This window comes from Methylorubrum suomiense (genome assembly GCF_022179765.1).
Taxonomy (GTDB): Bacteria; Pseudomonadota; Alphaproteobacteria; order Rhizobiales; family Beijerinckiaceae; genus Methylobacterium; species Methylobacterium suomiense.
In genome coordinates this window covers 1-56622 of record NZ_BPRE01000021.1, presented here as the reverse complement: position 1 = coordinate 56622, position 56622 = coordinate 1, and the positions used below count along the sequence as shown (strand labels likewise).

The 56622-nt window shown below is 67.4% G+C and carries 50 protein-coding genes, 1 tRNA gene and 1 pseudogene (1 of these 52 only partly in view); 19 read left to right on the top strand and 33 right to left on the bottom strand.

Annotation, left to right across the window (positions count from 1 at the left end):
- The 3 genes from MFF26_RS23990 to MFF26_RS23980 all read left to right on the top strand — a co-directional run.
- Window positions 1–33 carry the 3' end of an LpxL/LpxP family acyltransferase gene (locus tag MFF26_RS23990; protein ID WP_137829813.1) on the top strand. The gene continues 906 nt to the left of window position 1, outside the view, so 33 of the gene's 939 nt are visible here — the last part of the coding sequence; its start codon lies beyond the left edge, outside the window; its stop codon occupies window positions 31–33.
- A complete protein-coding gene (locus MFF26_RS23985) occupies window positions 30–1358 on the top strand; it encodes an HlyD family secretion protein (protein ID WP_137829814.1) in 1329 nt (442 codons plus the stop codon). Before MFF26_RS23990 ends, MFF26_RS23985 begins: the two co-directional genes overlap by 4 nt.
- A gap of 74 nt (window positions 1359–1432) precedes the next feature.
- The gene (locus MFF26_RS23980; protein ID WP_238308751.1) at window positions 1433–3574 is read left to right on the top strand and encodes a peptidase domain-containing ABC transporter; all 2142 of its coding nucleotides are present in this window, start codon (window positions 1433–1435) and stop codon (window positions 3572–3574) included.
- Window positions 3575–3788: 214 nt separating this feature from the next.
- Here the strand turns inward: MFF26_RS23980 and MFF26_RS23975 are convergent, their stop codons facing one another.
- From MFF26_RS23975 to MFF26_RS23960, 4 genes are all read right to left on the bottom strand, one after another.
- Entirely contained in the window at window positions 3789–4043 is a 255-nt protein-coding gene (locus tag MFF26_RS23975; protein ID WP_238308750.1) for a DEAD/DEAH box helicase family protein, read from the bottom strand.
- Between the two features lie 90 nt (window positions 4044–4133).
- A complete protein-coding gene (locus tag MFF26_RS23970; RefSeq protein WP_373324530.1) occupies window positions 4134–4871 on the bottom strand; it encodes an SDR family NAD(P)-dependent oxidoreductase in 738 nt (245 codons plus the stop codon).
- On the bottom strand, window positions 4817–5884 hold the full coding sequence (locus tag MFF26_RS23965) for a single-stranded-DNA-specific exonuclease RecJ family protein (protein WP_137829817.1): 1068 nt from the start codon (window positions 5882–5884) through the stop codon (window positions 4817–4819). The genes MFF26_RS23970 and MFF26_RS23965 overlap by 55 nt, the downstream gene beginning before the upstream one ends.
- 25 nt (window positions 5885–5909) lie before the next feature.
- Entirely contained in the window at window positions 5910–6083 is a 174-nt protein-coding gene (locus tag MFF26_RS23960; protein ID WP_171015474.1) for a hypothetical protein, read from the bottom strand.
- A 272-nt stretch (window positions 6084–6355) separates the two neighbouring features.
- Between MFF26_RS23960 and MFF26_RS23955 the strand changes: the two genes are divergently transcribed.
- Window positions 6356–6868, top strand: a complete 513-nt coding sequence (locus MFF26_RS23955; RefSeq protein WP_137829818.1) for a DUF892 family protein — start codon at window positions 6356–6358, stop codon at window positions 6866–6868.
- 68 nt (window positions 6869–6936) lie between these two features.
- Window positions 6937–7128 carry a hypothetical protein gene (locus MFF26_RS23950; protein WP_137829819.1) on the top strand — a complete coding sequence of 64 codons (192 nt, stop codon included), beginning with the start codon at window positions 6937–6939 and terminating at the stop codon, window positions 7126–7128.
- 201 nt (window positions 7129–7329) lie between these two features.
- On the opposite strand, the gene MFF26_RS23945 is transcribed toward MFF26_RS23950, so the two are convergent.
- The 3 genes from MFF26_RS23945 to MFF26_RS23935 all read right to left on the bottom strand — a co-directional run bounded on the left by MFF26_RS23945 (window position 7330) and on the right by MFF26_RS23935 (window position 10885).
- Window positions 7330–8163, bottom strand: coding sequence for a class I SAM-dependent methyltransferase (locus tag MFF26_RS23945; protein WP_238308749.1), 834 nt, complete (start codon window positions 8161–8163; stop codon window positions 7330–7332).
- Window positions 8164–8248: 85 nt separating this feature from the next.
- The gene (locus tag MFF26_RS23940; RefSeq protein ID WP_137829820.1) at window positions 8249–9295 is read right to left on the bottom strand and encodes a Hint domain-containing protein; all 1047 of its coding nucleotides are present in this window, start codon (window positions 9293–9295) and stop codon (window positions 8249–8251) included.
- A gap of 546 nt (window positions 9296–9841) precedes the next feature.
- Complete coding sequence (locus MFF26_RS23935; RefSeq protein ID WP_137829821.1) at window positions 9842–10885, bottom strand: Hint domain-containing protein; 1044 nt, start codon at window positions 10883–10885, stop codon at window positions 9842–9844.
- A 644-nt stretch (window positions 10886–11529) separates the two neighbouring features.
- Here MFF26_RS23935 and MFF26_RS23930 point away from each other — a divergent pair.
- Together MFF26_RS23930 and MFF26_RS23925 are read left to right on the top strand one after the other, a co-directional pair.
- Window positions 11530–11715 (top strand): hypothetical protein, encoded by a 186-nt coding sequence (locus tag MFF26_RS23930; RefSeq protein ID WP_137829822.1) that lies wholly within the window; start codon window positions 11530–11532, stop codon window positions 11713–11715.
- A 113-nt stretch (window positions 11716–11828) separates the two neighbouring features.
- A complete protein-coding gene (locus MFF26_RS23925; RefSeq protein WP_137829823.1) occupies window positions 11829–12281 on the top strand; it encodes a cupredoxin domain-containing protein in 453 nt (150 codons plus the stop codon).
- Between the two features lie 255 nt (window positions 12282–12536).
- On the opposite strand, the gene MFF26_RS23920 is transcribed toward MFF26_RS23925, so the two are convergent.
- Entirely contained in the window at window positions 12537–20348 is a 7812-nt protein-coding gene (locus MFF26_RS23920) for a beta strand repeat-containing protein (protein WP_137829824.1), read from the bottom strand.
- 527 nt (window positions 20349–20875) lie between these two features.
- On the opposite strand from MFF26_RS23920, the gene MFF26_RS23915 reads away from it, so the two are divergent.
- The 3 genes from MFF26_RS23915 (at window position 20876) to MFF26_RS23905 (ending at window position 25057) form a co-directional block, all read left to right on the top strand.
- Window positions 20876–21385 (top strand): RNA polymerase sigma factor, encoded by a 510-nt coding sequence (locus MFF26_RS23915; protein ID WP_137829869.1) that lies wholly within the window; start codon window positions 20876–20878, stop codon window positions 21383–21385.
- A gap of 72 nt (window positions 21386–21457) precedes the next feature.
- The gene (locus tag MFF26_RS23910; protein ID WP_137829825.1) at window positions 21458–22402 is read left to right on the top strand and encodes a FecR family protein; all 945 of its coding nucleotides are present in this window, start codon (window positions 21458–21460) and stop codon (window positions 22400–22402) included.
- 123 nt (window positions 22403–22525) lie between these two features.
- Window positions 22526–25057, top strand: a complete 2532-nt coding sequence (locus tag MFF26_RS23905) for a TonB-dependent receptor (protein ID WP_238308747.1) — start codon at window positions 22526–22528, stop codon at window positions 25055–25057.
- A gap of 184 nt (window positions 25058–25241) precedes the next feature.
- On the opposite strand, the gene MFF26_RS23900 is transcribed toward MFF26_RS23905, so the two are convergent.
- Window positions 25242–25517 (bottom strand): hypothetical protein, encoded by a 276-nt coding sequence (locus MFF26_RS23900; RefSeq protein WP_137829826.1) that lies wholly within the window; start codon window positions 25515–25517, stop codon window positions 25242–25244.
- Between the two features lie 120 nt (window positions 25518–25637).
- Between MFF26_RS23900 and MFF26_RS23895 the strand changes: the two genes are divergently transcribed.
- The 4 genes from MFF26_RS23895 (at window position 25638) to MFF26_RS23880 (ending at window position 31112) form a co-directional block, all read left to right on the top strand.
- Entirely contained in the window at window positions 25638–27974 is a 2337-nt protein-coding gene (locus tag MFF26_RS23895) for an ATP-dependent helicase (protein WP_308447767.1), read from the top strand.
- 382 nt (window positions 27975–28356) lie between these two features.
- Window positions 28357–29073, top strand: coding sequence for a PhoH family protein (locus MFF26_RS23890; RefSeq protein WP_137829828.1), 717 nt, complete (start codon window positions 28357–28359; stop codon window positions 29071–29073).
- 283 nt (window positions 29074–29356) lie between these two features.
- Window positions 29357–30418, top strand: a complete 1062-nt coding sequence (gene trpS, locus MFF26_RS23885; RefSeq protein WP_137829829.1) for a tryptophan--tRNA ligase — start codon at window positions 29357–29359, stop codon at window positions 30416–30418.
- A gap of 4 nt (window positions 30419–30422) precedes the next feature.
- On the top strand, window positions 30423–31112 hold the full coding sequence (locus tag MFF26_RS23880; RefSeq protein WP_137829830.1) for a haloacid dehalogenase type II: 690 nt from the start codon (window positions 30423–30425) through the stop codon (window positions 31110–31112).
- Here MFF26_RS23880 and MFF26_RS23875 read toward each other — a convergent pair whose 3' ends face one another.
- The 3 genes from MFF26_RS23875 to MFF26_RS23865 form a co-directional block, all read right to left on the bottom strand.
- Window positions 31113–31766, bottom strand: coding sequence for a pyridoxamine 5'-phosphate oxidase family protein (locus tag MFF26_RS23875; RefSeq protein WP_137829831.1), 654 nt, complete (start codon window positions 31764–31766; stop codon window positions 31113–31115). It lies immediately after the preceding gene.
- A gap of 192 nt (window positions 31767–31958) precedes the next feature.
- Entirely contained in the window at window positions 31959–32978 is a 1020-nt protein-coding gene (gene ilvC, locus MFF26_RS23870; RefSeq protein WP_137829832.1) for a ketol-acid reductoisomerase, read from the bottom strand.
- A 32-nt stretch (window positions 32979–33010) separates the two neighbouring features.
- On the bottom strand, window positions 33011–33655 hold the full coding sequence (locus MFF26_RS23865; protein WP_137829833.1) for a TetR/AcrR family transcriptional regulator C-terminal domain-containing protein: 645 nt from the start codon (window positions 33653–33655) through the stop codon (window positions 33011–33013).
- A gap of 206 nt (window positions 33656–33861) precedes the next feature.
- Here MFF26_RS23865 and MFF26_RS23860 point away from each other — a divergent pair.
- Window positions 33862–33936, top strand: a tRNA-Val gene (locus tag MFF26_RS23860).
- A 233-nt stretch (window positions 33937–34169) separates the two neighbouring features.
- Complete coding sequence (locus tag MFF26_RS23855; protein WP_137829834.1) at window positions 34170–34445, top strand: hypothetical protein; 276 nt, start codon at window positions 34170–34172, stop codon at window positions 34443–34445.
- Window positions 34446–34591: 146 nt separating this feature from the next.
- Here the strand turns inward: MFF26_RS23855 and MFF26_RS23850 are convergent, their stop codons facing one another.
- A complete protein-coding gene (locus MFF26_RS23850) occupies window positions 34592–36124 on the bottom strand; it encodes an acyl-CoA carboxylase subunit beta (protein WP_137829835.1) in 1533 nt (510 codons plus the stop codon).
- A gap of 263 nt (window positions 36125–36387) precedes the next feature.
- On the opposite strand from MFF26_RS23850, the gene MFF26_RS23845 reads away from it, so the two are divergent.
- A complete protein-coding gene (locus MFF26_RS23845) occupies window positions 36388–37542 on the top strand; it encodes a 2OG-Fe(II) oxygenase (protein ID WP_210236205.1) in 1155 nt (384 codons plus the stop codon).
- A gap of 201 nt (window positions 37543–37743) precedes the next feature.
- Here MFF26_RS23845 and MFF26_RS23840 read toward each other — a convergent pair whose 3' ends face one another.
- The 7 genes from MFF26_RS23840 to MFF26_RS23810 form a co-directional block, all read right to left on the bottom strand.
- On the bottom strand, window positions 37744–38544 hold the full coding sequence (locus MFF26_RS23840; protein ID WP_137829836.1) for an ATP12 family chaperone protein: 801 nt from the start codon (window positions 38542–38544) through the stop codon (window positions 37744–37746).
- A 38-nt stretch (window positions 38545–38582) separates the two neighbouring features.
- The gene (locus MFF26_RS23835) at window positions 38583–39284 is read right to left on the bottom strand and encodes an HAD-IA family hydrolase (RefSeq protein WP_137829837.1); all 702 of its coding nucleotides are present in this window, start codon (window positions 39282–39284) and stop codon (window positions 38583–38585) included.
- Between the two features lie 16 nt (window positions 39285–39300).
- On the bottom strand, window positions 39301–39684 hold the full coding sequence (locus tag MFF26_RS23830; protein ID WP_137829838.1) for a serine/threonine protein kinase: 384 nt from the start codon (window positions 39682–39684) through the stop codon (window positions 39301–39303).
- A gap of 224 nt (window positions 39685–39908) precedes the next feature.
- Window positions 39909–41312 carry an RluA family pseudouridine synthase gene (locus MFF26_RS23825; RefSeq protein ID WP_137829839.1) on the bottom strand — a complete coding sequence of 468 codons (1404 nt, stop codon included), beginning with the start codon at window positions 41310–41312 and terminating at the stop codon, window positions 39909–39911.
- A gap of 80 nt (window positions 41313–41392) precedes the next feature.
- Window positions 41393–41686, bottom strand: coding sequence for a hypothetical protein (locus MFF26_RS23820; protein ID WP_137829840.1), 294 nt, complete (start codon window positions 41684–41686; stop codon window positions 41393–41395).
- Between the two features lie 83 nt (window positions 41687–41769).
- The gene (locus MFF26_RS23815; protein WP_137829841.1) at window positions 41770–43014 is read right to left on the bottom strand and encodes an Hsp70 family protein; all 1245 of its coding nucleotides are present in this window, start codon (window positions 43012–43014) and stop codon (window positions 41770–41772) included.
- A gap of 273 nt (window positions 43015–43287) precedes the next feature.
- On the bottom strand, window positions 43288–43515 hold the full coding sequence (locus tag MFF26_RS23810) for a hypothetical protein (RefSeq protein WP_137829842.1): 228 nt from the start codon (window positions 43513–43515) through the stop codon (window positions 43288–43290).
- A 286-nt stretch (window positions 43516–43801) separates the two neighbouring features.
- Between MFF26_RS23810 and MFF26_RS23805 the strand changes: the two genes are divergently transcribed.
- Window positions 43802–44056, top strand: coding sequence for a hypothetical protein (locus MFF26_RS23805; protein ID WP_137829843.1), 255 nt, complete (start codon window positions 43802–43804; stop codon window positions 44054–44056).
- Between the two features lie 6 nt (window positions 44057–44062).
- On the opposite strand, the gene MFF26_RS23800 is transcribed toward MFF26_RS23805, so the two are convergent.
- From MFF26_RS23800 to MFF26_RS23775, 6 genes are all read right to left on the bottom strand, one after another.
- Window positions 44063–44689, bottom strand: a complete 627-nt coding sequence (locus MFF26_RS23800; RefSeq protein ID WP_137829844.1) for a DNA-3-methyladenine glycosylase family protein — start codon at window positions 44687–44689, stop codon at window positions 44063–44065.
- A gap of 160 nt (window positions 44690–44849) precedes the next feature.
- Complete coding sequence (locus MFF26_RS23795; protein ID WP_137829845.1) at window positions 44850–46346, bottom strand: carboxypeptidase M32; 1497 nt, start codon at window positions 46344–46346, stop codon at window positions 44850–44852.
- A gap of 273 nt (window positions 46347–46619) precedes the next feature.
- Entirely contained in the window at window positions 46620–46910 is a 291-nt protein-coding gene (locus MFF26_RS23790) for a hypothetical protein (RefSeq protein ID WP_137829846.1), read from the bottom strand.
- Between the two features lie 233 nt (window positions 46911–47143).
- Window positions 47144–48400, bottom strand: coding sequence for an NAD(P)/FAD-dependent oxidoreductase (locus MFF26_RS23785; RefSeq protein WP_137829847.1), 1257 nt, complete (start codon window positions 48398–48400; stop codon window positions 47144–47146).
- Window positions 48397–48696: a c-type cytochrome gene (locus MFF26_RS23780; protein ID WP_238308746.1), complete on the bottom strand. Its 300-nt coding sequence runs from the start codon at window positions 48694–48696 to the stop codon at window positions 48397–48399. The genes MFF26_RS23785 and MFF26_RS23780 overlap by 4 nt, the downstream gene beginning before the upstream one ends.
- A gap of 434 nt (window positions 48697–49130) precedes the next feature.
- Window positions 49131–49385: a hypothetical protein gene (locus MFF26_RS23775; RefSeq protein WP_137829849.1), complete on the bottom strand. Its 255-nt coding sequence runs from the start codon at window positions 49383–49385 to the stop codon at window positions 49131–49133.
- A gap of 96 nt (window positions 49386–49481) precedes the next feature.
- On the opposite strand from MFF26_RS23775, the gene MFF26_RS23770 reads away from it, so the two are divergent.
- Entirely contained in the window at window positions 49482–50402 is a 921-nt protein-coding gene (locus MFF26_RS23770) for a LysR family transcriptional regulator (RefSeq protein ID WP_137829850.1), read from the top strand.
- Between the two features lie 175 nt (window positions 50403–50577).
- On the opposite strand, the gene MFF26_RS23765 is transcribed toward MFF26_RS23770, so the two are convergent.
- The 7 genes and pseudogenes from MFF26_RS23765 to MFF26_RS23735 all read right to left on the bottom strand — a co-directional run.
- Window positions 50578–51444, bottom strand: coding sequence for an urease accessory protein UreD (locus MFF26_RS23765; RefSeq protein WP_137829851.1), 867 nt, complete (start codon window positions 51442–51444; stop codon window positions 50578–50580).
- Window positions 51445–51449: 5 nt separating this feature from the next.
- Window positions 51450–52097 (bottom strand): urease accessory protein UreG, encoded by a 648-nt coding sequence (ureG, locus tag MFF26_RS23760; protein ID WP_171015476.1) that lies wholly within the window; start codon window positions 52095–52097, stop codon window positions 51450–51452.
- A complete protein-coding gene (ureC, locus tag MFF26_RS23755) occupies window positions 52094–53806 on the bottom strand; it encodes an urease subunit alpha (RefSeq protein WP_137829853.1) in 1713 nt (570 codons plus the stop codon). Before ureC ends, ureG begins: the two co-directional genes overlap by 4 nt.
- Window positions 53807–53926: 120 nt before the next feature.
- The gene (locus MFF26_RS23750) at window positions 53927–54622 is read right to left on the bottom strand and encodes an urease subunit gamma (RefSeq protein WP_137829854.1); all 696 of its coding nucleotides are present in this window, start codon (window positions 54620–54622) and stop codon (window positions 53927–53929) included.
- 13 nt (window positions 54623–54635) lie between these two features.
- Window positions 54636–55331: an urease accessory protein UreF gene (locus MFF26_RS23745; RefSeq protein ID WP_137829855.1), complete on the bottom strand. Its 696-nt coding sequence runs from the start codon at window positions 55329–55331 to the stop codon at window positions 54636–54638.
- 16 nt (window positions 55332–55347) lie between these two features.
- Window positions 55348–55809: an urease accessory protein UreE gene (gene ureE, locus MFF26_RS23740; protein ID WP_238308745.1), complete on the bottom strand. Its 462-nt coding sequence runs from the start codon at window positions 55807–55809 to the stop codon at window positions 55348–55350.
- Between the two features lie 712 nt (window positions 55810–56521).
- A pseudogene (locus tag MFF26_RS23735) lies at window positions 56522–56622 on the bottom strand (IS5/IS1182 family transposase); the annotation flags it as partial.

The window sequence follows — 56622 nt, the reverse complement described above, 5'->3', positions numbered from 1 at the left end:
CGCTCGGCCGGCGAGAGCGGAGCCGCGGCATGACGCCGGCCGACACGCCCGACACGCCCCCGCCCGAAGCGGCACACGAGGCGCCCCTGGGCGGCCCCGCCTCGCCCGAGAACCCGGTCCAGACGATCCCCGCCGCGCGCGTGCTGGAGACGATCGACCTGCGCCAGGACCGCAGCGCGACCGTCTCGGCGCTGTTCGTCGTGGTCACCGTCGTCGCGGTGGGTGCGGGCCTGTGGTTCGGACGCTTCGCCCAGACCGAGAGCGTGCGCGGGTACGTCGCCGCGACCGGCGGCTTCGCGCGCCTCGACGCCCCGCGCTCCGGCGTGATCTCGCGCATCGATGTGAGTCAGGGCGCCGCCGTGCGGGCGGGCCAGCCCCTCTACGCCCTGCGCATGGGCACCGCCGCCTCGGGGGGCGAGTCGGCGGTCGAGACGGAGATCCGCAATCTCCAGCAGACCCGCCGGGGCTATCAGGACGAGATCGCCCGCGCCGACGCCTTCATCGTCGAGGCCACTCGCCAGCAGGAGCAGATCGAGGCCGACCAAGCGCCGTTCTACGCGAGCCTCGCCGAGCAGGCGAAGCGCAATCAGGCCGCGGCCGAGAAGTCGCGCATGGCGGTGCGCCGCATCGCTGCCTATGTGCGGCAGGGCGACGCCACCCGCGATCTCTTGGAGCAGCACGAGCGCACCACCTTCGACTACGAGCGGCAGGTGGCCGACCTGCATCTGCGGCGCATGGAGTATCAGCGCCAGGACGCGGAACGGAAGCGCGCCTTCCGCGAACTCATCGTCGCCAAGCAATCGCAGAAGGCCGCCGCCCAGAGCCAGATCGAGGCCACCGACAGCCGGCTCGCGGCCCTGCGCACCGAGGCGCTCCTGGAAATCCAGGCCCAGCGCGACGGCACGGTGCTGGCGCTCGCGGGCAAGGTCGGCGACTCGGTCAAGCCCGGTCAGTTCGTCGCCGCGATCGGCGATGCCGGCGCCGCCCCGGTCATCGTCGTCGAGGCGCCCGCCCGGGCGGTCGGCCTCGCCAAGGTCGGGCAGCGGGTGGTGCTGAAATACGACGCCTTCCCGTTCAAGACCTTCGGCATCCACCACGGCACGATCAGCTACATCTCGCAGGCTGCGATCCGCGGCCCGATCACCGAGGAGAAGCTCGATGGCGGCCTCGATCCGCGGCCGGTGCCCCTGCAATCGGCCTACCGCATCGAGATCGTGCCCGACCGGACCGATGTCGATGCCTATGGGGAGCGGGTTCCGATCCGGGTCGGCTCGACGCTGTCGGCGGACATCGTCGTCGAGCGCCGCCGCCTGATCGATTGGATGCTCGATCCGATCCGGGCGCTGCGCGGACGCTGAGAGCGCCCCCCGGAACGCATTCCCCACGGTGGCCGACCGCCGCGGGGACAGGGACATTCCCAGGACAGACGCCGATGTTCGCCGCCACCTTCGCCCGCTTTTCCGGCACCGCGCACAAACGTCCCGTGCGCACGGTGATGCAGAGCGAGAACATGGAATGCGGGCTCGCCTGCCTCGTCATGGTCGCCAACGCCTACCGGCACGACCTCGATCTGCCCTACCTGCGCGCGCTGTTCCCACCCTCGCGGCGCGGCATGACCTTCGCCGAGATCGTCGAGGTGGCCGGCCAGATCGGCCTCGACGCACAGGGACTCGGGGTCTCCAACATCGGCGAACTCGCCAAGGTGAACTGCCCGGCGATCCTGCACTGGAACGGCAACCACTTCGTCGTGCTCGAGAAGGTCGTGCGCGGCGCCTTTCACGTTCACGACCCGGCCTTCGGTCCACGGATCTATGCCCGAGAGGACATGGAACGGCATTTCGGCGGGGTTGCCCTCGAATTCGAGCGGCGCATCGATTTCAAGGCGGTCAAGGCCGAGCGCAAGTCGCTGTTCTGGAGCGTCTACCGCTCCTGCCGCGGCATCGAGCACACGATCGGGATGATCGCCGTTCTCTCCTTTGCCGCGACCCTCTTCACGCTGGCGACCCCCGTCTTCCTGCAAACCGCCATCGATACGGTGATCCCGCAATACGATCTCGACCTCCTGACGGTGGTGATCGTCGGCCTGATCCTATTCAGCGCCTTCGAGGCGGTCTCGCGCTGGCTGCGCGACGTGATCACCCTGCGGGCGGCGACGATGTTCGAGATCCACTTCACCCGCAACATCGTCGGACACGCCCTGCGCCTGCCGCTCGGCTTCTTCGAGGCCCGCCATCCCGGCGATTTCGTCACGCGGCTGAACTCGGTCGATCACATCAAGACCTTCCTCGTGACGGGCTTCGTCTCCTCGATCGCCGACGGCACCATGACGGTCCTGTTGATCGGCATGATGTATTACTACTCGCCGACCATGACGGCGGCCTCGCTCGCCACGCTCGTCGCGGCGATCCTCGTGCGCTTCGCGACCTATCCCGAGATCGCCCGCTCGACCGCGCAGTCCCTCGAATCGCGCTCCGAGGAGCAGGCCCGGCTGCTCGACGGGCTCGGCCAGATCGCCGCCTTGAAGGTGAGCAACTCCGGCAGCTTCTTCGCGCTCAAGTGGCTGGAGAGCTTCACGCGGTTCGCCAATTTCAGCTACCGCTCCAAGAAGCTGTCCATCGACGCGGACCTGTTCCTGCACCTGATCTTCATGCTCGGCACGGTCGCGACCTTGTACATGGGCGTGACCGACGTGATGAAGAGCACCCTTTCGGTCGGCGTGCTGTACGCCTTCTTTGCCCTGCGCACCTCGTTCTTCAACAGCATGAACACGCTGATCATGAGCCTGCTGCAGCTCTCGGTGATGCGGGTGCATTTCGGACGGCTCGACGACGTGCTCGACGAGGCGCCCGAGCCCGCGAGCGAGGGCGTCCACATCGCCCGGGTGATCCGGCGCAACGTCAGCCTGGAGGACGTGGCGGTGCAGTTCGGGGCGGGCCAACGCCCGCTGCTCGCCGACGTGAACCTGACGATCGACATCGCCCGGAACGAGACCATCGCGATCATCGGCCAGTCGGGCTGCGGCAAGTCCTCGCTCCTGCGCATCCTGGCGAGCCTGCATCCGACCCCGCGCGGCCGGGTTCTCGTGGACGGGCGGGCGCTCGACGCATTCGGCGTGCATGAGTACCGCGCCAATATCGGCTGCGTGTTCGCCGACGACAGCCTGTTCGCCGGGACGGTGGCCGAGAACGTCGCCCTGCACGCCCCCGATGTGAGTCAGGCGCGCATCGAGGAGGCGCTCGGCTTGGTCGGCCTGCTCGACGCGGTGCAGGGATTGCCGCAGGGTTACGCGACCCTGCTCTCCGACGAGAGCCCGCTGCTCTCCACCGGTCAGCGGCGGAGGCTGATCCTCGCCCGTGCCCTGTGCCGGCGCCCGCGCCTTCTGCTGCTCGACGAGGTGACGGCCAATCTCGATCCGGCCTCGGAGGCCGACCTCGTCCAGACACTCATTCGATACCCCGCGGCCAAGGTGTTCGTGACCCATAGCGGCCATGTCTTGCCCTTTGCCGACCGCGTCCTGAAGGTGAGCGGCGGGCGGCTCGTTGACGTCACGGCGCAGGCCAGCGAGGCGGCTTGAGGCGTCCCTGACCGAACGCGTCTCGCGCGGACGTCCGCATCGGAGATGCCGAAGGGATCGGCCGTTCGGCAGATCGCTGACCCAAGCTCGGCGAAGTCACCGTTGAGGAAGATGTGACCGTCGCTCGGTTCGTTCGGTCAGCCCCGTGTCGGGTCGTCAACGGCAGCTTCGCCCAAGCCACCCGCTTCCGCTGGCTCGGCGTGGGCGAGACCGATCAGGCTTCCGCACGCAGGCTCTTGATGAAACGCCGGGCGATCTCGCGCACCGCCTCGTCGTCGCGCGCCGTCCCCTCGGACCGATCCCAGAGATGGGGCAGGCTGCCTTCGAGTTCGTCGAGCATCTCGGGATGGCGACCCGCCAGATGGCGCAGGGCGCCGAACAGGATGTGCTCGACCGCCATCTCGCGGCGGCGTGCGGCAATCACCTCATCGGTGACGGGGGGAAGTGCGTTCGGATCCAATTCGCTCATGCGCCACCAACAGGCCGATCGCGCTTCGAGTTCGCGAGCCCTGATGCCGCAGCCGTCCGCACACCGATCGAGCGCAGACGGCCGGTCCTCTCACCACGGCACCGTCTCGCCGGCATAGTCGAGATAGGCGCAGCCGCGCTGGCCGAGTCGTCCTTCCAGCACGTTCACCATGCCCCGCGCGCTCGTCTCGACATCGAGGGTGGCGCGGCGCCCGCCGAGATCCGTGCGCACCCACCCGGGATGCATGAGGATGACGCCCCAATCCGCCCCCTTGTGCTGACCGGCGAAGGAGCGCGCGAGGGTGTTGAGCGCCGCCTTGCTCGCGCGGTAGCTGCTCCAGCCACCCCCGCGGTTCAGGGAGACCGAACCGAGCTTCGAAGTCATCAGGACGATAAGACCGCCCGGCGCCACCCGGCGGTGGAAGGTCTCGGCAAAGCGGATCGGGCTCACGGCATTGGTCTGGAACACGGAGCCGACGACGTCCCGCGGCAGCAGCGCCGCGGGCGTACCCGCCTGCGTGGCGACCCCGGCCACGACGAAGACGATGTCGAAGTCCGGCGCCTCCGCCAGCCGCGCGCGGAGGTCGGCCACTGCGCTGTCGTCGTCGATGTCGACACCGATCTCGATCCGCAATGAATGGCCCGCGGCCAGCTCGTCCAGCGCCAGCGAGGGCCGCCGCACGGTCGCGGTGACGTCCCAGCCGCGGCTCAGGAACTGGGCTACCAGCCCGAGGCCGAGCCCCCGCGAGGCCCCGACGATCAGCACGCGACGCGTCACGCGACCTGCGCTTCCGGCCCGAAGCCGATCTGCGCGGCGAAGCGGTTCCATGTTTCGATCCGCACTTGGCCGCCGGTGGCGCGGCGGTGCCCCTGGGCAAATTGATCATCCGGCCCGAGTGGCGGTGCGCGCTCCTCGAGGAAGCCGATCAGATCCGGGACGCCGAGGCTACGGACCGCGAAATGGACATAGCCCGCCCGGAAGCCCGCATTGGCGCCGATGACCACCTGCCGCCGGAGGCGGTGGATCCAGGATTGGGCGATGAGCGGATGGATCTGGCAGGGTGAGTCGCAGCGGATCAGGGCGATCGGTCCGGCAAAGAGCGGCGGGACGGTGCGGGCGGCATCGAGCGCCGCCTTCACCTCCGCCCGTGCCGCGTGCAGGGCCGCGGCATCCGGATCCGTGCCGGCGACGATGTCACGAGGGCCATCGGCCCGCAGAAGCATCCGCAGGGCCGGCCCGGCATCACCGGATGCCGAGCGCCGCGGTGCATTGATGAGGCTGACCGCCTCGCGCATGGCCTTGGCGGTGTAAGCCTTTCGCAGCGGCCCCATGATTTCGGGAAAATCGCCGCTCGCCCCCCGCTCGCCGAGATCGCCCACCAGACCGATACCGGCCAGCCATGCCAGATCGTCCGCTCCGCCGAGCGCCGCGGCGCAGCGATGGGCGAGCAGGCTGGATGTCGGGATCGGCGCTTCGTCGTGACCGCTGATCACCGTAGCCTCGGCGGCGTCGGGCCAGGAGCGCGGCACGTGGTGATCGATGAGCAGGGTCGGTATACCGGGCAGGATCGTGCCGGCCTGGACGCCGAGATCGGTCACCACGAGACCCGCCGGAGCGTCCGCGGCGAGCTCGTCGCGAAGCGCCGCCGACCAAGCCGATTCGCCGCGCCCGACCACACGGACAGGCCTGGGTTCGCGGCCGATACGGGTCAGAGCATGCCAGAGGATCGCGCCGGCCGACAGGCCGTCGGCGTCGTCGTGACAGAGGATGGCGGGCTTGCCCGAACCGAAACGGGTGATGGCCTCGGCGAAGGCCGCCCCGTGCGCGGAGATTGTGCTCACGCGAGCCGACCCCGACCGATCTGGCTCATGCTTCCGCCGCCTCGCGCAGTCCGCGACCGTGCTGCTTCTGGGTCATGATTGCAGTCTCGGCGGGAGCCCAGCGCTCGGCCTTGCCGGCGGTGGCCGACGACGTGCCGGCTGCGTGAACCCCTTCCGACTTCCGCGCCGGGGAAGAGCGGCAGTGACCGGTGTCGGACATGAGGCGTCTCTCCGGCGATGTTGGAGCCATGCGGGTCGGAAACGGGGCCGACACGTGCGGGTTGCCGCGCCACTTGACGCATGGAGACGTCGCCAAGGCCCGAAGCGGATGCGCCAACGCCTTCGTGGACCGAAGGCAAGCCCGTAAACAGATGCCGCAAGTGTCATAGGACAGGCTTGACGGGGCGCTTCCGTCGCAGGGGTCGACCGGAAACAGCCGTCTCTTACCTGGGTTAGCTGCCGGACTAGAAGACTATCCGGAGCAATGACGGCATGGCTACGCACGACATCAGCAAGATTTATGCAGGATCCCTCCGTAATACGCGCGCCCTCGAGAAGCAGGGCTTGGAACAGATGGAACGTCAGCTCTCCGGTCTTGAGCGTTACCCAGACTACGCGGCCGTCCTCCGGCGCCATGTCGAGACGACGAAAGCACAGCTCGACCGCCTCGACACCGCTCTGGAGGCGATCGGGGAAAGCCGGTCGTCGCTGAAGGAAGCCGTCACGAGCGTGGCCGGTACCATCGGCGCGGCCGTCCATGCCACGGCGCAGGACGAGACCTTGAAGAACCTCTACGCGGGCTACGCCTACCAATACGATCAGATCGCGGCCTACCGCTCGCTGTCGGTGATCGCCGAGCGGGCCGGCAAGTCCGATCAGGTTCCCTTCTTCCGGGCCGCGATCGACGAGGAAACGAAGGCCGCCGAGGAGATCGCCGCGCTGATCGAACCGGTCACCAAGACGTATCTCGACCTGACGCTGAGCGGCGCGAAGGCGGATAGCTGACAACCCGTTCGGAGCGGCCCGCCACGGGTCGCTCCCGTTTCCGAAGTTGCCAGCCGAGGCCCGACCCCATGGACGATCCTACCCCCGTCGCCGTCACCGTCGAGACCTGTCCGGACAGTTCGGAGCGCTACCGCTGGCACCTGACGGACAGCGACGGCGTTTCGGTGCGCGTCTCCCCGGAATCGTATACCTCACCCGAGGATGCAGGCGCGGCCGGCGACGCAGCCCTGAAGGCCTTCGGGGCCGCGCAGAGCGGTTGACCGCGCGAGGGCCCATTTCCGTAACGGATCGTGCCGGCACAGACGCGATCGATCGCCGCCAGATCGCCTGAGGCGACATTCGATCACCGAGGTCGACGCCGTGAGGATGAGCCTCGAAACAGCGACAGCGATCCCGGCAAGAGCGCGTAGCCCACTCGAAAACCGAGGCGGCGACGGCGTACAACCACGGTGGATACGGCCTTATCGGCCGGCCAGCAGCGCGGCACTGCGATGCTGCTGTACCAGGCCTCGGGAGAGGTAATCGATTGCTCCATCCTGCAACCGGCGCAGAGCCTCGGGATCAGCCTCGGCGTCGCGCCGCATGGAGACGTAGAACTCGAAGCCGCCGACGACGGTGGCCCCGATCCGGTTCAGCACGAACGGAAACAATCCGAGTTGCGTGGCCCCCGCCACCAAACCGAGGAAGCTTTCCGGTGTGAAAACCCAGCAGTGGCAAGACACGTAGCGGCCAGCGGCGAGTGCTGCGGACGCTTCCCGGTAGGCATGCCCCATCGCATCATCACCGGATAACCGTGTCGCGCCCGCAGGATCCGCGCCGTCCCAGATATCCGCTGGCGCGATCGCGCGGACCTCGCTTGCATGGGCGAAGATCTGGCGCGGACTTGGCCGCTCGAGATTCAGCAGATCCGCTTCGACGAGTTCCGCCAGCGTGCTGGCCGGGCGCGTCGCGTCGAACATGAACCGCTTGTCGGGCAGCGAAAGGTTGAGCACGCCGCCGGGGCGCAGCACCTCATGGATGCCGCGCAGCCAGCCGAGAAGATTCGGCACGTACTGCGCCACTTGCGCGGCGATGGCGAAGTCGTTCGGTTCCGTTCCGAGCAAGGCGGCCAGCGATCCGGAGCCGGCCCAGGCTTGATCGATGGGCATCGCATCGAGCAGGCCGGCGCCCGCATCGAGAGCGTGGTCGATGTAGGTGACGCTCACGCCCTCGGGCAGCGGGACCGGATTATTCCCCGGACCAAGTTCCAGCCCCCGCGCTTCCGGCAGAGGCATATCGTGGGTCAGCCGCGCCAATCGCCGGTCCGCAGCCCGGCGATTCAGGAAGGCGTCGAGAGTGAGCAGACCGGGCCTCATGGCCCGGGCTGTAGAAGGGTCGAGCTCACGCGGCAAGCCACTCGAAACCGGAGGCGTCCTCCCAGGCGCAACTCGCTTCGAGGCTCACGGCGAAGAGGCCCGCGAGGCGCGCCCGCTCCGCCTCGACCACCGGGCCATCCACCGCCACAGGGCGGCAGCGGCCGTACTCACCCGCCGGAACGAAGTCCGGATCGAGCAAGGCGCTGTCCGCACCGGCGAACCACGCGCGGCTTCCCATGTCGTAGAAGCTCTCGGCGGGCAGGCCTTCGGCGAGCAGAACGTCGTGGCGATCCAGCTCGACGTGCCAGTAGGTCACGCGCGTGGCAGGCTCGCGGGTGATGGAAGTACCGTTGATCAGGCACATGATCGGCACCAGGACGCCGCCATTCCCGTCGGCATCGGCGCCAACGAGCACCGGATGTCCGTGCGAGAGGCGCAGGTCGCGGGCAGGCAGGCCGGGGCCGAAGGCGCCGGCGCGGATGTGGACGGGCTGCTGATTGTGCGGCAACGCCGTGCCCTGAGCCTCCAGATCGCGGTTGCCGATCCAGGTGATCGGCCGCAATGCGCCGGAGGCCGTCTCGGCCAGATCGCCGATGCGCAGATCCTCGACCGCGACGTCGCCGCGCGCGGTGCGGATCAAGGTGCCGGTGACGAAGCAAGGCGCCTGCTCCAGGTTGGAGAAGGTCTGAGGCGTGTTGTTCGGCAACGTGAATTGCTGGCCCGGTGCTACGACACTCGTCGCAATCACGAGGTTGCCGGATAGGGACTGACCGGAATCGAGAGCGATCGTGATGGCATCGGTCGTCTGGTAGCCGGTCTGGACCCCCGTCAATGCGGGGCCGAAACCACTGGAGATGATGACGGCACCGGGCCTGTTATCGACAGCCGGATCCGGAGACGTGACGAAGACCCGCGAGTCGGGAGGTACGTTGAGAGCGCTTGCCAACTGCGTACCTGAAGTCTGAACGGTGAACGTCTCCGTATTTCCGGAGCGTACCTCAGAACCGGTCGGAAATTGTCCAGAATTCTGCAGCTCGTAGCTGTATCCGGCCGGAAACTGTGCGTACGTCATGATGCTCCCCTCGATCCGTTTCGATCGGTTATTTGCGTATGCATAAAAATTGTTTCGCAAGCCGATTTCAATCAGCTATTCGCCAATATCGAGGCATGTTGCAATCGGGCAACGAGCACGATGTGCACCTTATGATAGCTGATCATTATAATTTAGGTTATGATGTAGACCATTTTGCAACGAACAGTGGTCTATCATGACGCGAAATGTGCGAGAAAATACGAAATCTTGAAAACTCAATTGCCACGGCGACTGGGGATGGATCGCCATCGACGCAACCGCGCCATCTGATGCGGCCTTATAGGTTCGGCCTAGCGGCCTCGCCGCAGCGAGCGCGGCAGGCAGGCCGATGCAGTGCCGGACGGAAGTCGGGCCTGTCGGGACGGCACCGGCGATCGAAGTCATGGGACACAGGCCGCATCAGGCTTGGTCTTTCGCGGAGAAATGCTTGGCCGAAAGCATAGAAAAAGGCGCCCTGGCTCAGCCAAGGCGCCTTGTAATGGTCAGGGGGTCGGGGCGTGGATACCGTCCAGCCCCTCTCTCGCCTTATGCAGCCAGCCACTCGAACTGCGCAGCGTCCTCCCAAGCGCAATCCTCAGCAAGGCTCATCGCGAACATGCCGGCAAGGCGCATGCGCTCGGCTTCGACCTCCGGGCCATCCACTGCGACCGGGCGGCAACGGCCATAGGCACCTGCCGGAACGAAGTTCGGATCGAGCAATGCGCTGTCCGCGCCGGCGAACCACGGACGGCTTCCCATGTTGTAGAAGCTCTCGGCGGGCAGGCCTTCGGCGAGCAGGACATCGTGGCTGTCCAGCTCGATGTGCCAGTAGGTGGCGTGCGTGGCAGGCTCGCGGGTGATGGAAGTACCGTTGATCAGGCACATGATCGGCACCAAGACGCCGCCGCTCCCCTCGGCATCAGCACCGACGAGCACCGGATGACCGTGCGAGAGGCGCAGGTCGCGGGCAGGCAGGCCGGGGCCGAAGGCGTCGGCGCGGATGTGGATGGGCTGCTCATTGTGAGACAGCTCTTTGCCATGGCCGTCGAGGTCGCGATTGCCGATCCAAGTGATCGGGCGCAGCGTGCCGGAGGCCGTCACGGCCAGATCGCCGACGATCAGATCCTCGACCGCGACGTCGCCGCGGGCGGTGCGGATCAGAGTGCCCGTCGTGAAGCAGGGCACGGCCTGCGCGTTGTAGCTGCCCAGTTCGTTGTCATCGGCCGTGAAGCGCGTCCGCGTCGCGGGTGCTGGGGGATTTCTTCCGTAAACCTGCGTGTTCGAAAGAAGATACCGATAGTTTCCCGTCTCGGTTTCTCCGGGGGGAAGAGACCGGCTGGTGAACAGAACCATGTCCGCGTTGTCGTACTGTGTCGCAACGAGATCGATGGAACGTCCAGCAAAACCGTCCGGCGCATCGGCCCCGTAGGTCAGCGTAACCGTATCACCGACCGCGTTGACGGTTCCGTTGACGCTGACGCTGTAGGTGGACGCAGCATCGACCTGGAACGTCGCAGAGGCACCGCCGTCATCGATTCCGAGGAAACCTGCGCCGTAAGTTTTATTGTCGAAGGTGATCGGTAGTGCCACGGCCTTCTCCCATTCTCAGCTGGCTATAATTCAGATAGCACAGCGTTTATTTTAAGCTTGAGCGAGCCATTTGGCAGTAATCGAAACATAATATTAGCAACAATCGTGCTGCTTTTCCGATACTGCCTTCGGTCGAGGCATGAGCATGCTGGGAGCGCCCGGTTATGACAATCCGTTTTGCCTGGCGGTCGACAAGAAGTATTATTTTTTGCCCATATTCAACGATTCAGTGGCATGGCAGCAACAGCTGTTGGTACAAAGTGCAAAGTATTCGGCAATTTAGGAAAATCACTCGGGTAAAATCGGCAAAACAAACGACCAAAAAGGCCTACGTTGTCGGGCCCGATACGCAATGGACCGATCGGTTGGTGAATCCATGCGGCCGGTCGCCGATCGCCATGGCCCGGAAGAACTGGGCGATGCCGCATCGCCCCGCACCGGGGGATGACCAATCCGAGCGGTCACCGATCAAGTTCGGGCCCTCCTTGATGGGCGTCGTGGCGCGGCGGGCCGGGTGACAGACGTCGATGAAGCCCTCCAGGAATGGCAACTTCGCCGTCCCCCCTCGACCTTCGGTACGCGCCGTCTCGGCGCCATCAATGGGTGAACGACCCCTCCGCTCTCGCCTGTGGTAGGGGAGGGCGATGCATCGCCTCCGCCGATTGATCGATCCTGCGCTCGTCACGCTCGTCCTATCACTGGTCGCGGGCAGCCTGTGGCTCGGCACGCACGAGGATGACAGCGATTTCGGCGCCGGTTTTTTCGTGGGGCTGATTGCCGGTGGATCGCTCGCCTTCCTCGCCCTCGGCTCACGCCGCGGCGGCGACTGACACGCTTGTCCGCGCGTCACCGCTCACGCTTCGCGGACGTGGTACGGCGTCGCGCTCCGGAACGTGTGACCCGGCCTCGGTCTTCCCCGACGGACCGATAGGAGACCGATCACATGCGACATGCGGAATGGACGCTGGGCACGTTGTGCCTCGTCCTCTCGACCACCATGGCTTTGGCTCAGGGCAAACCCTTGCCGCCACCCGCATCGAGCGGGCAGCCGGTCATGGAGCTGACCATCGAGAAGAAGGACGGCAAGATCGCCTGCGCACCGGCCGAACTGCGCCTGCCGGCCGACACGAATGCCGAGTTGCGCGTCGTCAATCATGCCGACCAGCCCGTCACCTTGACCATCGACGGCCAGTTCGAGAACGGTCTCGTGCAGCATGTGGACGGCGACCAGGGCCATTCCGCGAGCGAGAAGGGCTACACGATCAAGCTGAACGGGAAGGCGACGCTCAAATTCCGGACCATGGCGGCCAGTGAGCGGCCCTATGGTTGCACCGGTGTGAACAGCCAGAGCGACCCCTTCGTGGGGAAATACGTTCTCGTCCCGCCGGCTGGCTGATCTCCCATCGCGCGAATCTCGCTACGACCCTGGCTGGAGATGGCCTTCCACGGCTCATCGCCGGCCATGGCGCCCGGCTCCGGATGTGAGCATATCGCGCGAAAGCCGTGTTTCCGGAAGCAGGAAGAATCCGGGCAAGCTGCTGCTTCCGATGGACCATGGCGGCGGGTGAGACCGGATGCGCGGCAAGTCGTGCCGTAGAGGCCGACATGCCGCGCTGCGTTGCGCCTTCTCGTCAGCCGACGCGATCACGGCTCAGGCGTGGAACAGGCCGTGATCCTGGAACTGGACATCGTCGGCAATGAGAGCCGAGGGTGCCATATTCTTGAGGAGGATCGTGTCGGTGCTCGAAAGCGTGATCAGCGTGTCACGACCGGACGCCGTGATCATGTGGTTGGCCTGCATATCCTGGAAGCTCGCCGCCTGCGCCGTGTCGAGCACGAGGACATCGTGCCCTGCCGACGATCCTGCCCGGAAACCGACGACAACATCCTTGCCGAAGCCTTGACCGAAGACGAACGTGTCGCCGCCGAAGCTCTTGAGCGTGTCGGTGACGTTCGCATGCGAGACCAGCGTCTGGCCCGCCTGGGACGCCGTCTGGGCGTGGGACCCGTCGGCATAGGTCAGGTCGGTCGTCGCCAGCTTGCCGTCCGCTGTGTAGAAATAGTGATCGGCGACATAATTTTTGCCGGTGACGTTGAAGTCGAACACGTCCTTCGACTTGTCGGCATGGACCTGCGTCTCTTTGACGAGCGTCCCGTTGCTGTACTGGAACGTGTCAGACAGTTCCGTCTGACCGGGGCCCTGGGCGAACTTGATCGCCTCGCTGACGAGCGTCCGACCGTCGCCCGCATAGGTCTTGAGATCGGTGGAGCCATCGGCCCGGGTGACGAGATCGGTCTTCAAGCGACCGGCCGCGTCGTAGGTGTCGGCCGTCTTCACGCCCGTCGTGGTGTCGAGGTGATAGGTGTAGTCGAGCGACTTGTCGGCATGAGTGCGGACGATGTCGGTGGTGACGCCACGACTGTCGATGGTGTCGTGTTCGGCGACGTAGCTCTTGCCGGTCACGTTCATCAGATACACGTCCTTCGACTTGTCGGCATGGACCTGGGTTTCGCTGACGAGGATCCCGTTGCTGTACTGGAACGTGTCCGACAGCTCCGTCTGGCCCGGACCTTGGGCGAACTTGATCGCCTCGCTGACGAGCGTCCGGCCGTCGCCCGCATAGGTCTTGAGATCGGTGGAGCCATCGGCCCGGGTGACGAGATCGGTCTTCAAGCGACCGGCCGCGTCGTAGGTGTCGGCCGTCTTCACGCCTGTCGTGGTGTCGAGGTGATAGCTGTAGTCGAGCGACCCGTCGGCATGGCTGCGGACGATGTCGGTGTTGACGCCCCGACCGTTGAATGTGTCGTGTTCGGCAACGTAGCTCTTGCCGGTCACGTTCGTCAGGTACACGTCCCGGGACTTGTCGGCATGGACCTGGGTTTCGCTGACGAGGATCCCGTTGCTGTACTGGAACGTGTCCGACAGTTCCGTCTGACCGGGGCCCTGGGCGAACTTGATCACCTCGCTGACGAGCGTCCGACCGTCGCCCGCATAGGTCTTGAGATCGGTGCTGCCGTCGGCCCGGGTGACGAGATCGGTCTTCAGGCGACCGGCCGCGTCGTAGGTGTCGACCGTCTTCATGCCCGTCGTGGTGTCGAGGTGATAGGTGTAGTCGAGCGACTTGTCGGCGTGGGTGCGCACGATGTCGGTGGTGACGCCACGACTGTCGATGGTGTCGTGTTCGGCGACGTAGCTCTTGCCGGTGACATTCGTCAGGTACACGTCCTTCGACTTGTCGGCGCGCACCTGTGTGATCGTCACCGTACCGTCTCCGGCGACCGACAGAATTTGGGCTGCGGAAGCAATACCGAGATTGCCCGCCGCGTCCTGGGCCTGCGCTGTCAGCCGGTGCGTGCCAGCCGCCATCGCCGGGAGGGTCGCGAAGGCGAAGGCGCCACTCGCCGGATCCGCGCTCGCCGTCCCGAGAAGGACTTTGCCGTCATAGAGGAACACGGTCGCACCGGGTTCGGCGGTGCCCGTCAGGACCGGGTTCGGCAGGCCCGCCCCCCCGTCCGGGGTGGTGAGGACGAGGCTCGGCGCATTCGGTGCCACGGTGTCGAGGGTGTAGAGGAGCGATGCGGCCGTGCCGACATTGCCGGCCGCATCGGTATCCGTCGCGATCAGCGTGTGCTGGCCTTCGCCGGCGAGAGCGACGCTCGTGCTCCAGGTGCCATCCGAGGCGACCTGAACGGTCGCGAGCACCTGCGTGCCCTCGCGGATCGTCACCGACGTCCCGACCTCGCCGGTGCCCTTGAGGATCTGACCGGCCGTCCGGACGAGGCCGCCGGCCGAGGTGACGGCGATGGTGGGCGCGACCGTATCCAGGGTCACGGAGACGCTCGCCGATCCGGTCTGCCCGTAGCCATCGGTATCGGAGGCGACGAGCCCGTGCAGACCATCGCCGCTCAGGGTGACGGAGGTCGACCACTTCCCGTCGAGCCCGACCAGGGCGGTGCCGAGGACGGCCGCGCCGTCCTTCACGATCACCGTCGTGCCGGCATCGGCGAGATCGACCGTGCCGCTCAGGGTGAAGGTCGGCGCATTGGTCAGCCCGCCCTTGTTGTCGATGGCGACCGTCGGCGCGTCGGTCGAGGGGGCGAACGACACGCCGCGGATGTTGGTCCCGGGTGCCGCGGTCACCAGAGTGGCGAAGCTCTTGCCCGCGCCGCTCGTGTCGCTGAGGTGATCGGTGATGCCGAACAGATATTTCTGGTCGATGTCGCCGACGGTCTGGTTCGTCGCGTAGAGCTGCACCGTGTCGCCGACGACCTTTCCGGTCAGACCGATCAGGCCGGTCGTGCCGGCGGCGGCTCCCGGCTGGACGATGCCGAGACCGGTCGAGAGCGTGTATTGCAGCTCCCACTTGCCGGTCGCGTCGTTCATCACCCACTTCTGCAGGCCGCCATCGCCGACGCCGCCGATCTTGGCGATGCCGCCATCGGCGACGTAGAGCGTCTTGCTGTTGGCGAAGAAGAAGTTCTCGGGATCGAGATAGACCTTCTCGCCGGCATGATTGATCGTGTTGGTCTGTAAATTCGTCAGCGTCACCGAGCGATCGAGGCCGCTGAGGACGATCGGCTTGGTCTCACCCGTCGGCAAACCGTTATAGGTCGAGATGTTGGCCGTGCCCGTCACGCTGCCGGTCTTCGGCTGCTTGCTGTCGCGGGACACGTAGAGCTGGCCGTCATAGATCACGGCGGTGCGGGTGTCGGTCGAGTGATCGATCGACGTGGCGGTCGTGGCGCCGTGCTGGGCCACGAACACGCCCTGCGTGAGATCGCCGGCAATGCCCTGGCCGGAAATGTAATAGGTCGAGCCGTCGAGTGAGGCGACGGAGCGCGGGTTGTTGCCGTCGAAGACGTTGAACAGCACGGTGCTCGAATCGACTGAACCATTGGCGCCGATTTGCGCGATGACGCGGCTCACGGGCACGAACTTGGTCTGGTTGGTGAGGCTGGTGGTCTGCGCCAGCGCCGCGTCGCCGTACACGGCCGCGCCGCCGTCATTGTACTGGTAGGCGTTGATGCCGTAGCCGGCGATCAGGAGCGCCTTACCGTCGCCCGTGAGTTGCAGCGTGCCCTCGGAGGAGGAGCCGTACTCGCCGGAAATGACGGAGTTCGCGCCGATCGTCGCCTGCGGCAGCACGATCTGGTTCACGAACGTGCCCGATGTCGTGACCTGCTGCAGCACGATCGGAGTCGCGGCGTTGTCGTCGTACTCGCCGCTGCCGTCGCCGTTTCCGTAGATGCTGAGCACCAGATTGCCCTTCAGGAAGGTCGGGCTGGTGGGATCGAGGTCGTAGCTCAGCGGGGTCGCCGTGGTGGCGAGATTGCCGGCAGCGTCGGTCTCGCTCGCGGTCAGGCTGTGCGTGCCCGCGCCGTTCAGGAGGACACTCGTCGCCCAGCGTCCCTCGGACGAAACCGTAGCGGTGCCGAGCACCGTGCCGCCCTCCGCGATCGTGACGGTCCGGCCCGCCTCCGACAGATCGGTCGTTCCCGAGATCACCTGCTGCCCGGTATGAACGGTGCCGCCGGTGCTGGTGAAGGCGAGTGCGGCCGGCGTGGTGTCGACGGTCCAGGCGAAGGTCGCCGCCGACACGGTGACATTGCCCGCCGCGTCCACGGCCTCGACGGCGAAGCTGTGCCGTCCCTCCGCGAGACCCGCCAGGTCCAGGCTTCCAGCGGTATTCGTCGTGAAGGCACCGCCATCGACGCTGGTGAGGTAGGAGACAACGCCGGAACCGGCTCCGTCGGAGCCCGCGAAGGCGAAATGGGCGTCCGCGACGTTGGACTGAAGGGCGGGCTTGGCCGTGATCGCGACGCCGGGGGCGACGGTGTCGACCGTCCAGCCGACGCTCGCGGGCGTCGCGTCGACATTGCCCGCCGCATCGACCGCAGCGATCTGCACGCTGTGCCTCCCGTCCGTCAGGCCCGTCAGATCGAGGCTCGTGGCGGTCGTGGTCGTGGAGGCGCCGCCATCGACGCTGACGCGGTAGGAGGCGACACCGCTTCCCCCGGCTTCGTCGGTCCCGGCATAGGTGAGATGGGCGCTCGTCCCACTCGTCACCGCGGCAGGCCCGGCAGTGATCGCCGTATCGGGCGCCGCGGTGTCCACGATCCAGGTGTAGCTGGCCGGGCTGGCATCGACGTTGCCGGCGGCATCGACCGCCTTGACGGTCAGCGTATGCTGGCCGTCGGCCAGTCCATGATAGGCGGCGGCGCCGCTCGACGCCGAGGTGAAGGCCCCGCCATCGAGGCTCACGAGGAAGTCACCGACGCCAGAGCCGCCGGCGGTGTCAGTCCCGGTGAAGCCGAAGACGGCGTCGGTCGTGTTGGTGATCGCGGCCGGGTGCGCACCGATCGCCGTGTCGGGCGCGGCGGTGTCGAGGGCGACCGAGAACGGCGCGCTGTAGCCGGTGTTGCCGGCCAGATCGGTGTTGAGGGCCTTCAGCGCGTGGGAGCGGTCGCCGCTGAGGGTGATGCCCGCCGACCACGTTCCATCGCTCTGGACGATACCGGTTCCCACCACGTCGGTGCCATCGAGGATGGTGACGGTGGTGCCGATGCTGTCGGCCTTGCCGTTCACGTCGACCGTGCCGGTGACGGTCTGGCTCGCAGCATTCACAAGGCCCGAGAAGGCCATGACGGTGACGGTCGGGGCCACCGTGTCGAGCGTGTAGGTGACGGAGCCGCTCTGACCGATATTGCCGGCCGCATCGGTCGCGGCGGCATGCAGCACGTGGTCGGCATTGCTCGCGAGCGTCACGTCGAGCGACCAATGCCCGGTGCTGTCGGCGCCGGTGCGGCCGAGTTCGGTCGTGCCGTCATAGACGACGACCGTGAGGCCTGCCTCGCCCGTGCCGGCCACGGTCTGTTCCGGCTGGTTGGTGAGCCCGCCCGCGCTCGTGATCGACAGGACGGGGGCGCTGGTATCGATGGTCGGTCCGACCGCCGCGTGACTCAGCGCGTTGCCGAGATCGACCGCGACATGCGCGCCGTCCTGGATGCTGCCGGCATTGTCCACCCCGACGATCCGGACCCCCGCGGCGTTCTCGCCGTCCGAGACGGTGGCGACGAAGACGAGCTTCGTCGCGGTCGAGAGATCCTGGCTCAGGGTCGCGATGCCGCCGTCGCTGAGGTGCAGCACCGGGGCCGTTCCCGACACCGTGACCGCCTTGTCGAAGGCGAGGCCGATGGTGAAGCTGTCTCCCGCCTTGACGGCATCCTTGGCCGCGTTCGCCGTCACGTCCTGCACGGTGGCGATCTTGTCGAGCGCCAGGATCGCGCCGCCCGCGCCGTCGGCGGTCACGCCGTAGGCATAGCCGGCCGGCGGCTGCGACGCCTCGACATGGAGCGTGACGGCTTCCGATCCGGCTTCTCCGGTCAGGGTGAGGGTGCCGCTCGACCCGTCATAGGCGACGGAGGTCTCGTTGCCGACACCGATCAAGCGCACGGTGTCACCGAGACCGAATCCTTTGAGGTGATTGGCGAAATCGTAGGTGCCGCCGGTTTGCGCCAGGGCGGCCTGCTCGATGACCAGCGCCTGTGCGCCGGATCCGAAGGTGATCGCGCCGGTCCCCGCCGCGCCGCTCGCCGCGACGTCGAGGGTGCCGGCATTGAGCGCGAGGCCGCCGGTGAAGCTGTTGGCACCCGAGAGCGTGAGCGTGCCCGAGCCGTTCAGAATCAGGCTGCCCGCGCCGCTGATGGCGTCGGACAGGGTGAGCGCACCGCCGGTCTGGACGATGAGCGTGCCGGCATCGGCGATCGCACCGCCGAGCGAGGCGGAGGCGCCGAGCGTCAACGTCGCGCCGGAGGCGATGGTGATGCCGTTGGCGTAGCTCTCCGCATCGAGAAGGGTCCATTGGCCGCCCCTCACAGTGAGGGCTTCGAAATTCGCGACCTTGGCCAGGGTGCCGTTCGCCTGACCGGAAGCGGCGTCGAGATTGAGGGTGTCGGTGCCGACGCCGCCGTCGATGGTGCCGCTGATGGCCTGGCCGGTGAACAGGTTGAGGGTATCGTCACCGCCCTCGAGGCTGATCGCGCGGCCGGAATTGCCGGTGATCGTGCCGTAATTCGTCAGGGTGTCGTTGCCTTCGCCGAGCTGGATCGCGGCCCCGTCGCCGAGGATGAAGCGGGCATTGCCGGCATCCGCCGTGCCGTAGGTCGTGCCGTTGAGGGGCCCGACCGTGTTCGGGTCCTTCGTGGTCGTCGTGCCGTTCATGTAGACGGTGCCGGCCGGGACGCCGCCATTGCCGGTGATCGTGCCGTAATTGATCACCGTGTCATCGGTGAGCGCCGCCTTGAGGCTGCCGGTCGCGGTCTTGTTCTCGGAGCGGATCGCGTAGCCGTTATCGCCGACGATGTTTCCCCCGGCCTGGTTGGTCAGGGTGAGCGCCGCCGCGCCGCTCCGGGTCTGGTCGCCGTTATTGACGTTGTTGACGGTGATGCCGAAATCGCCGCCCTCGATGGTGCCGGAATTGACGACGCTGCCACCGCCGATATCGAGGCCTTCGGAGAAGTTCTTGCGGCCCGAGGTTCCAATACCTTTCGACTGAACGCCCCGGATCGTGCCGGAATTGGTGATCGTGGCGAGGCCGACCGTGTCGATGCCGTCGCCGTCATAGGCGCTCACCGTCGCGCCGCCGCTCAGTGTCGAGAGGCCGAGCCCCTGGATCGTGCCGGCATTCGTGACCGTCGCCGTGCCGCTTGAGACGATGGCCCCGGCGCTCTGCCCGGTGATCGTCGCCCCCACGGCGTTGGTGACCGTGTAGTTGGCGGGCGTCGTGGCCCCCGTCGGGCTGTTGTTCGCCACATCCGAGCCCAGTGCGCTCAGCGCGCCGGTGATCGTCCCGAAATTCTTGATCGTCGCCGACTGCGCCGTCGAGATATCGATGGCGTGAATGGGTTGCTTCGCCGTCGGCGCCGAAGCGGCGGAGGCCGCGATCGTTCCGTAATTGGTGATGGTGGCGTTGTTGCCGGCCCGGATCGTATCCGCCCCCGCGGTGAGGATCTTGCCGGTGGCGCTGTTGTTGATCTCGATCGTCGACGAATACGACTTGCCGAAGCGCAGGGCTTGACTGTCGTTGGTCGTGCCGGTCGACTGGATCGTCCCGGTATTGTTGACCGTGATGGCGCCGTTGACGATGTCGTCGGCGACACGGAACACGTCGGCCTTGGTCGCGCCGCTCGCCGTGATCGAACCGTTGTTGTTGAGCGTGATCTTCGAGCCGGCGACGGTGCCGGTGGTGTCGAGGGTCCGGTCACCGGTCGAGGTGATGAGCCCGTTATTGGTGATGACGATGCCGTCGGCGGCCCGCGCGGCGGTGAGATTCATCAGGACGGCCGTCGCGCTGGTCTTCAGCGTCGCGCCCGCCGCAACCGCGAGCGCATCATCGGTACCGGCATTGCCGTTCTTGAGGGTGACGGCGGTGGTCTGGGTGCCGGTGATCGACGTCGTGGCCATCGGTGTTTCCCCTGTCGAGCCCGCATTGGCAGCGATTTACTCGGGGGCAACTATATGGCGCACAATTTTGAGGCAATTCGTATTACGGATTAGTCCATCGACTATATCTTATTTTTCACTGATTTACTTTAGGAAGTCAAATCTTCTATAATATCCCGGATCAATATAGGTAATAATGGCAATTTGGGTGCCATCCTGCCTCTGAGGTCTAAAGCGTTACGCACATCGCGTTCCGCATTGCCTCTCTTTGATGAGATATCGCACGTAATTCAGGCCACCCGGCGAAGAGCGTTGCACAGTCGCAACATGTCGAAAATCTCTCGGCAGGGCGCGATGGGTGGCGCAATAGAGATCATATCCAGCGGAGATTTTTCTACTTCCGAAACAACGATTTGCCGGACCTTTGATTTTCCGTTTTAGAATAAGTATAGATTACATCCGAACTTGCCCATCAGTCGTTTCTCTCGTTCCTCGACCCACGGCGGATCGGCCTGCCGCAACGTTCGAGAGAGGTGGAGGGCGGTGTGATGCGAGCGGTCTCCATCGATGCCCTGCATCGGAGCGAAGGCGCGAAGCTGCAGCGGTTTCTGCGTCGGACATTGGGCAATCCGGCCGATGCCGCCGATGCCGCCCAGGAAACCTATCTGCGTCTCGTTCGCGCGATCACGACGACGGATCTCGAGCACCCGCGCGTCTTCCTGTTCCACATCGCCCGTAACGTGGCGGCCACGCTGGCGAAGCGGCGACGCTTCGAAACATCGCTGTTTCAATCCATGACCGATCTGGACCTGACCCAGATCGCCGACAGCCAGGCGCGGGTCGAGGCGCAGATCATTGCCCGCGAGCAGCTGCGCCTCGTGGCGGCATCCATCGACAGGCTCCCCCCACGCTGCCGCGAGGTCTTCCTCCTCAGCGCGTTCGAAGGTCTGCCCAACAGCGCGATCGCTCTCCGTCTCGGCATCAGCCAGCGCATGGTCGAAAAGCATATCGCGAAGGCCGTGCTCGACACGTATCAGCGCTGCCGCGATTTTTTCTGAGCGAAGCATCCGGTTTCCCGGGCTTCGGCGATCTTGAGAACAGGGGAAATCCCGCACGGATGGCGGAGTGGAATGGATCAGCACGCAGCAGGTGATGCTGACGAACCCGGGCAGGATCCGATCTTCGCCGAAGCCGCTCTCTGGGTCGCCCGCCTGTCCTCGGCGGACGCGACGGAGGCGGACCGAGCGGCGTTCGAGGTGTGGCAATCCGCCGACCCGGCCCATGCGGACGCTTACGCCGAACTGTCGGGATGGCGGCGCACGATGGGCTTGGCCCCGCCCCCTCGCTCGAAGGCGCGGCGGGCTCCGAAGGGCGTCGCCCTCCTCGCGGCGGCCCTGGGCTTGGCCGGATTGATCACCCACGAACTGGGCCTCTTCGATCGCCTGCGCGCCGATGCCTGGACGGGGGTCGGGGGCTTCGAAACGACGATCCTGGCGGACGGCAGCCGACTGGATCTCAACACCGATACGGCGGTCGCCCTGCGCTTCACGCCGAACGAGCGGGGCATCGAGCTGTTGCGCGGCGAGGCGGTGTTCGACGTGGTTTCAGATCGAGATCGACCATTCGTCGTGAGAGGAGCGGGTCTGATCGTCCGCGCGGTGGGAACACGCTTCTTCGTCCGCCTCGATGGCGCGGCGGAGATCGTCGGCGTCGCCGAGGGACGTGTCGAAGCTGCGATCGGAACCGACCATACGATGATCGCAGCCGGCGAGGCTGCCCGCAAAGGAACTGACAACCGGATCGCCCTTCAGCGCAGCGATGTCGAACAGGTCACCGCGTGGCGCAATGGCCGCCTGATCGCCGTTGGAAAACCGCTCACCGCAATCCTAGCGGAACTCAACCGCTACCGGCGCGGGCGCATCCTGTTGCTCGACGCCGCCCTGGGGACTCGGCGCTTCACCGGAACGCTCAATCTGCGCGATACCGACGACGCGTTGGCCGTCCTGTCCGCCAGCCTGCGCCTGAAGGTGACGCGCGTTACCCCCTTCTTGGTCATCATCACGGCGGCGTCCTGACCGACGCCCGGAAATTTTCAAGGGTCCACGTTCGGCTTTCGGGAACTCGTCAGTCTCTCCGTATGAGGGGCGAGACAGCACGATGCGCCGACCCTCGCCTGGGACGAGGGTTGGGAGTTGGGGATGCGGATTGGTGGTACGGCCTTCAGGCTGTCGACGGCGGTCAGCGCGACTCTGATGGCGGCGATCGGCCAAACGGCATCGGCATCGGACAAGCCTTCGCCTCCGATCCTGTTGGAGGCCGGAAAGCGTATCCACATTGTTCCCGTCGCAGCAAAGGTCGTATCGCAGCGGGAGGACGCGTCCGACCAGCCCCGGCATATCTCGATCGAGCCGGGAACACTCGACGCTGCCTTGAAGGCACTGGCCAAGCAGACCTCGATCACGCTGGCTTACGAGACCGCGCTCACCGCCGGTCTGACGACACGGGGCATCGCAGGGGCATTCCGTCCAATCGACGCCTTGGCCGAGCTTCTCCGCGATACGGACCTGACCTACCGTAGCGCCGGTGCCGCGACGATCACCCTGGTCAATCCACGCTATGTCCAATTGCGGGAACCCGCGCCACCAACCGGCATCCAACTGGAAGAGCTGTCGGTCGCGGCTCAGGCAAAAGACACGAAAGCAGGACCTAGCGCATCCCGGCTTCCATCCGCCTATGCCGGTGGTCAGGTGGCGCAGGGTGCGCGGCTCGGCATGCTCGGCAATACGGACATCGCCAAGTCTCCCTTCAGCGTGACGAGCTACACCGACAGGTTCATTCGCGATCGTCAGGCGCTCACCGCGTCCGAAGCGCTCGCCCTCGACCCCTCCGTACGGGCCACACAATCGACGGGGGCTCCCTTTGATTCGTTCTACATCCGCGGTTTTCCCCTCAACGAGAATACCAGTGGCGAAGTCGCCTTTGACGGGGTCTACGGGATCGCTCCGAGCTTCCGTGTCTTCACGGACTACGCCGAACGGATCGAGGTTCTCAAAGGACCGTCCGCCGCGCTCTCGGGCGTTTCTCCCAACGGCGGCATCGGCGGCGTCATCAATATCGTTCCGAAACGGGCCGGAGAGGATCTGACACGTATCACCCTCGATTACGGCTCGACCGCGCGAGGCGGCGGCCAGTTCGATCTGGCCCGACGCTACGGCGCGAACCGCGAATGGGGCATCCGCGTCGTTGGCAGTCTCCGGGGCGGCAACACGCCGATCGACCGGCAATCCGAAACGATGGGGGTTGGGGCCTTGGCCCTCGACTATCAAGGCGAACGGTTCCGCGCATCGCTGTACATGCTGGCGCAGACCGACCGCTTCGATGCGCCCTTGCGACCGTTCCTCCTACAATCGGGCGTTCGAGTGCCCCGTGCCCCCGACGGCCGCCGAAACGTGAGCCAGCCGTGGGAATATTCGGACATCGACGACCGTAGCAGCCTGCTGCGCCTGGAATACGATCTCACTGACCAGATCACGCTATTCGGCGATGTCGGCGGCTCGCAGAGCGGTGTCGAGCGCTACTTTGCATCGGCACCGACGATCCTGAATGCGCGGGGTGACACCAGCACAAGCCCGCAATTCTACAGCCTCGGCGTCGAGCGCTACACGGTGGATGGCGGGGTAAGGGCCGGATTCGATACCGGCTTCATCCGCCATGCCTTCGTGGTGCAGGCTTCTCGCTATCAGGAAGATGCCGACCGCCGCCTCATGAGCGCCCGCGGCAGCTACCGATCCAACCTCTATGACCCGGTTCGGGCGTCCTACATCGCGCCGACCGTGATCGACTCGCGGCCGCGGCTCTACGACAGCACCCTGACCGGGATTTCGATCGCGGACACGATGTCGATTCTCGATGATCGTCTGCTCCTCACGCTCGGCCTGCGCCATCAAGGCATCGAGGCGCACAACTACACCTCCAATGTCGGCACGCTGGCATCGTCCTACGACAAGAGCGCCCTCAGTCCGATGGTCGGTCTCGTCGTACGGCCTTGGGAGAACGTGTCGATCTACGGGAATTACATCGAGGGTCTGAGCCGCGGCGAGGTGGCGCCAGCGGCAGCCGGCAATTCCGGTGAAGTCCTCGCGCCCTACGTCGCGCACCAGGTCGAGGCCGGGCTCAAGGTCAATTGGTGGGGCACCCTCGGCACAACCTTCAGCGCCTTTCAAATCACGCGACCGATCGGCGAACTCAGCCCGCAACGCCGCTTCGCACAGACCGGCGAGCAGCAGGTCAGAGGATTGGAGTTCAGCGTCTACGGCGAGATCACACCTCAAGCCCGCATCCTGGGCGGTCTCACGCTTCTCGACGGCGTCCTGACGAAGACGGCGTTTACCAGCAATGTCGGCCACACTCCGATCGGCGTTCCGAGCGTCCAACTCAATGTCGGCGGCGAATGGGATCTACCCTGGATGCCGGGCCTCACGGTGAATGGCGCGGTGATCTACACGGGCCGCCAGTTCATCGATACTGCGAACACGCAGGCTTTGCCGGACTGGGCGCGTCTCGATCTCGGCCTGCGCTACGCCACCCTGGTGGGCGGATATCGGACGACAATCCGTGCCAACGTTCTCAACGTGACTGGCGCGCGTTACTGGACCGGGGTGGCATCCTTCGGAACGTTCTTTCAGGGCACGCCCCGGACCTACCTTCTCTCAGTCGCGGTCGACCTGTAGATCGCGTGCCTCCCTCTTCCCGATGACTCACTGGGCGCCGAGACAGAGATGGGCAGACGCTCCGGCGGCCCCTCCGTTTTTCAAGGCAGGAAGCCTGTGTCTCGACGCGGAGAGAACGGACCGCACCCGCCTCTCAACGAAGCAGCGATTCATGAATGGAGGCTGAGGAAAGACACCTCGTACCTCACCGCCGGGGAAAGGCGCCCGGTCCACTCGGCGGCGGCTGGTTCAGCGGCGCGCGCTGGATCTGATTGCGCACGGCGCTGTTCTCCAGCGTCTGGCGCTGCTGGAAATTGCGGTTCTGGTTCTGGATCTCGAAATTCTGGTTCATGCGACTAGTGCCGCTGTTGCCGCCCTGGCCGAGGACCTGGGCGTCGGCCGCCGTAATGCCGGCGAGCAGCGCCACGGCGGCGACGCCCGCGACTCGACGATTTTGAACGCTCAATGGAAAGGCTCTCATGGCCTCGCTTGTCCTCTGGGATGAATGGATCGGCCTCTGAGGAAGTGACGCCCGAAGGGGAGGGCCGGTTCCGCACGGGTCTCGACGGCGTTCGCCTTTTGGTCCAGGGATGCGGGCATGATGCATGACCGTGACAGAGAGCCGGAGGCCGCTCCCGCTTCGATCGCCGCCCGCGCCATGGCCGCTCTGCGCCCCGATGGCGCATCCTACCTGTCCGGCCTCAACCCCGAGCAGCGCCGCGCCGTGGAGGCGACGGAGGGTCCGGTCCTCGTGCTGGCCGGCGCGGGCACCGGCAAGACGCGGGTGCTGACGACCCGCATCGCCCACCTGATCGCCACCGGCAAGGCGCGGCCCTACGATATCCTGTCGGTGACCTTCACCAACAAGGCCGCCCGGGAGATGAAGCACCGCATCGGTGCGCTGATCGGGCCGGCGGGGGAGGGCATGCCCTGGCTCGGCACCTTCCACGCCATCGGCACCAAGATCCTGCGGCGCCACGCCGAGCTGGTCGGGCTCAAATCCGACTTCACGATCCTCGGCACCGACGACCAGATCCGGCTGATGAAACAGGTCATCGCCGATCAGAACATCGACGAGAAGCGCTGGCCGGCCCGCTCGCTCGCCCACACCATCGATGGCTGGAAGAACCGGGGCCTCGGCCCAGAGCAGGTGCCGCCGGGGGAGGCGCAGGCCTTCGCCTTCGGCAAGGGCGGCACGCTCTACACCGCCTATCAGGCGCGGCTGGCGACGCTGAACGCGGTCGATTTCGGCGATCTCCTGCTGCTGTGCCTCAAGCTGTGGCGCGAGAACCCGGACATCCTGGCCAACTATCAGGACCGCTTCCGCTACATCCTCGTCGACGAGTATCAGGACACCAACGTCGCCCAGTATCTCTGGCTGCGGCTCCTCGCGCAGGCGCGAAAGAACGTCGCCTGCGTCGGTGACGACGACCAGTCGATCTATGGCTGGCGCGGGGCCGAGGTCGACAACATCCTGCGCTTCGAGCACGACTTTCCCGGCGCCACCGTGGTCCGCCTCGAGCGCAATTACCGCTCGACCGGGCATATTCTGGCGGCCGCCTCCGGCCTCATCGCCAAGAACGAGGGCCGGCTCGGCAAGACGTTGCGCACCGAGGACGAAGCGGGTGAGCCCGTCACCGTGATGGGCTCCTGGGATTCGGAGGAGGAGGCGCGCCAGATCGCCGAATCGATCGAGTCGCTTCAGCGCAAACAGCATCCGCTGTCCGAGATCGCGGTTCTGGTGCGCATCTCGGCCCAGATGCGCGAGATCGAGGACCGCTTCGTCCAGGTGGGCCTGCCCTACCGGGTGATCGGCGGCCCGCGCTTCTACGAGCGGGCCGAGATCCGCGACGCGCTGGCCTATCTGCGCGTCACCATGAACGGCGCCGACGACCTCGCCTTCGAGCGGATCTTCAACACGCCGAAGCGGGGCTTGGGCGACGCGACCCTCCAGACGCTGCATGCCTTCGCCCGCGCCGATCGGGTTCCCCTCCTGGGTGCGGCCAGAAAACTCATTGAGACCGACGAGTTGAAGCCACGGGCCCGCTCGATGCTGCGCGGCCTCGTCGAGAGCTTTTCGCGATGGGCCCGGCTGATCGAGACGAAGCCCCATCCGGAAGTCGCTCAGACCATCCTGGAGGAATCCGGCTACACCGAGATGTGGCAGAAGGACCGCTCGGCCGATGCCGCCGGACGCCTCGAGAACCTCAAGGAGTTCGTGCGCTCCATGGAGGAGTTCCCCGATATGGCGGGCTTCCTGGAGCACGTCTCCCTCGTCATGGAGGCGAGCGAGGCGGAAGGGGCGGACCGAGTCTCGTTGATGACCCTGCATGCCGCCAAGGGGCTCGAATTCGATACGGTGTTCCTCCCCGGCTGGGAGGACGGCCTGTTCCCCAACCAGCGGGCCATCGACGAGAGCGGGCGCGCCGGGCTCGAAGAGGAGCGGCGCCTCGCCCATGTCGGCCTGACCCGGGCCCGCAAGCGCGCCAAGCTGTCATTCGCGGTCAATCGGCGCATCCACGGGCTGTGGTCCTCCACGATTCCCTCGCGCTTCATCGACGAGTTGCCGCCCCAGGCCGTCGACGTGATCGAGGCGCCCGCGCATTTCAGCGCCGGCGCTTCGCGGTTCGACCGCAATCCGACCCCTTTCGGCTCCTCCTACGGCACGCCCGGCTGGCAGCGGGCGCAGGCCAACACCTCCGGGGGATTCGGCAGCGGGAATCGCGGGGCCGGGCGCTCGGCGGGGCCGCGGGAGATCGAGGGCGAGCTGGTGGCGAAATCCACCGCCGCGGCATCGGCCTTCGTGCACGGCGCACGGGTCTTCCACACCAAGTTCGGCCCCGGCACGGTGGCCGGCATCGATGGCAACAAGCTCACCGTTGACTTCGACAAGGCCGGCCGGAAGATGGTCCTCGACAGCTTCGTCCAACCCGGATGAGGCGTCCGGCCGGCGGGTTTCCCGCCGGTGGCCCGCTCGCCCGAGGAGGGCGATGCCCGCGATGCGCATGCCAGGATCGTCCCGATCCATCGGCCACACCCTTTCGAGGGCGCGTCATCGCTTCTTCGCCCACCCGTCACTTTGCCGTCGCCGGAGCCTGCAAGGCTCGGGCGGGCAAACCTGCGTGGCGAAAGAGACGCATTCCACAGAGATTACGAAACCGCGTGGAACCGACTCGGCAGGGTTGGCTTTGCTCTTGCAACAACACGAACGGCCGGAGCTGCGGTGTTGTTCAGTTACGGGGAGACGAGAAGACAGTCGAGGCCGATTAAGACATCGAGGTTGAGTAAGTCACGCACGAGTCAAGGTGGAGTGTTCATCCATGAAGAGACGACGCGCACGGCTTGAACTGGTTGAGGATCGGTCGATCCGGATGCATCGAACGCGATTCGATGAAGAACGGAACCCCGCTCCGATCCAACCCCTGACGGATAAACAGGGTCAGTACCTCGACGCTCTCGCTTCCTCTTCACAAGTCATCGTCCTCGGTCCGGCCGGCACCGGCAAGACCTACATCGCCGGCACCCGCGCCGCCGACCAGCTCCGCCAGCGCCGGATCGCCAAAGTCGTCATCACCCGCCCGAACGTTCCGTCGGGCCGCTCCCTCGGGTTCTTTCCAGGCACCCTGGAGGAGAAGATCGCCCCCTGGGTTGCCCCTCTCACCGAGACCATGAAGGAGCGGATGGGCGCGGGCGCCTTCGACGTCGCGGTCAAGGCCGGCGACATCGAGGTGGTGCCGTTCGAGGTGATGCGCGGCCGCACCTTCAAGAACTGCCTCGTGATCCTCGACGAGGCGCAGAACACCACCACCGCCGAGATCAAGATGTTCCTGACCCGCATCGGCGACGATTGCCAGGTCATCATCAACGGCGACGTCTCGCAGACGGATCTGCGGGAGACGTCGGGGCTCCGCACCGTGATCCATCTGGTGAAGAGCCGGATGATGAACATTCCGATCGTGGAGTTCACCCTCGACGACATCGTCCGCTCCGGCATCTGTGCCGAATGGGTGCGGGCGTTCGAGGAGGCGAGCCTCTAGGGCAGGCGAGGGCGGCGAGGTCGATCCTCGCCGCTTGCCTTTCCATCGTCATTCCGTGGCCGCACCGTGGATCCCGGAACCCATCCGTGATGCGCGGCTGTTGGACGGTGTTGCGCCGAGTCGTGGAATCCGGGTTCGCCTGCGGCGCACCGGAACGACGGTGGTACCCTGGCCTCAGACCTATTCCCTCGCCTTGACCCGGCGGCACCGCCGGGCCAGAGAACGCCCCTTCGAACGGGATGCGAGATCGCCTCGGCCCGGCCTCACCCTGGGACCCGAGCCGATGGCCGCGTTCAACGAACTCGTCTTCTCCGGCGTCCAGCCGACCGGAAACCTGCATCTCGGCAATTACCTTGGCGCCATCAAGCGCTTCGTCGAGATGCAGGAACGCGATGCGCAGTGCCTCTACTGCGTGGTCGATCTGCACGCGATCACCCTCTGGCAGGATCCGCAAGCGCTCAAGGGGCAGATCCGCGAGGTCACGGCCGCCTTCCTCGCCGCCGGCATCGATCCGAAGCGCTCGATCGTCTTCAATCAGTCCCAGGTGCCGCAGCACGCGGAACTGGCCTGGATCTTCAATTGCGTGGCGCGGCTCGGCTGGCTCAACCGCATGACGCAGTTCAAGGACAAGGCCGGCAAGGACCGGGAGAACGCGTCGATCGGCCTGTACGATTATCCCGTGCTGATGGCGGCCGACATCCTGGCCTACCGGGCGACGCATGTTCCCGTCGGCGAGGACCAGAAGCAGCACCTCGAGCTGACCCGCGACATCGCTCAGAAATTCAACAACGACTTCGGCCCGTCGATCCAGGCGCATGGCCACGGCGAGCAGTTCTTCCCGATCACGGAACCTTTGATAGGGGGGCCGGCCGCGCGGGTGATGTCGCTTCGGGATGGTACGAAAAAAATGTCGAAGTCGGACCCGTCCGAATATTCGCGCATCGCGCTCACCGACGACGCCGACGCCATCGCCCAGAAGGTGCGCAAGGCGAAGACCGATCCCGAAGCGCTGCCCTCGGAGGTCGAGGGGTTGAAGGGCCGCCCGGAAGCCGACAACCTCGTGGGCATCTTCGCAGCCCTGCGCGGCATCACCCGCGAGGACGTGCTGAAGGATTTCGGCGGGGCCCAGTTCTCCAGCTTCAAGCCGGCCCTGGTTGATCTCGCGGTCGAGACCCTGGCGCCGATCAATGCCGAGATGAAGCGGCTCGTGGCCGATCCGGCCCATATCGACGCGGTGCTGGCCGATGGCGCGGGGAGGGCGGAGGCCATTGCGGCGCCGACGCTCGACGCCGTCAAGGACATCGTCGGCTTCGTCCGGCGCGGGCCGGCGCTCAGGGCGGTGTAGGCCGATGGCGATCCGGGCGCTCGTCTTCGACACGTTCGGAACGCTGGTCGATTGGCGCTCCGGCGTCGCCCGCGAGGCCGAGCAGCGACTCCCCGGCATCGACGGCGGCGCCTTCGCCGATGCGTGGCGCGCGCGCTACCAGCCGTCGATGGAGGCGGTCCGTTCCGGCCGACGTCCCTTCGCCGACCTCGACACGCTCCAGGCCGAGAGCCTGGACGCCCTCTTGGTGGAATTCGGCCATGCGGACGCCGCCGCGGAGGTGAAGCGGGACTTGGTGCTGGCTTGGCACCGTCTCGACGCATGGCCGGAGGTGCCCGCCGCGATGGCGGCCCTCCGCCAAAAATTCGTGCTGGCGCCGCTCTCGAACGGGCATGTCCGGCTGATCGTGGCGCTCGCCCGCCGCAACGGCCTCGTCTTCGACGCCGTCCTCGGCGCCGAGTTCTCCCGGGACTACAAGCCGAAACCGGCCCTCTACCGCGACGCCGTGACGGCTCTGGGATACGCCGCGGCCGAAATCCTGATGGTCGCCGCCCATTCAAACGATCTGGCCGCGGCGGCCGGGGAGGGGCTCTCCACGGCTCACATCGCCCGCCCGAGGGAGAACGGACCGGCAGGCGGCGAGACGGGGCCCGCCGTGCCGGTCACCTACGCGGCAAGCGATCTCGCGGACTTGGCGCGCCAGCTCGGGGGCTGATCAGCCCTCGCCGCGCATCACCTTGGCGCCGTAGGTTTCCATGTCGAGCACGCCTTCCTGCGCGACGCGGGCCTTGTCCTCCTCGCTGATGACCTCCTGCACGAAATCGAGGCGCTTCCACTGCGCCAGCGGCGTTTCGGCGTCGGGTTTCGGCACGTAACGGCTCTGCTCGACCTTGGTGTGCTTGTGGATGTAGCGCGGGCAGTTGACCCAAGCCTTCGTCACCTCGACCCGCACGACGTACTTCGCCTCCGCCCATTCGGAGAGCAGCGGATCGTCGCGCACGATCCGGGCGGTGCCCTGGACGCGCAGGCGGTGAGGCGTCTCGAAATCGATGAACAGCAGGCCAACCTTACCCTGGCCGGCGACATTGCCCATGGACAGGAACATGCCGTTGCCGTCGAAACCGGGGAAGGCCAGTTCATTCGGCCCCAGCACCTTCACCACGCCGGTCGGGCCGCCCTTGTAGGAGACGGTCGGGTTGCCCTCGGGATCGACGGTGGAGAGGAAGAACATGTCGCGGCTCTCGATGAAGCCGCGCTCCATCTCGCCGATCACCGGTTGAACGTGGTGCTTGTCGAGGAAATCGGCGAGCTTCCGGGTCTCGAACGCGTCCTGGAGCGCACGGTGCTCCTCGCTGTAGAGCGATTCCATTCTCATCTTCCCTACCCGTTTCCGTCCGGCCCGTCTTTTCGCGGGTGAGGCTCTTTTGGCACGTCGGCAGTTCGCTGGCGAAGGGCAAAATGCCCGACACGGCGCACGAAAAAGGCCGGCGCCGCCCTCGCGACACCGGCCTCAATCTCAACGGTCAGGCCGAGCAGAGCACGGCCTGCATGTCGCAAGAGATCAGTTCTTGGACTTGTCGACGAGGGCCTTCTCGGAGATCCACGGCATCATGCCGCGGAGCTTGGCGCCGACTTCCTCGATCGGGTGGGCGGCGAGCTTGGCGCGGGTGGCCTTGAACGAGGTCTGGCCGACCTTGTTCTCCAGCATCCAGTTGCGGGTGAAGATGCCCGACTGGATGTCGTTGAGGACGCGCTTCATCTCGGCCTTGGTCTCCGGCGTGACGATGCGCGGGCCGGTGACGTACTCGCCGTACTCGGCGGTGTTCGAGATCGAGTAGTTCATGTTGGCGATGCCGCCCTCGTAGATGAGGTCGACGATCAGCTTCACCTCGTGCAGGCACTCGAAATAGGCCATCTCGGGGGCGTAGCCCGCCTCGACCAGGGTCTCGAAGCCGGCCTTGATGAGCTCGACGAGGCCGCCGCACAGCACGGCCTGCTCACCGAACAGGTCGGTCTCGCACTCTTCCTTGAAGGTCGTCTCGATGATGCCGGCGCGGCCGCCGCCATTGGCCGAGGCGTAGGACAGGCCGAGATCATGGGCGTTGCCCGAGGCGTCCTGGGCGATGGCGATCAGGGTCGGCACGCCGCCGCCCTTGAGGTACTCGCCGCGCACGGTGTGGCCGGGGCCCTTCGGGGCGACCATGAGCACGTCGAGATCCTTGCGCGGCTCGATCAGGTTGAAATGCACGTTGAGGCCGTGGGCGAACAGGAGCGCGGCGCCCTGCTTCAGGTTCGGCTCCAGCGACTCCTTGTAGATGTCGCCCTGCAGCTCGTCGGGGGTGAGCATCATCACCACGTCGCCCCACTTGGCGGCGTCGGCGACGTTCATGACCTTGAAGCCCTCGGCCTCGGCCTTCTTGGCGGTGGCCGAACCCTCGCGCAGGGCGATGACGACGTTCTTGACGCCGGAATCGCGCAGGTTGAGCGCGTGGGCGTGGCCCTGGGAGCCGTAGCCGACGATGACGACGTTCTTGCCCTTGATCAGGTTCAGGTCGGCATCGCGATCGTAATAGACGCGCATGGCGGTGTCCTCTCTTCTTCGTGGTTTGAGGGTCAGGGTTTTGCCCGGCCGTAAAGGGCCAGGAACTGCTCGACGGCGTTCGCCGCGTCGCTTCGGATCCCGGCGGCGTCGAGGGAGAGCGCGTCGCCGAGCAAGAGTCGGATCTGGATATCGCGGCCGACCAGACCGAAGAAGGTCCGGAACGCGCCTTCCGTGTCGTCGAAGGCGAGGAGCCCAGCGGCGCGGCCCGCCTCCAGCACGGGCTTGACCCGTTCGCCGATGGCGAAGCGCCCGTTTGCCAGCACGATGGCGCCGAGATTGCTCTTGTGGGAGCCCGCATGCGCCACGGCGATCCGGTTGAGCGCGACCGAGGTCGGGCTCGCGATCACCGCGAGCCAGCTCTCGGCGAAGTCGCGCAGGTTCTCCCTCAACGTCGCGGCGTCGAGGCTGTCGATCTCAGTGCGGCCCGCATGGACCCGCGAGGCCTGCCAGCGCACCGTGGCCGTCAGCATCCCGTCGCGGTCGCCGAACCACTTGTAGAGCGTTTCCTTGGAGCAGCTGGCGCGCCGCGCCACCGCATCCATGGTCAGCGGATCGCCACCCTCGACGATCAGCGACAGCACGGCGTCCAGCACCGCCTGCTGGCGCAGGGAGGGCTGTTCCGTCGGCGTGTCGAGGAGGGCGGCGCTCGGGGGCATATCCGGGGTCGATGCCGTACTGTACCGTACGGTTCGGCTCTCTAATCCGATTCGGCGGGTGTCGCAAGGCGGATGAGCGGGTGAGCGAAACAACCGTGATCGCCGTCGCACAAGGCGCTTTACGAGCGCCGCGACCCGACGTATACGGCGCTCACGTCGCGTTTGCGGCGCCCATGCCGACTTTCCCGGGCGGCATGTCGGGGTACGGGTGCGTAGCTCAGCGGGAGAGCATTCGCTTCACACGCGAAGGGTCACAGGTTCGATCCCTGTCGCGCCCACCACGCCCCTCTCATCGAAATCGATCCCATCAGGTGTCGGAAGGCACGGTGTCTCCACGCCGTTCGTCCAAATGCGTCGGGCAGTTTTGCCTGACCGATTGCCATTGACCCGGCATCGGCTGCGCGGAGACACTGACGGCTCGTCCGCTTTCGGATGCTGTCAGGACATGCCGATGCCGCTCTGCCGTGCAGTCCCCGCCACACGCCTAGGCCGAGCGAGGCTTCACCGGATCGGCGTGTTGCTCCTGACCTGCGGCTTCCTTGGAGGCTCAGTCGGTGGCGCGGAGGCGCGGCTCTCGGTGACCGACAAGCTCAGCACCTATCGCCGTGCCTCGAGCGCGGACCGCATCGATCTCGCCAACCGCCTCGCCAAGTCGTTCTCGGCACTCTCGCCCCGGCTCGATCGCGATTACTTCATCCGCTGCTTGGAAGAGACCGTGAATATCGGCGACCCGCGCGACCTCGAACTCGACGCGGCGGTCCGGCTGTGCGTGGCGGCGGTGCCGGAGTAGCGGCGCACGGCGCCCCCCCTCGACACCCTCATCCCGCGCCGATGACGCGAAGAGACGCCCTCGAAGGCGGGATCCAGAAGTCTTCGTGAAGACCGGAACCCCTTCGAGGGCGCTTCAGGACGATGGAAGCGGATCGAACAGCAGCCTCAGAGCGGGATGTTGTCGTGCTTCTTCCAGGGCTGCTCCATCTCCTTGGTGCGCAGCATCCCGAGGGCGCGGGCGATGCGCTTGCGGGTGGAGTGGGGCATGATGACTTCGTCGATATAGCCGCGCTCGGCCGCGACGAAGGGCGAGAGGAAGCGATCCTCGTATTCCTTCGTCCTCTCGGCGATCTTCTCCGCATCGCCGATCTCGGCGCGGAAGATGATCTCGACCGCACCCTTGGCACCCATCACCGCGATCTGCGCCGTCGGCCACGCATAGTTGAGGTCGGCGCCGACATGCTTGGACGCCATCACGTCGTAGGCGCCGCCGAAGGCCTTGCGGGTGATGATGGTGACGAGCGGCACGGTCGCCTGGCTGTAGGCGAAGAGCAGCTTGGCGCCGTGCTTGATCAGGCCGCCATATTCCTGCGCGGTGCCCGGCAGGAAGCCCGGCACGTCGACGAAGGTGACGATCGGGATCGAGAAGGCGTTGCAGTAGCGCACGAATCGGGCGGCCTTGCGCGAGGCGTCCGAGTCGAGCACGCCCGCCAGAACCAGCGGCTGGTTCGCCACGAAGCCGACCGTGCGGCCCTCGATGCGGCCGAAGCCGGTGATGATGTTGCGAGCGTAAGCCGCCTGAATCTCGAAGAAATCGCCCTCATCGACGACCCGGCGGATCAGCTCGCCCATGTCGTAGGGCTTGTTCGGGTTGTCCGGGATCAGGGTGTCGAGCGACTTGTCGAGGCGATCGACGTCGTCGAAGCTCTCGATCTCCGGCACCCCCTCGATGTTGTTGGCGGGCAGGAAGTCGAGCAGGCGGCGGATCTGCAGGATCGCCTCGACGTCGTTCTCGAACGAGCCGTCGGCGATGGAGGATTTGGTGGTGTGGACCTTGGCGCCGCCGAGCTCCTCCGCCGTGACGACCTCGTTGGTCACCGTCTTCACGACGTCGGGTCCGGTGACGAACATGTAGCTCGTGTCGCGCACCATGAAGATGAAATCGGTCATGGCCGGCGAGTAGACGTCGCCGCCCGCACACGGCCCCATAATGACGGAGATCTGCGGGATCACGCCCGAGGCGGCGACGTTGCGGCGGAACACTTCGCCGTAACCGCCCAGCGCGGCCACGCCCTCCTGAATGCGGGCGCCGCCGGCATCGAAGATGCCGATGATCGGGGCGCGCATCTTGAGCGCCATATCCTGGACCTTGACGATCTTGGCGGCGTGCGCCTCGGACAGCGAGCCACCGAAGACCGTGAAGTCCTTGGAGAAGAGGAACACGGTGCGGCCGTTCACCGTGCCCCAGCCGGTGACGACGCCGTCGCCGGAGATCTTCTGCTTCTCCATGCCGAAATCGGTGGAGCGGTGCTGCACGAACATGTCGAACTCTTCGAACGACCCGTGGTCGAGCAGGAGTTCGATGCGCTCGCGCGCGGTCAGCTTGCCGCGTTTGTGCTGGGCCTCGAGCCGCTTCTCACCGCCACCGAGACGGGCCTGGGCGCGACGCTCTTCGAGCTTCTCGAGAATGTCCTTCATGGTCCTGAGGAGCCTCCCTGCGGCCAAATCGTCTTTTGAATGCAAGATGAGCGGATGAGCTTGACCTTGCCTTGATCGATCGCCCTTAGCACGCGCCCTGGCCGGCGGAAACGGTGCTTTGGGGGGCCTTGCGTACCCGATCCTCACGTCTTGGCGCGTGCGGGCGCGGCATGTCATGAATTCGGTCGTTGCATCCGGAGGCGATGTATTCGGGTGTGTCGCCCGAGATCGGGGTGTCGGGTTTCGCGGAGGATCGTCAGGCCATGTCGATGAGTGCCTCCGCCGAGCCGGCAGCCTCTTACGTCGTCCTGTCGCCCGGCGATCCGGCGCCCTGGTTCGCGCAGGCCAGTCCGAGCAATCCGCGCTACATCTTCGACACGGTGGCGGGGCGCTACGTGGTGCTGGGCTTCTACGGCTCGGCCGGTCATGCATCGGGCGCAGCGGCGCTCGCGGCAATCGAGCGAAATCGAGCCCTGTTCGACGACGAGCGGATCTCGTTCTTCGGTGTCAGCCTCGATCCGGCGGACCACAGCGAGGGGCGCCTCCGCGAGAGCCTGCCGGGCATCCGCCATTTCCTGGATTTCGACGGGCAGGTGTCGCGCCTCTACGGCGCCGTCTCCCGCGAGGCGGTGATCGGGTCCCGTCTCGAAATCCGGCCTTTCTGGCTCGTCCTCGATCCGACGCTGCGGGTCATCGCCCGCATTCCGTTCGCACCGGACGGCAGCGACCGCGAGACCCTGTTCGCCGAACTCGCCCGCCTGCCGCCGCCCGACCGCTTCGCCGGGTTCGAGATTCCCCCGCCGATCCTCGTGCTGCCGAACGTGTTCGAACCCGCTTTGTGCCGCGACCTGATCGCGCTCTACGAGCGTCAGGGCGGTCAGGAATCGGGCTTCATGCGCGAGGTCGACGGTAAGACCGCATTGGTTCACGACCCCGCGCACAAGCGCCGCCGCGACGTGACGGTGGAAGATCCGCAACTCGTCGGAGCGATCCAGTCCCGGATCCTGCGGCGCGTCGCCAGCGAGATCAGGAAGATCTTCCATTTCGACGCGACCCGGATGGAGCGTTACATCGTCTCCTGCTACGCGGCGGAGGATGGCGGCCATTTTCGGGCGCATCGCGACAACACCACCCGCGGGACCGCGCACCGGCGTTTCGCCGTGTCGATCAACCTCAACGATACCTTCGAGGGCGGCGAGGTCAGTTTCCCGGAATACGGCAAGCGCGGCTTCAAGGCCCCGCCCGGGGGTGCGGTGATCTTTCCCTGCGCGCTGCTCCACGCGGTCTCGCGGGTCACCGCCGGCCGCCGCTACGCCTTCCTCCCCTTCCTCTACGACGAGGCCGCCGCGCGCCTGCGCGAGGCGAATGCCGGTTTCGTGGGCGAGGGAAGCGGATACCGGGCCGATACGACGACGTGAACGGCGCAGCCGCCGGTTGTCGCTAGGACCGAGGCTCGGTCGGTAGGGTCTGAGGCCGCCTACCGACGAGCGATGCCGCTGTTCAGATCTTCCCGGCATTGCGGCCATGCCGCCCCGGCCAAGCCGAGCGATCGCCTCTGGTCGGGAGCGATGCGTGACGCCCGGCGCGGCGGCCTCGCGCCAGAATCCGGCGACGGCGCTTCAGCGCAACTCCGCCACGGTCGCCGCCGCATCGAACTCCGCCTTGCGATGGGCCAGCCGTGCCGCCGCCTCTTCGTCCGGCCCCCAGACGCTCGCCTGATAGGTCTCGTCCACATGCGCGGCCGCCCAGGCCGCGTCGGGGGAAAGACGCCCGCGAAGAACGGCGAGCCCGATCACCAGCGAGCCGGTAAGCGTCGTCAGCGTGTGGAGCGCCGCGAGACGGAAGGGATCCTCCACCGCCTCGACCGCCGCGCGCAGGGCCGCAACGGACGCCTCCGGCTGCGCGACATGCATCACGCCCTCGGCGAGGAACAGGCGCGCGCCCAAAACGTCGCCCGCCCAGGCGACCAGCGGGTCCCAGGCCGCCGATTGCTCGGCGACGAGCCGCTCTGGAGAATCGGCGCGGTAGGCGATCAGATCGGTGGCGGCGAAGGCCCCGAGATCGGCGGCGACCTCGGGCCGCCGATCCGCAACGCCGTCGATCGCCGTGTTGACGAGGCGGGTCAGCGGCATCGTGCGCGGGTCGATCACCTCGCCCTGCGCCGCCCATTCTGCGGCGAGCGCCCGGCCCAGCGCCTCGCTCGGCACCGCGAGCGGGCGTCGGCCCGGCGTGTTGGCCCCGCGCCCGTCGAGGACGAGGCGATGCCCCCCCTCCACCGCGGCGAGGCCGGCTTCCTTGTAGAAGCGCTTCGGCAGGGGTGGGGCGGTGTTGGCGCGGGCCGCCCGCACGGGATCGGGAGGGGAAGCGTCGCCGGGTTCACCGAGCCAGTCGCGGGTCACATCGTCGTCGGTCGTGCTCATGGTCCGCAGATAGGGTGTTTCGGCCGTCCGCGCGAGCCTCAGCGCAGACCGAGACGTTCCGTCACCGGGGCGGTCTCGGACTCGTCGAGGGGACCGGAGAAGAGGTCACCGAGCGCCTCCGCCGTATCGACCACCGTGACCGCCCCCGCGCCGAACAGGGCACCCGGCGCATGGTAGCCCCAGGAGACGCCCACGGCCGCCGCGCCCGCGTCCCGCGCCATCAGCATGTCGAAGGTGGTGTCGCCGATCATCACGGTCATGGCGGGCGAAGCCTCCGCCTCGGCCATGGCTTGGCGCAGCATCGTCGGATCGGGCTTGGACGGCGCATCGTCGGCGGTCTGGATCGTGGTGAACCACCCCTCCCAACCGTACAGGTCCACGAGATGATCGACCCCGCGCCGCGACTTGCCGGTGGCGATGCCGAGACGGATGTCGGCGCGCTCCCGCAGGCGGGCGATCAAGGCGCCCATGCCGGGGAAAAGCGGCTCCTCGTAATCGGGATCGACCCGAAGCGCCTGGAAGGCCCGGCGATAGCTCAGTGACAGCGTCTCGATCGGACCGGCCTCGCCGACGAGTCGTCGGAAGGCGTCGGGCAGCGACAGACCGACCACCGACAAGGCTTCCTTGCGCGGCGGCGGCACCATGCCGTGCTCCGAGAAGGCGCGCCTCTGCGCCTCGACGATGAGGTGCTGACTATCGATGAGGGTGCCATCGACGTCGAAGACGACGAGCTTCACCACGTTCGCGACCGCCCCATCACGGCCGGCGCGCCGGTCCGGCGGCGGGGCCGGGGCGCCGCTCGTAACCGAGGCGGCACCGAATGAGGAAGCGGCGGCGGGCGCCCCCGTAAAGGTTGCGGCGATGCGATTCGCGATTGCAGGCGGCGTAGGAGGTGCGACGCCGCCGCTCACCCGGCCGTACCGCCGCGGCGGCGGCGGTCGTGGGCGGCGCGGCGGCAGGCGCACGTTCCGTGGATGGGCGCTCGCCGGGATTGCGCTCACCGGGAACACGCTCGCCGCCGGCTCGCTCGGCAGGCGCCCGATCGGCGGGGCTGCGTTCGGGCGGTGCCGCTTGGGCCGGCACCGCCGCACCGCAGAGCAGGGCGGCGAGCGCGATGGACATCAGCGTGGGCAGCCTCATGCGTATCTGACCTCGATGCGGCCGCGACGGCGGCACAGGCGGGCAAGGCAGCATCGTCTTCCCCAAACTCCCGTTCCGACCGATACAATCATCTCGCCGCGCACCCGTCCACGCGGCATCGGCGACGTTTCCCTCCCGGTGTACCGAGCGCGATGCCGCGCGCCGCTTCGACCGACGGCGTGGCGGCGCCGTTCCGTGCCGTCGTCCAAGGCGGGGCGGGTGCCTCAGGCCTCCGGCGCCTCGACGATCGGGTCGTAGCGGGCGGCGTCGAATCCCAGGAGATTCCAGCTCTGAGCCATGTGCGGCGGCAGCGGGGCGCTGACATCGACCGGCTGGCCGGTGCGCGGATGCGGGATCACGATCCGGCGGGCGAGCAGGTGCAGGCGATTCTGGATGCCGCCGGGCAACTCCCAGTTCTCCACCTCAAAATACTTCGGATCACCGACGATGGGGTGGCCGATATGGGCGGCGTGCGCGCGCAGCTGGTGGGTGCGGCCGGTCACGGGCTTCAGCGAGAGCCAAGCCAGCTTCTGCGCCGCCTGGTCGACGGTGGCGTAGTAAGTCAGCGCGTGGCTCGCACCCTCGTCGCCGTGCTTGGCGACCCGCATGCGGGCATCCGCATCGGTCGGCTCGTCCTTGGCGAGGTAGGTCGAGACCCGGCCCTGCCGGGTGCGCGGCACGCCGGCGACCAGCGCCCAGTAGATCTTGCGCGCCGCCCGCGAGCGGAAGCTCTTGGCGAGGGTGGCGGCGGCGAGCCGGGTCTTGGCGACGATGAGACAGCCCGCCGTGTCCTTGTCGAGGCGATGAACGAGGCGCGGGCGCTGTCCGTCCGGTCCGGTCAGGGCTTCGAGCAGGCCATCGACGTGGCGCACGGTGCCCGAGCCGCCCTGCACCGCGAGGCCGAACGGCTTGTTGAGGATCATCATGTCCGCGTCCTCGTAGAGGATCAGCGAACGCAGGAACTCGGCATCGTTGGCGGCCTTGGCGGGGCTGCGCGGGCGATCGGGCTGCGGATCGAGCTTGAGCGGCGGCACCCGCACCGACGAGCCCGGCTCCAGCCGGTCGGCGGCCTTGGCGCGCTTGCCATCGACCCGCAATTCGCCCTTTCGCACGAGGCTCTGGACGCGGGTGAACGGAAGCTGGGGAAAACGCACGCTGAGAAAGCGGTCGATGCGCATCCCGGCCTCGTCGGGAGCGACGGTCAGCGTCTGCACGCCGCTCGCCAGCGTCGCCGAGGCGGCGGCGCGCTGCTCGCGCCGGGTCGGGCCGACTGGCGGCGCTCCGCTCCGGTCGGGGGAGGGCGCCTTGTGGGCCGATGGCTTGGAGGCCGCGGCCGTGGGGGTCGCAGCCTTGGGAGCCGGGCGCCGCGGCGGCGGCGTCTCCGCCTGATCCGGAGCCGGTTTGCGGGCTCGGGGCGGTCGCGGGGCAGGGGTGACGTCCGCGTCGCCCCAGGGCGCGCGCTCGCCCGCGTCCTCGCCGCGGTTGCGGGCGGCGCGCTTGGCGGCCTCGAGGGCGGAGGTGCGGGGGCCGGTGCCCGGCCGCGATGCGAAAGCAGGCTTGCCGCCGGGCCTGGACCCGCCGGGGGGGCGTTTGCCGCCGGAGCCGCGATGTGGAGGACGTCCCTTCATGGCCCGCTGCTATCATCCTGGGATGACGGCGCAAAGCCGGATGGGCGCGGGCCGCCGTTGCCGTGGACGCGAAAGGGCGGTTACAGGCCCGTCCGGGGCCCGCCGGGAGAGGTTCGGGCGCCTTCCGATCCGCTCACGCCGAAGCCGGTTCGGCCGCCACCCGAGATCCGGTCCGGTGCCTGACCGGAAGCCTCGGGGGCGCCGGCCTCACGACCGGAGGTGTCGCCCGCCGTCCCGGCCCCAGCGGTCCGATGGCCACGGGCATCGGCCGCGTCCCTTGCGGCCTGAGCGAAGGCCGCACCGGAGGCGAGGCCCAGCAGAACGTTGAGAAGGGCGGTTCCGCGGCGGCGCGGCGCGAAGGGAAGGGCGTTCATCGGGCTGTCCTCGGATCACCCGACGCGGGCCGAACCTCCGAGGGGAAGCTCTTGAAAGGCCATGGCGGTTCCGACCCGCATCCTCATGCGAGGCGAGCCGCCTCCAGGGTGAGCCCGAGACCGACCGAGCCGAAGGTGTCGCCATCCACCACCCGCGCGCCCGGCACGGACGCGGTGAGCGCGGCGCGGACATGCGGCAACCCGGTCGAACCGCCGGTCAGGAACAGGGCATCGATCCGGTCGGCCGTGAGCCCGGCCTGGTCGAGGCAGCGGCCGATCCGCTGCGCCATGCGCCGGGCGAGATCCTCGGTATGGGCGGCAAGGCGCGGACGATCGACGCCGGCCGATAGGTCCGGCTCGACCCAGCCGAGATCGACTTGGCCTTGTCCGGAATCGGAGGTCGCGATCTTGGCTCCCTCCACCGCCATGGCCAGCGAATGCCCGCGCTCGGCCTCGACCACCCGGCGCAGGCGCGTGACGAGGTCGGGCCGGGCGGCATCGCGCACCACCTCGTCGATCTCCCGCAAGGTCTTGGCGTTGTAGAGCCGGTTGATGCTCGACCACGTCGCGAGGTCGTGGAAATAGGCGTTCGGCACGGCCAGATCGCCCCGCTTCATCGGGCTGCCGAGCCCCAGGAGCGGCATCACCGCGCCGAGGCTCAGAGTCCGATCGAAATCGGTGCCACCGATGCGCACGCCGTCATTGGCGAGGATGTCGTCGGCACGGTCCTCGCGGCGGTGCCGCTCGGGCGAGAGGCGGACGATGGAAAAGTCCGAGGTACCGCCGCCGATATCGGCGATGAGCGCGATTTCCTCGCCCGTCACCGTGCGCTCGTAATCGAGGGCGGCAGCGATGGGTTCGAACTGGAAGCGGACATGACGGAAGCCGATACTCTCGGCGATCTGTCGCAACGTGTCCTCGGCCTTGCGGTCGGCGGCCGGATCGTCGTCGACGAAGTGGACCGGGCGACCATGCACCACCGCGTCCAGGCTCAGACCAGTCTCGGCCTCGGCCCGCGCCTTCACTGCCGTGAGGTAGCGGGCAATGACGTCGCGGAAACGGATGCGCTCGCGTCCGACCGGCGTCGATTCCTCGACGAGGGCGGAGCCGAGCACGGATTTGAGCGCCCGCATCAGCCGACCGGGCGTGCCCTCGACGTAAGCCTCGATGGCGGCACGACCGATCTCGGCGTCGCGGCCGGGGGCGAAGAAGATGGCGCTCGGGAGGGTGCGATGCGCGCCCTCCAAAGGGACCAGGGACGGGACGCCGCCGGAACCGATGCCGAGGGTGGTGTTGGACGTGCCAAAATCGAGGCCACAGGCCGCCATGGGAACGGGATCGCTTCTCGTCTGCCGGGAGGGCGGCCCCGTTAAGGCGCTCTGGCGGCGCGCGCAATCCTAAAGTCGGGCGGGGCTGGGTCGCGAGGGTGAAATTCACCCGATTCGGCCCCCGACGATGCGGCGCGGCGCCTCGCCCTATGGTGGGCCGGCCGGCATCGACCGAGAGCCGCACCGAGCCGACGGTATCAGGCCGACGGCTTTCCATGGCTGATGCGTGTTGCAATCCGACGAAGCGGTCCCCGCCTCGTCGGATTGAATATCCTAGCCCGGGACCTTCTTTGCGGACGGGGGCTTCTGGGTCGCAGTCGCGAGTTCGGCCGGGCGGTCGGCCTCCCGCGTCGCCCCGGTCAGGGCCACGACGTGAAGGGCGAGGACCGGCACGAAGACGAGCGCCATCATCAGCGCCACGACCAAACCGGCCGGGCGGCTGCGCTTCGGGCGGGCCGCGCGGGAGCGGGCACGCCGGGTGGTTACGGTGGAGTCAGTCATGGCTCACCTCCGGTCGGACCAGCCGCCAAAGGCCGGTCGCGGGCGAGCCGATCGGAACGATCAGGCGCGGATCACGCGGATGGCCAGAGGCGGCGTGGTCGATCGACTACTGTCGTCGGGCATGGGGTTCGGTCGTTCCTATGGAACCGTAGAGCGGGCGCACGGCGCACTGCACGGATAACGCGCCGATGCCGGAGTCGTTCGCAAAGGTCAAGCATATTCGGGACACAGATCCCCTGCCGATACGGCAAAGCGAACGAGAAGGGGTCTGCCGCATTGTCCCGATATGCCCTCCGCTCGAATCACGTGGACACAGACCCGCTCCGCCGGGGTGCCGCTGCAACGCTTCACCGGCCAAGCCGGTGCCATCGAGGTCGGCATCGTCGAGTTCGACGGCTCGAATCGCCTGTGGACTTGGTGGAGCCCGCTCGCGGAGGAAGCCTGGGGTCACGCACAGGACGCCGAGGGCGCGCAACGCGGTTTCGAAGTCTGGCTGCGCGGTTGGCTCGAGAATTTTCGCCCCTTCTTCGACGGGGCCTGACCTGCCTCAGGCCGCCACCCCAGTGGCGGGCGCCGCCGCGTCGCGGCTGCGCCAGAGATAGCGGGCGAGAATCGAGCGGTAGGGTGCGAAGCGTGCGGCGATGGCCGTCGTATCGTCCCGCCCCGTGAGATGGCGCAGAGCCCCCACCGCCGCCACATCGCCGACCGGCCAAATGTCGGGATCGAGGAAGTGGAAGATGCCGACCATGTCGGCGGTCCAGGGCCCGACGCCGCGAATGCCGCACAATACGGCGGAGCGCTCCGCATGCGGCAGAGTTCCGAGATCGGCCCCGAGGCATCCCCGCGCCTCGGCCTCGCGGACGGCGTGGAGGGCCCGCACCTTGTTGGCCGAGACGCCGCAGGTCCGCAGCACAGCCTCGTAACCCGGCACGAACAGGTCGCGGGGCGTCGCCCCCTCGGCCTGCGCGGCGACTTCGATCCGCGACCAGATCGCGAAGGCGGCCTTGGTCGAGAGCTGCTGGTTGACGATCTCGACGAAGAGCCGCTCGGCCACGCTCGCATGGATCGGCGGCGCGATGGCGATCGGGCCGATGCGCGCGATGGCGGCGTGAAGCGGCGCACTCGTCGCTTCGGCATCGGTCAGGAGCCGGTGATAGACCTCGGGATCGAGCATGAATGCCTCCGGCGGGACAACCGCCGAACCCGCCAAGCGATGCCGGGCACGGCATGGGGAGACGCGGTGCGCTCGATCAGTCGTGATCTCCGTGCCGCCGAGATCCCCGCTCCAACTGGGATAGGAGGATCCGCCTGATTGGGTTGCCCAGTCCCCGACCTCAAGCGTCGCCGAGATAGCGCCGCCGCAGATGCGCCAGAAAGTCCGCCGTGCCGAGCGGTCGGCCGGTGGCGGCGACCAGGAGATCGTCGGTTTCGAGCAGGCTGGCGCGGGCGTGAACGTTCTCACGCAGCCAGCCGAGCAGCGGCGCGAAATCCCCGCGGGCAAGGCCCGGCCGGATGTCCGGCACAGCGGTGCAGGCGGCGGCAAAAAGTTGGGCGGCGGCCAGCGCCCCCAGAGTGTAGGTCGGGAAATAGCCGAAGCTGCCGCCCGGCCAGTGAATGTCCTGCAGGCAGCCGAGCCGGTCGCTCGGCACGGTCAGGCCGAGGAGATCCTTCATTCCAGCATCGAAGGCACCGGGCAGGTCAGCCACCGCAAGGTCGCCGGCGATCATCGCGGTTTCGAGGCGGTAGCGCAGCAGGACATGGGCCGGGTAGGTCACCTCGTCGGCATCGACCCGGATGAAGCCGGGCTCGACCCGCGTGGCGAGCCGGTGCAGGTTATCCGCCGTCCAGGCCGCCCCCTCGCCACTGAAAGCCTCGCGCAAGACGGGTGCGAGGTAGGCGCAGAATTCCCGACCACGGCAGGCCTGCATCTCGATCAGCAGAGACTGGCTCTCGTGCAGGCTCATGCCGCGGGCAAGCCCGACCGGCTGGTGTCGCCACGCCGCCGGGCGGCCCTGTTCGTAGAGAGCGTGGCCGGTCTCGTGCAGCACGCCCATCAAGGCGCCGGTCACGGCCCCCTCGTCGTAGCGGGTGGTGATGCGCACGTCGTCCGTCGCACCGCCGCAGAACGGGTGCAGGCTGACGTCGAGCCGCCCGCGGCTGAAGTCGAAACCGGCCGCCCGCATCAGCGTGAGGCCCAGCTCCCGCTGAATCGAGACGGGGAAAGGGCCGGGCAGGGGCAGCGGCGGCGCCTCAGTGGCCTGCCGCTCGCGCACCACCCCGACGAGATCGGGCAGGACGGCGCGCAGCTCAGAGAACAGCGGATCGATGCGGGCCTGACGCATGCCCGGATCGTAGCCGTCAAGCAGGGCGTCGTAGGGAGACAGGCCGAGGACGGCCCCCTTGGCTTCGCCGACGAGCCGCTGAAGATGCAGCACCTCCGCGAGATGGGGGCGCAGCCGCGCGAAGTCGGAATCGGCGCGCGCCTCGCGCCAGACCATCTCACAGCGGGTCGCGGCCTTCGAGGCGGCGGCGACGAGATCGCCCGGCACCGCCGACGCATGGACATGGGCACGGCGCATCTCGCGCAGGTTCGCCCGCTCCCAGGGGCCGAGGCTTGCCGCCTCCGCCTCCGCCGCATCGAGCCGCTCGGACGTGCGCGGATCGGTGAGGATCTCGTGGGCGATGACCTTGAGCACCGCCATCTGCTCGCCGCGGGTGTCGGCGGCGCCGTCGGGCATCTGCGTCTGGGTATCCCAACCGAGGATGCCGCCGGCATCGTCGAGCGCGCCCAGGCGGGCGAAGGTCGCCGAGAGGGTGGTGTAGGCCTGCATCGCGGCTCCCCGGAATGTCCGATCGGTTCGCTGAAGAGGGCGGTGTAGAGGATCGGCCCGGAGGGTGGCCACCGACATTTGCAACGAACCGGCTGCGGCGGTGTCGCCGAGATCGGCGGCCCGCGCACAGCATCAAACCACGTTCCTCGACCGGAAGCCGCGGTGAGGCGCGCGGTCAGGAATACAGTCCCCGACGAAAGACGCCCCGCGGGGGCCGAGCCGCGCGGGGCGTATTGCGACACGGGCGCGTTCGTCCGCCCGATATGTTGCAGATCAGTTGTTGCCGCCGCTGGCACCGCCGCCGCTGCCCTGCGGAACGGCCCGTGCCGGCTGGTTGGCGTTGCCGCCGACGGCCGAGTCAGACTGGAAGGTATCGGCACCGGTCGAGCCGAACGGAACGACCACGTTCGCGTCAGCGCCGGTGTTGTTCTGACCGCTGGTGATGGTGCCCGTCGTCGCCGGGCCGTCGATCACCACCGGCGGGGCCGACGGATAGGCCGTCTGCGCCAGACAGGGCGAGGCGAGGGCCAAGCTTCCGACGAGGGCGAGGCTGAACTTTTTCATGATTACTGATCCTGAGACGATGATTTTCCCATCAACGGAGGACAGCCGGCAAATATCCACGCTTCGACGGCGCATTGTGCCGCAGCGCACCATAGGATGATCAGGCCGGGCGTTGCCACCGAACCGAGCCCCTCGAGCTGGGCCCGGCCACGGTAGATTGGAACTCATGTCCCGCCGTTTGCTTCGCCGCTCATCCTTACGACGAACCAGCTTCGCCTTCGCCCGACTGCGCTCTAACCGAACAGAGCACGCATCATCCCGTCGTACCAAGCTCGTCCCAACGCGGCCTCCCGCATCCGGACATCCGGCGGCGCGTCCTCCGGGCTCAGGCCGTCCGAACCGGGAACGGTCACGAGCCGGTCCCATTCGGGCTGGTAGACCCCGGAAATGGAGAACCCGTATTCGGGTGCCGCGAGGCTGTAGCAGACATTGATCAGGCGCGGCTCGACCGGCGCACGGCCGGCGAGCAGATCCGTGACCGCCTGGGCGCAGACCTGTGCCTGGGTGTAGGCCGAGAAGGCCGATTTCGGCATGGCCCCGGCGGCTGCGGCATCCCCGATGACGTGGAGGCCGGGGCGGAGCGTCGATTCGAAGGTTATGGGATCGACCGGGCACCAGCCGGAGACGTTCGTCAGGCCGGTGGCGCGACACAGGGCAGGCGCCGTCTGCGGCGGAATCATGTTGAGGACCGCGGGACGGAACAACCCCGCTTCCGCCCGCAAGGTCCGGGCGGTCGGATCGACCGCCTCCAACCGGCCGCCTTTTGCCAGGGGCACCCATTCGAGATGGTCGGGATAGAGCTTGGTCCAGGCGGACTGAAACAGCGGCTGCTTGGAGAAGCTGTCCTTGGCGTCGAGGATGATGACCTTGGAACGCGGCTTCCGTGTCTTCAGGTAATGCGCGATCAGGCTGGCGCGCTCGTAGGGACCCGGCGGGCAGCGATAGGGCAGGGCCGGCACCGTCAGCGCGACGAGCCCGCCATCCTCCATGGCGTCCAATTGCCGGGCCAGAAGGGCGGTCTGCGCGCCCGCCTTCCAGGCATGCGGGATCGTGGCGCTCGCTGCCTCGTCGTAGCCGGGGATTGCATCGAAACGCAGCCCGATCCCCGCCGAGACGACGAGGCGGTCGTAGGCGAGGTGCTGCCCCCCCGCCAACGCGACCCGGCGCGCATCCGGTTCGATGGCCACGACGGTGTCGTGGACGACCGAGACGCCTGACCGCCTCACGCCCTCGTAGTCGAAGGTGATGGCCGAGATCGGCATCAGCCCGGCAATCACGGCGTTGCTCGACGGGCAGGTGACGTAACGCGGGGACGGCTCGACCAGCGTCACGGCGAGCCCGTTCCGGACGAGCGCGCGGGCCACGGCGACGCCCCCGAAGCCGCCGCCGACGACGACCACGTGCGACGGCGTGCGGGCAAGCGCCGGAGCGGCCAGGGAGAGGGCGGTCAGGCCGGTCAGCAATCCGCGGCGGGTGGTGATGACGCTCATCGGGGCGCCGCTTCCGGGCGGGCGAGCGACTCCGCGATTGCGCGAGCCTCGATGTCGGAAAAGCCCTTGGCGATGCGCGGCATCACCGTGCCGTCGCGTCTGCCGCTCCGATAGGCCGCCAGGGCTGCCTCGATCTGCTGCGCCGACAGCGTCCCGAGAGTGGGAAACCCTGATGTCGTCGCACCGACGCGATTCTCATGGCAGGCAAGGCAGGACGCGGCACCGGGCGCCAGCGGTTCGGCCGAAGCACGGTTCGCCGCAAGGAGGATCAAGCCGGACGTCGCCAGAGCCGTCATGAGAGCCGCCTTGGCCCTGCATGCCAGACATTTCATGATCGGCCGCAGCCGTGACGGCGGCGGTCATGGCGGCGACACTTCGCCTTGCGAGCCAGCAACGCGCAACCCGAGAGTCTCATCGGGCGTCCCTTCGATCCCGAGCGGTCTGAGTTTGCTCGCGTGTGTTGGGACCAGAATCAAGTGGCGCCCTGCTGCGACCTTCCCGCCGTCCGCCATCGGCGGCGGCGCTCATTGATTGTTAACCGTGTTGCCCCCACTTTGTGTTCACGCCGGTCGCGACCCTGTCGCTCGATCGGACACGGCCACGATGCCGAGTTTGGGTGACGCCGGATGTACGCGCACCTTCGACCCGGCCTCCGTGGCCGTTCACGTTTCTGGACGCTGCGCGCCCGCGCTTCGCTTCTGAATTGTCGGCCACCGTTGAGGCCGAGGCCTTAGAACGCGGCGGCCTGCTTGACGCGCTCGTCGGCGGCCGGGACCTTCAGCCACTGGACGGCACCGGGGAGGGCGTAGCCGCCCTGGCGGTGCACGGAGCCGGTATCGGTGGCCAGACCCTGGGTCTCGAAGGTCAGGGCGCCGACCGTCTTGGTGCCGTTCACGGCGACCGGCTCCTGGGCCAGGACGGCGGTGGTGGTCAGAACGGTCAGCGCCAGGCCGGCGGCGGCGCGCGAGATGATCTGCTTGGACATCGGTTCAGCCTCTTCGTTTGGCGGCGGGCTTCCCGTCGCTTCGTGAGGAGGAATGTGCTTTGTAGGTCCCCATGAATCAAATGGGCTGATTTCATAATGCGCATCGATCACGTGCATCTTGCTCGCCTCGATCTGAACCTGCTCGTCGCCCTCGACGCTCTGCTGACGGAGCGCAGCGTGACGCGGGCCGCCGGACGGATCGGGATCAGTCAATCGGCGATGAGCCATGCCCTCGGTCGCCTGCGCGCGACCTTCTCGGATGAGCTACTGACTCGCGGGCCGGACGGCATGCGGCCGACGCCGCGGGCCCTGGCGCTGATCGAGCCAATGCAGTCGGTTCTGGCGCAGATCCAGCAGATCACCGCGCCGCCCGCCGCCTTCGATCCGGCGAATGCGGACATCACCTTCACCCTCGGCATTCCGGATTCGACGGAGGTGCTGCTGATGCCAAACCTGATCGCGCATCTGCAGGCCAAGGCGCCGGGCGTGAAGCTCCTGCTGCACACCGTCGACCGCAACCGCATCCTCGACGATCTCGACAGCGGGCGTGTCGATCTCGGCATCGGCGTGTTCGAACAGGGGCAGACGCATCACAAGCGCCGCATCCTGAACAAGGAGAGCTATCTCTGCCTGTTCAACGCCGATCTCGTCGGCCTGACCCCGCCGATCTCCCTCGACGACTACCTGCGCTTCCCGCACCTGCTCACCAGCTTGGTGGAGAGCGCGCACGGGGTCGTGGACGACGCCCTCGCCAAGATCGGCCGCAAGCGCGTCATCGCGCTGACCTCGCCGCGGTTCGCCGTGATGCCCTTCGTGGTCCGGCAGGCGCCGGTCATCGCCACGATGCATTCGCGGCTGGCCCGCTTCTTCGCCGACAGCATGGGGCTTACGGTCAGCCCGGCGCCGGTCGATCTGCCCGACGTGTCGATCTCGATGATCTGGCACGCCTCCAACGACGACGTGCCGAGCCAGCGCTGGCTGCGCGAAACCATCGTGATGCTGCGCCGCGCGACTTGATGTTTGAGGTCGGACCTCTCACCTCTCGGTCAGACCGTTTCCCCCATCGCGGCGGTCGAGCCGTCCCGGCTCCCGACCGCGAGCGCGCCGGCCGCCGCGTTCGCCCCGTTCGCGCGCGGTCGGCGCGTCCTTCCTCGGGCTCGTTCGAGCACCCACACGAAAACGGCCGCGTCGTTCACTTGCGCCGCCGGGACGGCTCGCAGCCGCTCAGGGCCCGGAAGGCGAGGCGGGCGAGCGCTTCCAGCCCAGCCGAGAGCCGACCGCCATCGGAGGCGAGGAGACGGAGCCCCAAACCGGCACCGTTCGGGAGCGGGCTCGCCCCGGCGAGACAGCCGAACGCGTCGGCTTCGGCCTGAAGCAGGCGAGGGGCGGGCAGGATCTCGGCCGGCGCGAGCAAGATCATGGTCCCGTAGGCACGGTGGCGCCCCAGCGGCGAGGCCGCCGCCGTGAAAGCCTCGCCGTCCAGCGCGCTCCGCTCGCGCACCAGCGTGCGCCCGGCCGGGTCGGCGATGCGCAGGCTCATGGAGAGGCGATCGAAGGGCAGATCGCGGCCGGTGGGATCGTGGCAGGCGACCCCCTCCGTGAGGATGGCGCGGGCACCCGGCGCCGCCTCGATCTCCGTCGTCACGTTCAGATGCGCGCCGGGAAACAGGATCAGCGGGTCGGGCGTGTAGGCCAGGAAGGCATCCGTGCCGATCCCCACCCGCGTCTCCTGACGCGTCGGCAGCGGCCCGCCGCGATGGACGACGGTGCCGGCCTGGGTCGTGACGAAGGCCCGCGCGCCCGGCCGCGCCTCGATGGCGAGGCTGAGATGGTCGGATCGGTAGAGGCCGCCCGAAGCTGATTGCAGGTAGAGCGAAGCGAGATCGGGCGCCTCGGGATGGAGGCGAAACACCCGCGTGACGTGGAACGGGTAGGGCACATGCTGGCGCGTCAGCACCGTGGCGCCCCCGCCCCGGGCGAAGACGAGGCGCGCCTCGGCGCGGCGTCCGACCGTCTCCAACGAGACCTCTCCCGAGGCGCGGGCAGCGAGGGACGACATGACGGTCAGGGCGTGAACAGCACGGCGCGGCAGATGGCGTCGGCGACCGCCGCCACACCTTCACCGGAGCGGGCATTGGTGGCCGCCACCGGCTTGTCGCCGCGCGCGCGCCGCGCCTCGGCGAGCATGCCGGGCAGATCGACGCCGACATGGGGCGCGAGGTCGGTCTTGTTGACCACGAGCAGATCGCAGCGCAGCACGCCGGGACCGCGCTTGCGGGGGATGTCGTCCCCGCCCGCCACATCGATCACGAAGATCCACCAATCGACGAGATCGAGGGAGAAGGTCGAGGCGAGGTTGTCGCCGCCGGACTCGAAGATCAGCAGTTGGAGGCCCTGGAACTTCCCTTCCAGATCGTCGCCGGCCGCGATGTTAAGCGTCGGGTCTTCGCGGATGACGGTGTGCGGGCAGGCGCCGGCCTCGACCGCCTCGACCCGTGCCGGATCGATCAGACCGGAGCGGCGCAGCCGCTCGGCGTCCTCCTTCGTGACGAGATCGTTGGTGACGACCGCGAGATCGACGCCGCGCCCCTGAAGTTCGGGAATCAGCCGCTCGATCAGGGCCGTCTTGCCGGAGCCGACCGGGCCGCCGATGCCGATCCGGGCGGCGGTGGCGGGCAGGGGAGTCGGGAGTTCGGTCACGGGAGCGTTCATCGCAGCATGTAGCGTTGGGCCAGGGGCAGGGTGCGGGCAGGCTCGCAGGTGGCGAGTTCGCCGTTGACGAAGACTTCGAAGGTCTGCGGATCGACCCGGATTTCCGGGCACAGGTCGTTCCAGAGCATGTCCGCCTTGGTCAGCGTGCGGGTGCCGCGGGCCGGCAACAGGCTCTTACGCAGTCCCAAATTCTCACGAAGCCCGCCTTCGATCGCCAGCGGATGGACGAAGCAGGCGGAGAGCCCCTGCTTGGCCAGCCCGAAGGCACCCCATTGCGGGCGCATCAGCATCGGCTCGCAGGTCATCAGGGAGGCCGCGGAATCACCCATGGCGCCCCAGGCGATGAACCCGCCCTTGATCACGAGCTCCGGCTTGATGCCGAAGAAGGCCGGGCGCCAGACCACGATATCGGCCATCTTGCCGGGTTCCAGCGAGCCGATATGCGCGTCGATTCCGAAAGTGCGCGCCGCGTTGATCGTGTACTTCGCGATGTAGCGCTTGATCCGGGCATTGTCGCCGAAGCCCGGCTTCTCCTCGGGCAGGGCCCCGCGCTGGTCCTTCATCTTGGAGGCGAGCTGCCACGTCCGGCAGATCACCTCGTGGATGCGCCCCATGCCCTGGCTGTCGGAGCCCAGCATGGAGATGGCTCCGATATCGTGCAGCACGTCCTCGGCCGCGATGGTCTGCGCGCGGATGCGGCTCTCGGCGAAGGCCACGTCCTCCGGGAGCGCCGGATTCAGGTGATGGCACACCATCGTCATGTCGAGGTGTTCGTCGAAGGTGTTGACCGTGTAGGGATTGGTCGGGTTCGTCGACGAGGGCAGACAATGGGGCAGGCCCGCCACACGGATGATGTCCGGCGCGTGGCCGCCGCCGGCGCCTTCCGTGTGGTACATGTGGATCGTGCGCCCGCCGATGGCCGCGATGGTGTCCTCGACGAAACCTGATTCGTTGAGCGTGTCGGTGTGGAGCTGGACTTGGAAATCGTGCTCGTCGGCGAAGGCGAGGCACGAATCGATCGCCGCCGGCATCGCCCCCCAATCCTCGTGGATCTTGAGGCCGAGCACGCCGGTCTCGAGCTGCTCCTTGAGCGCGGCGGGCCTGTGGGTGTTGCCCCTGCCCAGAAAACCGAAATTGACCGGCCAAGCCTCGGCCGCCTGAAGCATCTTGCCGGTGTTGAATGGCCCGCCGGAATCGATCCCCACCGTGATCGGTCCGAGCGAGCCGCCGAGCAGAGTCGTGATGCCCGACGCGATGGCATGGTCGGGCAGGCCGGCGGAATCGAAATGCACGTGCACGTCGATGGCACCGGGGGTGGCGATCAGCCCCTCGCAATCGCGCACCGTGGTGCCCGCCGACACGATCAGGCGTGGATCGACCCCGTCCATGATCGCCGGGTTGCCGGCTTTGCCGAGGGCCACGATGCGCCCGTCCTTGATGCCGAGATCGCCCTTCACGATGCCCAGCACCGGGTCGATCACCAGGACGTTGCAGAGCAGGAAATCGAGGGCGCCCTGCGCCGCGGTGACGCCGGGCGCCAGCCCGATGCCATCCCGGAGAGTCTTGCCGCCGCCGTGCAGGCACTCGTCGCCGTAGACCGCGTGGTCGTGCTCGACCACGGCGACGAGGGAGGTGTCGGCCAGCCGCACGCCGTCGCCGGTGGTGGGGCCGTAGAGGGCGGCGTAGTCGCGCCGGGGGATCGTGACCATTCTTCCGTGACTTTCCCTCAAGACCTGTCCGACGGGCTCATCCCAACACATCCCCTCATCCTGAGAGGCCGTTTGATGGGCTCGTCGCAGCATCGCCGCGGTTCGATCTCGAACGGGCGCTCATGCGCCCTTGAAGCCGCGTGCCCTGGCACGCGCCAGCGCATCGGCGCGGGCGGCATCCGAGTCGAGCTTGCCCTGCGTCAGATTGTTCAAACCGGTCAGTTCCTTGTTCCCGCCGAAGCCGGTGAGCGTGACCGTCTTGCGCTGGCCCGGCTCGAACCGCACCGCCGTGCCGGCGGGGATGTCGAGACGGAAGCCCAAAGCCTTGGCGCGCTCGAAGTCGAGGGCGCGGTTGACCTCGAAGAAGTGGTAATGCGAGCCGATCTGCACCGGCCGGTCGCCGGTATTCGTCACGTCGATCGTCACCCGTGGGCGGCCCGCTGCCAGCTCGATCTCGCCCTCTGCCGGCAGGACCGCACCGGGTTCCAGCGTGTCGGGCTCGGCCCCTTCCGCCGGGCGGATCGGCTCGTGGACCGTGACGAGCTTCGTGCCGTCGGGGAACACGCATTCGACCTGCAGGATCGGCATCATGGCGGCGATGCCCTCCATGACGTCGCCGGTGGTCAGGATGGTCGAGCCCCAACCGATCAGATCGGCCACCGAACGCCCGTCGCGGGCGCCCTCCAGGATCTCGTCGGTGATGATGGCGACCGCCTCCGGATAATTGAGCTTCAGCCCCCGCGCCCGGCGCTTGCGGGCGAGTTCGGCCGCGGTGAAGATCGTGAGCCGTTCGAGTTCGGTCGGCGTGAGCAGCATCGCGGCCCCTTCCTCAATTCGCGAACAGGCGCAGTTCGGCCTGGGCTTGGCGCATGGCGGCGATCTCGATCAGCGGCGTGAAACCGGTCAGGACGATGTCCTCGTCCTGAGGATCGTCGACAGGATATTCGAGGATGCGGGCGATCCGGGGCAGCGCGCCCGAGAGCACGCGCTGCGCCTCGATCGCGCCGACGAGGCCGAGCCGGACGGCGGCCGAGGTCAGGCCGCTGGCGAAGGCGTAGCCCGCGACCGACGCCGCCCGTTCCTCGGACAGTCCCAGAGCACGCCACAGCGCCCCCTGCACGGTCGCGAGATGCCCGAACAGCGTTCCCGTCCGCACGGCGGCACGCAAGGCGGCGGCGCCCGGCGTGCCGAGGCGGGCATGCGCAGCGAGCAGCGAAGCGCCGTTGCGGCGACTGCCGGTGCGCATCGGCTCGGACAGCGAGGCTGCCTCTACCGCTGCATCGATCGCCGAGAGGCGCTCCGACGCAACGGCATCGTCCGCACCCGTCCGATGGGCGAGGACCAGGGCGACCCGGTCGGTGCCCGCCCAGCGGAAATCGAGCGCCGCCGACACATTGCGCGCCAGTTCCACCTCGCCGAAGCCCGGCTCCTGCGCGGCCAAGCCTTCGATGCCGTTGGAGAAGGCGAAGCTGCCGCTCGGAAAAGCGGTGTCGCCCTGCTGCAGCGCGATGAGATCTGCGAGCACCGGTTCGATCACCGTCTCAGCCTCTGCCCGAATCGAGGATCGCGTGACGGACGCGGCCGTCCTCGACCAGGGCGCCGAGCCGGACGAGGTAGCTCTCCACCGGCCCTTCCAGGGCGACGAGGAGCGCACCGTCGACGAAGCGGACGCGCCAATGCAGATTACCCGCGTGATAGCCGAGTTCGAGGGCATCCGCCGGGCTCGATGGCTCGAGGCGCAGCCAGCGCTCGGCGCCGACGCGGACGACGATGGCGCGATCGGCCTCCAGCAGCAGCACTGCCCCATCGAAGAGGGCCTGATCCCGCGGCAGGGCGAGCGCGATCTCCTCGCCGCCAGTCGTCACGGCACGCAGGCGCCGCCGGGCCATGTCGGTGCCGTCCACCCGAAGGATATCGACGACACCATGATGTTCGAGATGGTGCAGACGGTCGGCCAATCCCGTGTCGAGCCGGCTTCCCAAAATCTGTTGGATCATCCGCATGCTTGGGCGGCTCCGGTACGGTGGCGGATCGAGCGGAGCGGGACGAAACGCCCGCAGCTCAAGGCGTCGCGGAGCGACAGTTCCGCTAGGAACCAACGCCGAAACTTGCGAACAGCAGGAACATAGTTTTCTTCAAGAGAAACTTGCAAGGCAGTGCGGCCGATTTTTCTTTCCTGTGCGACCGGAAAATCGCTGCGGCAGATCGAGGACGATGTCCGATCATCCACACCATGCCCCGAAGCAATGGGTGTCGATATCCGTGGGTGCACCGCCCGAGTGCGAAGCTAGCGGTCTCGCCCAGGGATCACTGCGGCGACAGTATCGGGGCGGTGGGACCGCAAAGCGGCGCACAGGATCGCGGTGAAACGCTTCATCGGCCGACAGATCTTCCTCAGCGGTCCCTTGCCGCGACGGGAAGGCAGCAAGTCCCGGACCAACCGTGACGGGCTCCCTCGGCACCGACGACGCGACCATCTCGGCGCTAAAAGGTGGAAGCCCGAGGAACGGTTGCAGATTACGCCAAGCGGCCCCCCTTCTCGTCGAAGAGCTGCATCTCCGACGACATTCGGATGCTTTGAGGATACCTCAACCTGCGAGAGAGCTGAGTTCAGGACGGCTGCACCTGCCGGAGGCCGTTGTCCCCAGGTGCGATCCCACTGGCCGGCCGCCGATCCAAGCTAAGCAGACCGCACCCGAGACGAACTAGAGGCTGTTATGGACCGCAAGCGAGTAGGGCAGCCTTCCTGAGCATGAGGCAGACAAAGGCGACGAGGTGCAGGTCTGCCAATGTGCTTGCATATCGCTCGTAGTCCT

What these genes read in the sequence shown, in the direction of transcription:
- MFF26_RS23985 (WP_137829814.1), top strand. Translation starts at nt 30, where the DNA reads ATGACGCCGGCCGACACGCCCGACACGCCCCCGCCCGAAGCGGCACAC.
- MFF26_RS23980 (WP_238308751.1), top strand. Translation starts at nt 1,433, where the DNA reads ATGTTCGCCGCCACCTTCGCCCGCTTTTCCGGCACCGCGCACAAACGT.
- MFF26_RS23975 (WP_238308750.1), bottom strand. Translation starts at nt 4,043, where the DNA reads ATGAGCGAATTGGATCCGAACGCACTTCCCCCCGTCACCGATGAGGTG.
- MFF26_RS23970 (WP_373324530.1), bottom strand. Translation starts at nt 4,871, where the DNA reads ATGGAACCGCTTCGCCGCGCAGATCGGCTTCGGGCCGGAAGCGCAGGT.
- MFF26_RS23960 (WP_171015474.1), bottom strand. Translation starts at nt 6,083, where the DNA reads ATGTCCGACACCGGTCACTGCCGCTCTTCCCCGGCGCGGAAGTCGGAA.
- MFF26_RS23955 (WP_137829818.1), top strand. Translation starts at nt 6,356, where the DNA reads ATGGCTACGCACGACATCAGCAAGATTTATGCAGGATCCCTCCGTAAT.
- MFF26_RS23950 (WP_137829819.1), top strand. Translation starts at nt 6,937, where the DNA reads ATGGACGATCCTACCCCCGTCGCCGTCACCGTCGAGACCTGTCCGGAC.
- MFF26_RS23940 (WP_137829820.1), bottom strand. Translation starts at nt 9,295, where the DNA reads ATGACGTACGCACAGTTTCCGGCCGGATACAGCTACGAGCTGCAGAAT.
- MFF26_RS23930 (WP_137829822.1), top strand. Translation starts at nt 11,530, where the DNA reads ATGCATCGCCTCCGCCGATTGATCGATCCTGCGCTCGTCACGCTCGTC.
- MFF26_RS23925 (WP_137829823.1), top strand. Translation starts at nt 11,829, where the DNA reads ATGCGACATGCGGAATGGACGCTGGGCACGTTGTGCCTCGTCCTCTCG.
- MFF26_RS23920 (WP_137829824.1), bottom strand. Translation starts at nt 20,348, where the DNA reads ATGGCCACGACGTCGATCACCGGCACCCAGACCACCGCCGTCACCCTC.
- MFF26_RS23915 (WP_137829869.1), top strand. Translation starts at nt 20,876, where the DNA reads ATGCGAGCGGTCTCCATCGATGCCCTGCATCGGAGCGAAGGCGCGAAG.
- MFF26_RS23910 (WP_137829825.1), top strand. Translation starts at nt 21,458, where the DNA reads ATGGATCAGCACGCAGCAGGTGATGCTGACGAACCCGGGCAGGATCCG.
- MFF26_RS23905 (WP_238308747.1), top strand. Translation starts at nt 22,526, where the DNA reads ATGCGGATTGGTGGTACGGCCTTCAGGCTGTCGACGGCGGTCAGCGCG.
- MFF26_RS23900 (WP_137829826.1), bottom strand. Translation starts at nt 25,517, where the DNA reads ATGAGAGCCTTTCCATTGAGCGTTCAAAATCGTCGAGTCGCGGGCGTC.
- MFF26_RS23895 (WP_308447767.1), top strand. Translation starts at nt 25,638, where the DNA reads ATGCATGACCGTGACAGAGAGCCGGAGGCCGCTCCCGCTTCGATCGCC.
- MFF26_RS23890 (WP_137829828.1), top strand. Translation starts at nt 28,357, where the DNA reads ATGAAGAGACGACGCGCACGGCTTGAACTGGTTGAGGATCGGTCGATC.
- trpS (WP_137829829.1), top strand. Translation starts at nt 29,357, where the DNA reads ATGGCCGCGTTCAACGAACTCGTCTTCTCCGGCGTCCAGCCGACCGGA.
- MFF26_RS23880 (WP_137829830.1), top strand. Translation starts at nt 30,423, where the DNA reads ATGGCGATCCGGGCGCTCGTCTTCGACACGTTCGGAACGCTGGTCGAT.
- MFF26_RS23875 (WP_137829831.1), bottom strand. Translation starts at nt 31,766, where the DNA reads ATGGAATCGCTCTACAGCGAGGAGCACCGTGCGCTCCAGGACGCGTTC.
- ilvC (WP_137829832.1), bottom strand. Translation starts at nt 32,978, where the DNA reads ATGCGCGTCTATTACGATCGCGATGCCGACCTGAACCTGATCAAGGGC.
- MFF26_RS23865 (WP_137829833.1), bottom strand. Translation starts at nt 33,655, where the DNA reads ATGCCCCCGAGCGCCGCCCTCCTCGACACGCCGACGGAACAGCCCTCC.
- MFF26_RS23850 (WP_137829835.1), bottom strand. Translation starts at nt 36,124, where the DNA reads ATGAAGGACATTCTCGAGAAGCTCGAAGAGCGTCGCGCCCAGGCCCGT.
- MFF26_RS23845 (WP_210236205.1), top strand. Translation starts at nt 36,388, where the DNA reads ATGTCGATGAGTGCCTCCGCCGAGCCGGCAGCCTCTTACGTCGTCCTG.
- MFF26_RS23840 (WP_137829836.1), bottom strand. Translation starts at nt 38,544, where the DNA reads ATGAGCACGACCGACGACGATGTGACCCGCGACTGGCTCGGTGAACCC.
- MFF26_RS23830 (WP_137829838.1), bottom strand. Translation starts at nt 39,684, where the DNA reads ATGAGGCTGCCCACGCTGATGTCCATCGCGCTCGCCGCCCTGCTCTGC.
- MFF26_RS23825 (WP_137829839.1), bottom strand. Translation starts at nt 41,312, where the DNA reads ATGAAGGGACGTCCTCCACATCGCGGCTCCGGCGGCAAACGCCCCCCC.
- MFF26_RS23820 (WP_137829840.1), bottom strand. Translation starts at nt 41,686, where the DNA reads ATGAACGCCCTTCCCTTCGCGCCGCGCCGCCGCGGAACCGCCCTTCTC.
- MFF26_RS23815 (WP_137829841.1), bottom strand. Translation starts at nt 43,014, where the DNA reads ATGGCGGCCTGTGGCCTCGATTTTGGCACGTCCAACACCACCCTCGGC.
- MFF26_RS23810 (WP_137829842.1), bottom strand. Translation starts at nt 43,515, where the DNA reads ATGACTGACTCCACCGTAACCACCCGGCGTGCCCGCTCCCGCGCGGCC.
- MFF26_RS23805 (WP_137829843.1), top strand. Translation starts at nt 43,802, where the DNA reads ATGCCCTCCGCTCGAATCACGTGGACACAGACCCGCTCCGCCGGGGTG.
- MFF26_RS23800 (WP_137829844.1), bottom strand. Translation starts at nt 44,689, where the DNA reads ATGCTCGATCCCGAGGTCTATCACCGGCTCCTGACCGATGCCGAAGCG.
- MFF26_RS23795 (WP_137829845.1), bottom strand. Translation starts at nt 46,346, where the DNA reads ATGCAGGCCTACACCACCCTCTCGGCGACCTTCGCCCGCCTGGGCGCG.
- MFF26_RS23790 (WP_137829846.1), bottom strand. Translation starts at nt 46,910, where the DNA reads ATGAAAAAGTTCAGCCTCGCCCTCGTCGGAAGCTTGGCCCTCGCCTCG.
- MFF26_RS23785 (WP_137829847.1), bottom strand. Translation starts at nt 48,400, where the DNA reads ATGAGCGTCATCACCACCCGCCGCGGATTGCTGACCGGCCTGACCGCC.
- MFF26_RS23780 (WP_238308746.1), bottom strand. Translation starts at nt 48,696, where the DNA reads ATGACGGCTCTGGCGACGTCCGGCTTGATCCTCCTTGCGGCGAACCGT.
- MFF26_RS23775 (WP_137829849.1), bottom strand. Translation starts at nt 49,385, where the DNA reads ATGTCCAAGCAGATCATCTCGCGCGCCGCCGCCGGCCTGGCGCTGACC.
- MFF26_RS23770 (WP_137829850.1), top strand. Translation starts at nt 49,482, where the DNA reads ATGCGCATCGATCACGTGCATCTTGCTCGCCTCGATCTGAACCTGCTC.
- MFF26_RS23765 (WP_137829851.1), bottom strand. Translation starts at nt 51,444, where the DNA reads ATGTCGTCCCTCGCTGCCCGCGCCTCGGGAGAGGTCTCGTTGGAGACG.
- ureG (WP_171015476.1), bottom strand. Translation starts at nt 52,097, where the DNA reads ATGAACGCTCCCGTGACCGAACTCCCGACTCCCCTGCCCGCCACCGCC.
- ureC (WP_137829853.1), bottom strand. Translation starts at nt 53,806, where the DNA reads ATGGTCACGATCCCCCGGCGCGACTACGCCGCCCTCTACGGCCCCACC.
- MFF26_RS23750 (WP_137829854.1), bottom strand. Translation starts at nt 54,622, where the DNA reads ATGCTGCTCACGCCGACCGAACTCGAACGGCTCACGATCTTCACCGCG.
- ureE (WP_238308745.1), bottom strand. Translation starts at nt 55,809, where the DNA reads ATGCGGATGATCCAACAGATTTTGGGAAGCCGGCTCGACACGGGATTG.